Here is a 57,671-nt window from a genome sequence, read left to right on the forward strand (position 1 = left end):
CTTAATTGATGCAATGGAAATGAATGGTGTAGTAGGTCCGTATGAAGGTAGTAAACCACGTGAAGTGCTCATTAATGATGTACAAGAAAAAAGTTCATAAAAAAAGCCTAATTGTTTTTACAATTAGGCTTTTTTATATGCTGGTTTTGTTATATACTATATCCAGTGATAAAGAAAGGGCTTACATTTAAGGTAGTTCTTTAGAATACGAATACTTTGGTGTGGTTTTTTGTGAACGTTCGATATTTAATGTAGAAAAATGTTAAATCTTGTTGACACGTATGGGAGCAAGTGGTAAGATTACTTCGAAAAGAATCACTGCCTCATATAATCTTGGAGATAAGGTCCATAAGTTTCTACCTGGCAACCATGAATTGCTAGACTATGAGGGGAAAAGTGTGTAACAAAGGATGTAAGAGATCTTTGTGCCGAACTTTTTCTCGCTATGAGGAATGTTTATGGTGCAAAGTTTTTTTTATGCAGTAAAGAGTGAAAATTTCATCTTAAAAAATTATTAATATTTATTCGACAATTATGCCTATTTTTAGTGTTTAGCAATGTTTATTATGTTGTAAGTTGAAAAAAGAGAAAAGAAGTCTTACATCAGAGGTCGAATAATTGAAATGCGGGGGAGTCTTATGTCAGTAAAATCCGATAGCCGTCACCTATATTTACGGGTGATTGATCACATCAAAGAAAAAATTAAAGATGGGGCTTACAAAGAAAGACAAAAGTTACCATCAGAGTTTGATTTAGCGAAAGAACTTGGCGTAAGTAGAGCGACTTTAAGGGAAGCGCTGCGTATTTTAGAAGAAGAAAATGTTGTCATTCGCAGACATGGTGTAGGAACATTTGTAAATGCAAAGCCGTTATTTTCTTCTGGGATTGAACAACTTTCTAGTATTACAGATATGATTTCTAGTGTGGGGAAAACACCAGGAACTATCTTTTTATCATCATCTACAACAAGTTTAACAGAAGAAGAAAAAGAGAAGTTTAATAGTGAAGATGGTTTTAATGCAGTGATGATTGAGCGTGTGCGTACAGCAGATGGGGAACCTGTTGTATATTGTATCGATAAACTTGCAAAAGAAATATTGCCAGATTTATCGGGATACAACGAAGAATCATTGCTTACAGTGATACATAACAATACGCACAAACGTATCACATACGCAGTTGCTCACATTGAGCCGATTGGCTATCATCCGAAAATCTCACCGATTTTGGAATGTGAACCGGAAACGGCACTGCTAGTGTTAAAACAAATGCACTATGATCAAAATGATGAGCCAATCTTATATTCTATCAATTATTTTAGAGCTGATAAGTTTAGCTTCCACGTATTAAGAAAACGTATGTAGGTGAGTTCCTTTTTAGGGAGGTGACAGCAAGAAGTTAGGGACAGCAGCGTATAAAAAAATAGACAAATCATTTCAGGAGGGGTTTCTAGTATGAAGAAAAAAACAGGTCTTTTATTATCATTAACATTAGCAGCAAGTGCGGTTTTAGGTGCATGTGGTAACTCAGATAAAGCGAGTAGCGACAAAAAAGAGTTTAAAGTTGGTATGGTTACAGATGTTGGGGGCGTTGATGACAAATCATTTAACCAATCAGCTTGGGAAGGTTTAACGAAGTTCGGTAAAGACAATGACTTAAAGAAAAATGAAGGATATCGTTATCTTCAATCTAGTAAAGATGCGGATTACATCCCGAATTTAACGAAATTTGCGAAAGATCATTATAACACAACATTTGGTATTGGTTACTTAATGGAAAAATCAATTACAAAGGTAGCTGAACAATATCCAAAAGAGCAATTTGCGATTGTAGATACAGTTGTAGAGAAGCCAAACGTAACAAGTATTACATTTAAAGACCATGAAGGTTCATTCCTAGTTGGTGCTGTAGCAGCGATGACGACAAAATCAAATAAAGTTGGGTTTGTTGGTGGTGTAAAAAGCCCATTAATTACAAAATTTGAATCAGGTTTTAAAGCTGGTGCAAAAGCAGTAAATCCAAATATCGAAATCGTATCACAATATGCTGATGCATTTGATAAACCAGAAAAAGGCTCTGTATTAGCTTCAGCAATGTACGGTGGTGGAGTTGACGTAATTTATCATGCTTCAGGTGCAACTGGTAACGGTGTATTCACAGAAGCGAAAAACCGTAAGAAAAAAGGTGAAAACGTTTGGGTAATCGGTGTTGACCGTGACCAAAATCAAGAAGGTATGCCTGAAAACGTAACTTTAACATCAATGGTAAAACGTGTTGATATTGCAGTAGCAAAAGTAGCACAAGAAGCGAAAGATGGTAAATTAAAAGGCGGTAAAGTAGAAGAATTCGGATTAAAAGATGACGGTGTTGGTATTGCGAAAACTACTGACAATGTGAAAAAAGTAAATCCAGAAATCTTAACAAAAATAGAAGAGTTTGAGAAGAAAATCACTGACGGTGAAATTAAAGTCCCTGCAACTGACGAAGAATATAAAACATATGAAGCTTCTCTAAAGAAATAATAATAGAGAAATAGCAAAGGTTAGTTCGTAGAACTAACCTTTGCATATATAAAAATACTTTTAATAGAGTGTAATTAGGGAGTGTTCCCTGCTAAAAGGAGGAACAAAATGGAATACGTAATTGAGATGAACAATATTACAAAAGTATTCCCAGGCATTGTAGCGAATGATGATATTACGCTGCAAGTAAAACAGGGAGAAATACATGCTTTACTTGGAGAAAATGGTGCAGGGAAATCCACATTGATGAATGTACTATTTGGTTTGTATCAACCAGAACAAGGTGAAATTAAAATTAAAGGAACACCTGTAAAAATTACAAATCCGAATATAGCAAATGACCTTGGTATTGGGATGGTCCATCAGCATTTTATGCTTGTTCATAATTTTACAGTTACAGAGAATATTATTCTTGGAAATGAGCCGAAGAAAAACGGGAAAATTGCTGTTGAAGAGGCGGCAAAAGAAATTAAGCAATTATCTGAACAGTATGGTTTGGCTGTTGATCCACATGCGAAAATTGAAGATATTTCTGTTGGGATGCAGCAAAGGGTTGAAATATTAAAGACTCTTTATCGTGGTGCTGAGATTTTAATATTTGATGAGCCAACCGCGGTGTTAACTCCTCAAGAAATTCATGAGTTGATTCAAATTATGAAAAAGCTTGTGCAAGAGGGGAAATCTATCATCCTTATTACACATAAGTTAAAAGAAATTATGGAAGTTTGCGATCGTTGTACAATTATTCGTAAAGGTAAGGGGATTGGTACTGTTGATGTAGCGGAAACGGATGAGCATAAACTTGCAGAGTTAATGGTCGGACGTCAAGTGAATTTTAAAACAGAAAAAATAGAAGCTAAACCAATGGAAGAAGTACTATCTATTGCAAACCTAATTGTTCATGATACGCGCAAGTTACCTGCTGTAAAAGGCCTTGACTTAACTGTTCGTGCAGGAGAAATCGTTGGGATTGCAGGGATTGATGGAAATGGTCAAAGTGAATTAATAGAGGCGATTACTGGTTTACGAAAAGTTGAGTCAGGTTCTATTGCAATTAAAGGAAAAGAAATAACGAATTGGCCTGTTCGAAGAATAACAGAAGAGGGGATTGGTCATATTCCTGAAGACCGTCATAAACACGGACTTGTTCTCGATTTTTCTGTTCGGGACAATATTGTTTTACAAACATACTATAAAAATCCATTTTCAAAGAAAGGGATTTTGAATTTTAGTAAAATTACAGAAAAAGCAAAAGCACTTATTGAACAGTTTGATGTACGTACACCTAGTGAACAAACGTTAGCTCGCGCTCTATCTGGTGGAAACCAACAAAAGGCAATTATTGCACGTGAGGTAGATCGTAATCCAGATTTATTAATTGCAGCACAGCCGACACGTGGTTTAGATGTAGGTGCGATTGAATTTATTCATAAAAAATTAATTGAGCAGAGAGATAATGGTAAGGCAGTATTGCTTTTATCTTTAGAACTGGATGAAATTTTAAATGTAAGCGATCGAGTGGCTGTTATATATGAAGGGAAAATTGTAGCGATTGTCGATGCGAAAGAAACAAATGAACAACAGCTTGGATTATTAATGGCCGGCGGGACAGGGAAAGAGAAGGTGAACACAAATGGCTAAAAAATTTTTAACAGAACGAACAATTAATATTTTAGTACCTGTGTTATCCGTAGTTTTCGGTTTACTTGTTGGTGCCATTGTAATGTTAGTTAGTGGATATGATCCAATTGTTGGATATGCCGCGCTTTGGGAAGGGATGGTTGGCAATCCACAAGCTATCGGTGAGACGTTGCGTACAATGATTCCGCTTGTATTAGCTGGTCTTTCAGTAGCATTTGCATTTCGTACAGGTCTTTTCAATATTGGAGTGGAAGGACAGTTATTAGTTGGGTGGCTTGCTGCTGTTTGGTTTGGATATGCAGTGTCGTTACCAGCAATTTTGCATATTCCGTTATCTATATTAGTGGCAGCAATCGTCGGCGGTTTGTGGGGTTTTATACCTGGATATTTAAAAGGAAAGCTTAAAGTAAATGAAGTAATTGTGACAATTATGATGAACTACATTGCACTTTATGTTACGTATGACCTTATTAAACGCTTTATTCATGAAGGTAATGAGAAATCTTATGATGTACAAGCAAGTGCTTCGTTAGCTTCTGATTGGTTATCTTCATTGACAGATGGATCTCGTTTACACTGGGGAATTGTTGTAGCTATTATCATTGCAATTGTAATGTGGTTCTTATTAGATAGAACAACGTTAGGGTATGAATTAAAATCGGTTGGTTTTAACCAAAATGCCTCTCAATACGCAGGAATGAAAGTATCGCGTAATGTTGTATTATCAATGACAATTGCTGGTGCTTTTGCAGGAATTGGTGGAGCTATGGAAGGATTAGGGACATTCCAAAGTATGACAGCAATGTCTTCTTTTACTGGTATTGGATTTGATGGGATTGCGGTAGCACTTTTAGGCGGAAATAATCCATTTGGTATATTATTAGCAGCTTTACTGTTTGGTGGTTTGAAAAGTGCAGCACCACAAATGAATTTCGAAGCAGATGTACCTTCGGAGTTAATTAACGTTATTATTGCATGTATTATTTTCTTTGTAGCGTGCAGTTATGTTTTACGCTGGGCACTTACACGCATGAGCAAGGAGGGAAAATAAATGAGCTTTTTAGATATTTTAGCCATTCTTGTGACGGGTACGTTATATACGGCAGCACCACTTATTTTTACGGCGTTAGGTGGAGTGTTCAGTGAACGTTCTGGAGTTGTAAATATAGCGTTAGAAGGTTTAATGTTATTTGGTGCATTTATTGGTATTGTTACAACGTTATTAATGGGTGATACGTGGGGATCGATGACTCCTTGGATTGCATTATTATTTGCAGCAATTGGTAGTGGATTGTTTGCACTTCTTCACGCAGTAGCATCTATTACATTCCGTGCAGATCAAGTAGTGAGTGGGGTAGCGATTAACTTCTTAGCTCTTGGTTTAACAGTATTTGCGATTAAGAAAATCTTTGGCAAAGGACAAACTGATTTCATTCAATACCGTATTGAAAAAATCGATGTTCCGGGTCTTTCAGATATTCCGGTAATCGGAAAAATCTTTTTCTCAAATGTACCGTTAACATCATATATTGCTATTATTTTAGCGTTTGTCGTTTGGTATATCATTTATAAAACGCCGTTCGGTCTTCGTCTTCGTGCGGTTGGTGAACATCCAATGGCAGCGGATACGATGGGGATTAACGTATATAAAATGCGTTATATTGCAGTTGCTATATCTGGAATGTTTGCAGGAGTTGGTGGAGCGGTCTTCGCTATGTCGATTTCTGGTAACTTCTCAGGTGCTACAATTACTGGACAAGGTTTCTTAGCGTTAGCAGCAATGATTTTTGGTAAATGGAATCCACTCGGTGCTCTTGGAGCGGCTCTGTTCTTCGGATTTGCTCAATCATTAGGAATAACAGGTGGTACAATTCCAGTACTAAAAGAAATTCCAAGTGTATTCTTAACGATATTACCGTATGTATTCACAATATTAGCGCTTGTTGGTTTTGTAGGTCGTTCTGAAGCTCCGAAAGCATTAGGAACTCCTTATGAAAAAGGAAAACGATAAGTATAAAAAAGCTCGCACATTAGTGCGGGCTTTTTTACATAGACTATATTTAATACGGAATTTTACTATGTTCCTTACATATTCAAGTTTTTAGAAAGAACTTAATGTAAGTATAGTGAGGAAGAAAAGTTGATTTTTTATTTCTAAAAACTGTATATTGAAGAGGAATATTCCTATATACGTAAAGGAGGGCTATAAATGAAACTAATGGAACAACAGTTACATGAGTTAGGTGGTTTGCGAGTACATATTATTCCAACTGATAAATATAAAACAAATACTTTTGTATTTCGTTTTAAGGCACCTTTAAATGAGGAGACGGTGACAGAGCGTGCCCTATTGCCATACGTATTGCAAAGTGCGACAGAAAAGCTTCCTTCTGTAATTCGTCTTCGTCAATATTTAGAAGAATTATATGGATCTTCTTTAGCAGTAGATGTAAGTAAAAAAGGAGAAGACCATATTATCTCTATTTATGTAGACATTGCAAATGAAGTTTATTTACATGATGCACCACCGTTATTTGAAAAAGCGCTTTCTATGTTATCGGATATCGTTTTGCATCCAGCGACAGAGGGGAATGGTTTTCTACCTTCTATCGTAGAAAGTGAAAAGAGAGCGCTATTGCAACGAATTGAAGCGACGTATGATGATAAAATGCGTTATGCAAACGAGCGTTTAATTGAAGAAATGTGTAAAGTAGAACCGTATCGTTTAAGCGCAAATGGGAAAAAAGAGAGTGTTTCTTCCATTACAAATGAAAGTTTGTATCAATATTATCAAAAAGTGTTAGCAGAGGATGAAATGGATCTATACATTATTGGTGATATTTCAGAAAACGCAGTTGATCTTGTAAGTAAGTATTTTTCTATTTCAGCGCGTCCTGCGAGAGAAAGAAATGTACTTCTTCATAAGAGAAATAATGAAGAAAAAGAAGTTGTGGAAAAACAAGAATTAAAACAAAGTAAATTACACATCGGTTATCGTACGTTTATTACGTATAAAGATGAAGATTATTTTGCACTGCAATTGTTCAATGGATTGTTTGGAGGATTTTCTCATTCGAAGTTATTCGTTAACGTTCGTGAAAAAAATAGTTTAGCGTACTATGCAGCATCTCGCTTTGAAAGTCATAAAGGTTTATTATTTGTCATGTCAGGAATCGAAGCAAAAAATTATGAAAAAGCGGTTGAGATTATTAAAGAGCAAATGCTTGCAATGCAAAATGGTGATTTTTCTGAAGAGGAGATGCATCAAACGAAAAGTGTCATTCAAAATCAAATATTAGAAGCGATTGATACACCGCGCGGATTTGTGGAAATGCTGTATCATGGTATTATTTCAGATCGTACGCGTCCGGTTGAAGAATGGCTTACAGGTATTGAAAGTGTGACGAAAGAAGAGATTGTGAAAGTTGCTAAAAATATTGAACTAGATACAATTTACTTTTTACAAGGAACGGAGGGAGAATAAATGGAGAAAATTGTTTATGAGCAATTAAAAGAGACACTCTATTATGAAAAACTTCCTAATGGATTAGATGTATATATTTTACCGAAGCAAGGATTTAATAAAACATTTGCAACGTTTACGACAAAATATGGTTCTGTGGATAATACATTCGTACCACTAGGTAAAGAAGAAATGATTCGTGTGCCGGATGGGATTGCTCATTTTCTTGAGCATAAATTATTTGAAAAAGAAGATCACGATGCGTTCCAATTGTTTAGTAAACAAGGGGCATCAGCAAATGCTTTCACATCATTCACAAGAACAGCTTACCTTTTTTCATGTACATCAAATGTAGAACAAAATTTAAATACATTGTTAAATTTCGTACAAGAGCCTTACTTCTCTGAAAAAACAGTTGAAAAAGAGAAGGGTATTATTGGGCAAGAAATTCAAATGTATCAAGATAATCCAGATTGGCGCTTATATTTTGGGTTAATTGATAGTTTGTTTGTAAAGCACCCGATTAAAATTGATATTGCAGGTACAATTGAGTCTATTAGTAAAATTACGAAAGACCTACTATATGAATGTTATGAAACGTTTTATCATCCAAGTAATATGTTAATGTTTGTTGTAGGTGCAATCGATCCAGAGAAAACGATGGATTTGATACGTGAAAATCAAGCGAAAAAAGATTATAAAAATCAACCGGAAATAGTACGTTCATTCGAAGAAGAACCAGATGAGGTAAATGAAAAGAAGAAAATTATTTCAATGCCTGTACAAACACCGAAATGTTTAGTTGGTATTAAAGCGACAAACTTAAAAGAAAAAGGAGAAGCCCTTTTAAAACAAGAAATTGCGCTTACGTTACTTTTAGATTATTTATTTGGGAAAAGTTCTGTTCATTACGAATCTTTATATAATGAAGGACTCATTGATGATTCGTTCTCGTATGATTATACGGAAGAGAATAACTTCGGTTTTGCAATGGTTGGTGGCGATACGAAGCAACCTGATGAACTGGAAGAGCGTTTGAAAGGTATTTTATTAAACACAAATTATGATCAATTAGATGAGGCGGCATTAGAACGAGTAAAGAAAAAGAAAATAGGTGGCTTTTTACGCTCCTTGAATTCACCAGAATATATTGCAAATCAATTTACACGATATGCGTTTAATGAATCGAGTCTGTTTGATGCATTGACTGTATTAGAAAGTTTAACGGTTCAAGATTTACAAGAAGTAGCAAAATTATTATTATCAGAAGAAAAAATGAGCATTTGTCAAGTTTTACCGAAAAAATAAAAGGTTTCACAATAATACCCTCATCTTATCATTGATAAATTGTAAGATGAGGGTATTATTTATTTGTGGGGAAAAGATTTTTTGAGATAAGAGAGGAATTGTATGAAAAAGTATGCATTAGTAACTGGAGGAAGCGGAGGGATTGGCTCTGCTATTTCGAAACAATTAATTCAAGATGGATATACAGTATATGTTCATTATAATAACAGTGAAGAGAAAGTGAATGAGTTACAGAAAGAATGGGGTGAAGTAATTCCTGTTCAAGCGAATTTAGCTTCTACTGATGGGGCAGAGCAATTGTGGAAACAAATTGAACATCCTCTTGATGTTATCGTATATGCAGCTGGGAAGAGTATATTTGGACTCGTAACAGATGTAACGAACGATGAATTGAATGATATGGTAGAACTTCAAGTGAAGAGTATCTATAAATTATTATCAATGGCACTGCCTTCAATGATTCAGCGGAGAAGCGGTAATATTGTACTTGTATCGTCTATATGGGGACAAATTGGCGCATCATGTGAAGTGCTTTACTCGATGGTAAAAGGTGCGCAAAATTCATATGTGAAAGCTTTAGCAAAAGAAGTTTCATTAAGTGGAATAAGAGTGAACGCGGTGGCGCCAGGAGCAATTGAAACGGAAATGTTAAACGTATTTTCAGAAGAGGATAAGAATGAAATTGCAGAAGAGATTCCGTTAGGTAGGCTGGGATTGCCAGAAGAAGTAGCAAAAACAGTGTCATTTCTTGTCTCTTCAGGTGCATCTTATATAACGGGACAAATTATCGGAGTGAACGGCGGTTGGCATTGCTAAAAATTTCTTACATAAAAAATGAAAAACTGTACAAATTAAGCATGATTCTAATACTAAGTAGTGAGGTGCTTACACATGTCAGTTTTAGATAATTTTGATCAATGGAAGAGCTTTTTAGGAGAACGTTTAGAACAGGCGCAAGGGAAAGGTCTTGATGGTGGTGCTGTATCAGATATGGCATTTCGTGTTGGTGACTATTTAGCAAATGAAGTAGAAGCACGCAACGATCAAGAGAAACTATTAGCTGAGCTTTGGAAAGTTGCTGACGAACAAGAGCAACATACAATCGCAAACTTAATGGTAAAGTTTGTACAGCATAAGTAAAAAATAGAGAGGAGAATCTCCTCTCTATTTTTTTTGTATAATAATAACGCAGGATAGATTATACATTTAGCTTCCCTATTAAGGTGAAATCATATAATATAGTACGTAGGTGTAAAGTAAGCAAGGGGAGTGATCTTGGATGATTGAATGGTATTTTGAATATGAAATACATAAAAACCGACCTGGCTTGCTTGGTGACGTTTCTTCGTTAATCGGTATGCTCGGCATTAATATTGTCACAATTAATGGTGTAGATAACGCAAGGCGTGGATTACTCCTTATGTGTGATAATCAAGAGCAAATCTCTAGACTTGAATCAATTTTAAATACGATGGATAATATAACGGTAACGAAATATCGTCCGCCAAAGCTAAGAGATAAGCTAGCGGTTAGACATGGTAGGTACATACAACGAGATGCAGATGATAAGAAAACATTTCGTTTTGTGCGTGATGAATTAGGATTACTTGTAGACTTTATGGCTGAAATAATGAAAAAAGAAGGTCATAAACTAATCGGGATACGAGGAATGCCTCGTGTCGGAAAAACAGAATCCATTGTTGCCGCAAGTGTTTGTGCAAATAAAAGATGGTTATTTGTATCATCTACTCTTATTAAGCAAACTGTTCGTAGTCAATTGATTGAAGATGAGTATAGCGACGACAATATTTTCATCTTAGATGGAATCGTGTCAACAAAGCGTGCTAACGAAAGGCATTGGCAGCTTGTTCGTGAAATTATGAGATTGCCTGCAACAAAAGTTGTGGAACATCCTGACGTATTTGTGAGTCAGTCAGAATACACGTTGGATGATTTTGATTATATTATTGAGTTGCGTAACGATTATGATGAAGAAATTCAATATAATTTAGTAGATGAAATTGAGCAAGGTACGCAAAATAATTTCTCTATGTTTGACTTTTAAAGAAATATTGAGGTGTTAGTAGTGACAGAATTAGGACAAAAGCTGAAAGAAGCAAGAGGAACGAAAGGCTTGTCTATTGATCAGCTGCATGAGATTACAAAAATTCAAAAACGTCATTTAGTAGCGATTGAGGAAGGTAATTATGATGTATTGCCAGGGACTTTTTATGCGCGTGCATTCATTAAACAATACGCAGATGCGGTTGGATTAAATGGAGAAGAACTGCTTGTAGAATATCAGAGTACGATACCACAATCTGAAAAACGAGACGTTCCGCAAGTTTCAACTGGACAAAAAACACAAGAAACAATGCAAAAATCATCATCATGGCCAATTGCAGATCACATGCCAAAAATCTTAGTTGCGCTTTTAGTAATCGCAGTTGGAGTGGTAATTTGGTTTGTTTTCCAAGCGTTAACTGGAAAAAGTGATGAGAAAGTTCCGAATGCTCAAAGTGAGAAAATTGAAGTTAAAAAAGCGGAAAACTCGCCGTTAGATACGAAGAAAGATGAAGTGAAAGCGGAAGAGCCGAAAAAAGAAGAACCGAAAAAAGAAGAGCCAAAGAAAGAAGAACAACCAGCGCAACAAACGGGACAACAAGAAATCAAAGTAATTGGGACAACTGGTAAGGAATCCACTTTGGAAATTCATAATAATAAAACGTTAGAACTAGAAATTACAACAAAAGGCGCAAGTTATGTAGGTATTAAAAATGAGGCAGGAAATGATATCTTTAGTGGAACAATAGAGGAAGGCCAAACTCAAAAATATGATTTATCAACAGCGAAAGTGGTAAACCTTAATATAGGAAGTGCACCGAATGTTGAATTTAAATTAAATGGCCAAGTCGTTACATTCCCGTTGAATCCAGAAGAGAATTATCATCAAAAATTCTTGATTAAAAATCTAGGGATAGAGCAACCTGCACAATAACAGTCATCGCTTCGATGACTTTTTTCAATGAACAAATGTTTTTGATATGATGGAGGAATAGCTGTGAATTTACCAAATAAAATTACAATATCTAGAATCTGCTTAATTCCAATTTTTATGGTAATTATGTTAGCACCCTTTGATTGGGGGTCATATACAATTGGTGATGTTGATTTACCAATTCAGCATTTAGTAGGAGCGCTTATCTTTATTGTTGCTTCGGCTACAGATTGGATTGATGGACATTACGCAAGAAAGTATAATCTTGTAACGAATTTAGGGAAGTTCCTTGACCCGTTAGCTGATAAATTACTTGTTTCAGCGGCACTTATCACGTTAGTTGAGATGCAATACGTACCAGCTTGGATCGTTATTATTATTATAAGCCGTGAGTTTGCGGTAACTGGTCTACGTCTTGTGCTTGCTGGAACAGGGGAAGTAGTTGCGGCAAATCAACTAGGGAAAATTAAGACATGGACACAAATCATCGCGATTGCGGCATACTTATTACATGATGTACCTTTAAATTTAATCCATATTCCAGTTGCTGATATCTTCATATGGATTGCATTAATTTTTACTATTATTTCAGGATGGGATTATTTCTGGAAAAATAGAGCTGCTTTTGTAAACTCAAAATAGAAGTTTATGGGGGAATTGGGATGAATGCTGAAATTATTGCGGTTGGAACAGAATTATTACTTGGACAAATTGCAAATACAAACGCCCAGTTTTTATCTGAAAAGTTAGCTTCAATTGGTATTAATGTGTACTACCATACTGTAGTTGGAGATAATAACAAACGATTACAGCAGGCGATTGAAGTTGCAGAAGAGCGTGCGGACATGCTTATTTTTACAGGTGGATTAGGCCCGACAAAAGATGATTTGACGAAGGAAACAATTGCGTCTAGCTTAGGGGAAGAGCTTGTATATGACGAAAATGCATTAGCATTAATAAGTGATTATTTTAAGCGTACAGGTCGTGAGTTCACTGAAAATAATAAAAAGCAGGCACTCGTTTTGAATGGGGCAACTGTATTTGCGAATGATCACGGTATGGCACCTGGTATGGGTTTAAATAAGAACGGAAAAGTTTACATTTTATTACCAGGACCACCGAAAGAGATGAAGCCAATGTATGTAAGTTATGTAGAGCCTTTTTTACGTAACTTTACAACAGGAGAAAACATTTATTCTCGCGTGCTGCGCTTCTTCGGAATTGGGGAATCTCAATTAGAGGTGAAAGTTCAAGATTTAATTGATGGACAAACGAACCCGACAATCGCCCCGCTTGCGAATGATGGAGAAGTGACATTACGTTTAACTGCCAAACATCAAAATGTTGATGAAGCAGAGAAACTCATTCAGCATGTGGAAGATTTGATTTTAGAAAGAGTAGGAGAGTTCTTCTACGGGTATGACCAAGAGTTTCTGCATTATAAGGCGATAGAGTTATTGAAGAAAAAAGGATTAACTTTAGCGTGTGCGGAAAGTTTAACAGGTGGTCTCTTCGGGAATCAAGTAACAGAAAGTGCTGGTGTGTCTTCCGTATTTAAAGGCGGTGTCATTTGTTATCATAATGATGTGAAGCAACATGTATTACATGTACCTGAGGAAGTGTTGTCTACTGACGGTGCAGTTAGTAAAGAATGTGCTCGTTATCTTGCTGAAAATGTTAAAGAATTATTAAAAGCGGATATCGGAATTAGTTTCACTGGGGTAGCAGGACCAGATGCTTCAGAACATAAAGAGCCGGGAACAGTATTTGTTGGATTGGCGATTAAAGATGAACCAACTGTAGTCTTTCCTCTAAACTTAAGCGGAAGTCGTCAACAAATTAGGGAACGCTCAGCAAAATATGGGTTTTATCATTTGTATAAAAAGCTAGAAGAGATATAAGTCTCTTCTAGCTTTTTTTAATGGTTAAATGCAGTTTTATTTAATGGAAAATAAAAAAATCGAATAAATGTTCGATTTTTGTTGGCAAATTGAATTGAAAATAGGTATAATAAGATTAGCAATTCAGTTAAGGAGGAATTTTGAATGAGTGATCGTCAAGCGGCATTAGATATGGCGTTAAAACAAATAGAGAAGCAATTCGGTAAAGGTTCAATTATGAAATTAGGAGAACAAGCGGAGCGTAGAGTTTCTACAGTTTCTAGTGGTTCTTTAGCACTTGATGTGGCATTAGGGGTAGGCGGATACCCACGCGGCCGTATTATCGAGATTTATGGACCTGAGAGTTCAGGTAAAACAACAGTTTCATTACATGCAATTGCAGAGGTACAGCGTCAAGGTGGACAAGCAGCATTCATCGATGCGGAGCATGCAATGGATCCTGTATATGCACAAAAATTAGGTGTTAACATCGATGAATTACTATTATCACAACCTGATACAGGGGAGCAAGGTTTAGAAATCGCAGAAGCACTTGTACGAAGTGGTGCGGTTGATATTATCGTAATTGACTCTGTAGCAGCTCTTGTACCAAAAGCTGAGATTGAAGGAGACATGGGTGACTCACACGTAGGTTTACAAGCTCGTCTAATGTCTCAAGCACTTCGTAAGTTATCAGGTGCAATCAATAAATCAAAAACAATCGCAATCTTTATTAACCAAATTCGTGAAAAAGTTGGGGTTATGTTCGGAAACCCAGAAACAACTCCAGGTGGTCGTGCGTTGAAATTCTATTCAACTGTTCGTCTTGAAGTGCGTCGTGCGGAGCAATTAAAACAAGGTAACGACATCGTTGGTAATAAAACAAAAGTAAAAGTAGTTAAAAATAAAGTGGCACCACCATTCCGTGTTGCGGAAGTTGATATTATGTACGGAGAAGGTATTTCAAGAGAAGGTGAAATCTTGGATATGGCTTCTGAACTTGATATCGTTCAAAAGAGCGGTGCTTGGTACTCTTATAATGAAGAACGCTTAGGACAAGGTCGTGAAAATTCGAAGCAGTTCTTAAAAGAAAATACGGATTTAAGAGAAGAAATTGCCTTCTTTATTCGTGAGCATCACGGAATTAGCGAAGATTCAGGTGCTGAAGGTATGGAAGATCCAAGTCTTCTCGATTAAAAGTAAAAGACACGGCTTCGTGTCTTTTATTTTTGTATCATCATGAAAGCGTTGTATATCGTTGGAGATAAAATATTTAATCTACCTAAAAGATTATATATAAAAAGAGATATATGCGCGTTTTACATGAATAAACTGGAATTTACTAAGGTTTTCCAGGATAATATGCTCTCTGCTTTTTACATTCCTATATAAATTAAAGCTGAAGGTAAAGAAAGTAAAAGTAGACAACGCTTGACAATGAAAATTGCGATAGATACAATGAGAATGTATATTTTTTCTTATATACGAAACACTCTTCTCAAGAAGAGAAGTAATATTCGGAGTAAGACTTAAATCTTGCCGAAATAATAATATGACATTTTAATTGTGAAATGAAGAAAGTCCCTTAAAAAAGCGGGACGACGGTCTTTGCTGTATGTTGGTATTCAATGTACATGCCGACAGTCTTTTTTCATTCATAGCAAGGGGAGGTGAAATCATGAGTAGTACAGTTTGGATACTCATCTCCATTTTGCTTGCAACAGTCGGTGCAGTTGTTGGCTTTTTTGTTCGAAAGTCTATTGCTGAAGCGAAGATTAATGGTGCAGCCAATGAAGCGAAACGTATTCTAGACGAAGCGAATCGTGAGGCTGAAGCACTTAAGAAAGAAGCGCTTTTAGAAGCAAAGGATGAAATTCATACACTTCGTACAGAAGCTGAATTAGAAATTCGTGACCGTAGAAGCGAATTACAAAAACAAGAAAATCGTTTAATGCAAAAAGAAGAGAACCTTGATCGTAAAGACGAAACGCTCGATAAACGCGAGCTACAGTTAGAAAAGAAAGAGGATTCTCTTGTAGCGAGACAACAACAGATTGAAGAGTTGGAAAGCAAAGTGGGAGAGTTAGTTCAAAAGCAACAAACAGAATTAGAGCGCATTTCCAATCTGACACGCGAACAAGCGAAAGCAATTATTCTTGGTAAAGTAGAAAGTGAAGTTTCTCATGAAATTGCCGTAATGGTAAAAGAAAGTGAAGTTCGTGCGAAAGAAGAAGCGGATAAAAAAGCAAAAGAGATTTTATCTCTTGCAATGCAAAGATGTGCAGCTGATCATGTTGCTGAAACAACCGTTTCGGTTGTAAATCTTCCAAATGACGAAATGAAGGGACGTATTATCGGACGTGAAGGTCGAAATATTCGTACGTTAGAAACGTTAACAGGTATTGACCTAATTATCGATGATACACCAGAAGCGGTTATCCTTTCTGGATTCGACCCAATTCGTCGTGAAACAGCTCGTATCGCTCTTGATAAACTGGTACAGGACGGACGTATTCACCCAGCGCGTATTGAAGAGATGGTCGAAAAATCAAGACGTGAAGTGGACGAGTATATTCGCGAAGTCGGAGAGCAAACAACGTTTGAAGTGGGTGTTCACGGATTACATCCAGATTTAATTAAGATTTTAGGTCGTTTAAAATACCGTACAAGTTACGGACAAAACGTCTTAAAACATTCTATGGAAGTTGCATATTTAACTGGACTTATGGCGGCAGAGCTTGGTGAGGATGAAAAACTAGCAAGACGTGCTGGTCTATTACATGATATCGGGAAAGCGATTGACCATGAAGTAGAAGGTAGCCACGTTGAAATTGGTGTCGAACTCGCAACAAAATATAAAGAGCATCCTGTAGTTATAAACAGTATTGCATCTCACCATGGGGATACAGAACCAACTTCTATCATTGCAGTTTTAGTTGCAGCAGCAGATGCATTATCAGCTGCAAGACCTGGAGCTCGTAGTGAGACACTTGAGAACTATATTCGTCGTCTTGAAAAGTTAGAAGAGATTTCAGAGTCTTATGAAGGCGTAGAAAAATCTTTCGCAATTCAAGCAGGACGAGAAGTTCGTATTCTGGTAAAACCAGATACAATTGATGATTTAGAAGCTCATCGTTTAGCTCGTGATATTCGAAAACGTATTGAAAATGAACTGGATTACCCAGGACATATTAAAGTAACTGTTATTCGTGAAACACGTGCAGTGGAATACGCAAAATAAAGTGGTGAAACACCACTTTATTTTTTTGTGTTGGAATTGGTTAAAATAAAGGAAATTAGTTATACCTAGCATACAAGTGAAACAAACTTATAATAAATATATTGTAAGGTAATTACTTGAAGCTATAGTAATAAAAAATGTAGTACATAGGAAGGGTAAGACATATGAGAATATTATTTGTTGGGGATGTAGTAGGATCTCCTGGTAGAGGCATGATTCAACAATACGTACCGGCACTAAAGAAGAAATATACACCTACAGTAACCATTATTAATGGAGAAAATGCAGCAGGTGGACGCGGAATTACGGAAAAAATATACCGAAACTTTTTAGAATGCGGAGCACAAGCGGTTACACTTGGAAATCACGCTTGGGATAACCGTGAAGTATTTGAATTTATTGATGACGCAAAATATCTTGCAAGACCGGCTAACTTCCCAGAAGGAACTCCAGGAAAAGGGCTTATTTTTGTGAACTGTAATGGAACAGAAGTTGCAGTTATTAACTTACAAGGACGTACATTCCTGCCTCCAATTGATTGTCCATTCCGTAAAGTGGATGAATTAATTAACATTGCGAAAAAACGTACGAATATTATTTTTGTTGATTTCCATGCGGAAACTACAAGTGAAAAACAAGCGTTAGGTTGGTATGTAGATGGTCGTGCTACAGCGGTAGTAGGTACACATACGCATGTCCCTACAGCAGATAATCGCATTTTACCAAGCGGAACGGCATATATCACAGATGTTGGTATGACAGGACCGTACGATGGAATTTTAGGCATGGACCGAGAAGCAGTATTGAAGAAGTTTTTAACAAACTTACCAGTACGATTTGAAGTGACAAATGGTAGAACACAATTAAGCGCAGTGCTAATTGATGTGGATCCTAATACAGGAAAAGCTAAGAAAATTGAGCGTATCTTAATTAATGATGATCAACCATTTTTTGAGTAATCCCTGTTAAAATTTAGATAAGTTATTATTTTTTAATTTTTTAGAAAAATTACAGAAATTTAGCAGGAATACGTGTCATTCCTCGTGAATATAAGTTAAAGTGAAATAATTGCTAATACTTTTTATAGAAACGAGGAGGAAACGCGGAATGGAAATATTAAAAGTTAAAGCAACGTCGGTCCCTAATTCTGTAGCTGGTGCACTTGCAGGTGTTATTCGCGAACGCGGAACAGCAGAAATTCAAGCCATTGGTGCAGGTGCATTGAACCAAGCGGTAAAGGCAGTAGCAATTGCAAGAGGATTTGTAGCGCCTAGTGGTTTGGACCTGATTTGTATCCCAGCGTTTACGGATATTATGATTGATGGGGAAGAGCGTACAGCAATAAAATTAATTGTAGAACCTCGTTAAGTTTAAACAACCTGTTTGCAGTATGCAAACAGGTTGTTTTTATAATGGAGGAATGAAAATGAAAATTTTTGATGCCCATTGTGATGTACTCTTTCAGTTATGGAATGCGAAGGGGAAAAAAGATTTTAAACATGATTCGCAATTACATATTACGTTTGAACAGTTAAAGAGAAGAAAAAGAAGTATACAATGTTTTGCTATATATGTTCCAGAAATAGTGGCGTATGAAAAACGATTTGAAGTGGCATTACAAATGGTAGATATTTTTTATAATGAAATTTTATCACTACCGGGTGTAAAGTTTATTCGGACAAAAGATGATATTAACATGTTAAAACAGAACGAGATTGGAGCAATATTAACACTAGAAGGATGCGAGGCACTTGGAAAAGATGAAATGAAATTACGGTTGTTTTATCGCCTAGGAGTACGTTCTTTTGGATTAACATGGAATTATGCCAATTTATTAGCTGATGGTGCACTAGAGACGCGTGGGGCAGGTTTAACGACTTTTGGTAAACATGTTGTACAAGAACTGAATGCGTTACATGTATGGACTGATGTGTCTCATTTGAATGAAAGAAGTTTTTGGGATGTGATTGAAATTGCAAGAAATCCAATTGCTTCCCACTCAAATTGTAGGAAACTTTGTCAGCACCCACGTAATTTAAATGATGAACAACTTAAAGTTCTTATAAAGCGAAATGGCATAATCGGTGTCACTTTTGTACCACAGTTCCTAACAAGTGAAAAACAAGCGAATATAACAGATATAATAAGACATATCGAATATATTTGTTCATTAGGTGGAGAGAACAATATAGGGTTTGGTTCGGATTTTGATGGGATAGTAGAAACAGTTGTAAATGTATCAGCGTATGGAGATTATGAAAATGTAATGAACGAGCTTTGTAAACACTATGCTGCATCTACTGTAGAGCGATTTTTATATGATAATTTTGTTGAACATATAAGCTTTTAAAATTTTTGTTTTAAAAATCCAGAAAAATTAGAATTAATTCATTTGATATTATTGCTTTTTTTAAGACCTAATACTAGAATGAAAAACAAAATAGCTTTATACTAAAGATTCAGGGAAATCAGAAGAGGCATAATTTGCGTCCATTGTAGTTTATTTGCATAAAAAATGCTAAACTATTACTGTAAAAAAATACACTACAATGAATGCAGCCAAAAGGGGTGTAGGAGATGATTAGTCAACTTTCATGGAAAGTTGGAGGCCAACAAGGTGAAGGAATTGAAAGTACAGGAGAAATCTTCTGTATTGCATTAAACCGATTAGGATATTACCTATACGGTTACCGCCACTTCTCATCACGTATAAAAGGCGGCCATACAAATAATAAAATTCGTGTAAGTACAACAGAAGTACGCGCGATCTCAGATGATTTAGATATTTTAATTGCTTTTGATCAAGAAACAATTGATTTTAACTTCCACGAATTACGTCCAGGTGGGATTGTAGTTGCAGATGCGAAATTTAATCCGACAATACCTGACAATACAGATGTAAATCTATATGTGATACCGTTTACAGATATTGCTTCAGAATTAGGCACATCATTAATGAAAAACATGGTTGCTGTTGGAGCGTCAAGTGCGGTATTAGGATTAGATGAAACAGCTTATTTAGATGTTGTTGAAGAGATCTTTGGTCGTAAAGGAGAGCAAGTCGTTCAAAAGAACATGGACGCAATTAAGCGCGGCTCTCAATATATGAAAGAGTTACTAGGTGAAAAAGTAAACATGATGCAGCTTGAAAAAGCTGATGGTCAGAAACGCATGTTTATGATTGGGAACGATGCAATTGCATTTGGTGCAGTAGCTGGTGGTGCTCGCTTTATGTCTGCATATCCAATTACACCTGCATCAGAAATTATGGAATACTTAATTAAAAAATTGCCAAAAGTCGGCGGAACAGTAATCCAAACTGAGGATGAAATCGCAGCTTGTACAATGGCAATCGGTGCAAACTATGCTGGTGTTCGTACATTAACTGCGTCTGCTGGTCCAGGTCTATCTTTAATGATGGAAGCAATCGGTTTAGCAGGTATTACAGAAACGCCATTAGTAATTGTTGATACACAACGCGGTGGCCCAAGTACAGGATTACCAACGAAACAAGAGCAGTCTGATTTAATGGCAATGATTTACGGTACGCACGGTGAAATTCCAAAAATCGTAATGGCGCCAAGTACAGTGGAAGAAGCTTTCTATGATATTGTAGAAGCGTTTAACTTATCTGAAGAATATCAAGTACCTGTTATTTTCTTAACAGATTTACAGCTTTCTTTAGGGAAACAGACAGTAGAACCACTTAAGTTAGATAAAGTGGAAATTCGTCGCGGTAAGCTTGATTTAGAAGCGGAATTACCAGAACGTGAAAATAAAGCATACTTCAAGCGTTATGAAGTAACAGAAGATGGTGTTTCACCACGTGTTTTACCTGGTATGAAAAATGGTGTTCACCATGTTACAGGTGTAGAACATGATGAAACTGGTAAACCATCTGAATCAGCTATAAACCGTAAAGATCAAATGGACAAACGTTTCCGTAAAATGGAGAACTTGAAGTTTAATACCCCTGTTTATAAAAATGTTAAGCATGAAGAAGCAGACGTATTGCTTGTTGGATTTAACTCAACTCGTGGTGCGATCGAAGAAGCAATGGAGCGCTTAGAACAAGAGGGTATGAAAGTAAACCATGCTCATGTGCGTTTAATTCATCCGTTCCCAACAGCTGAAATCGATCCACTTGTGAAAAATGCGAAGCGTGTTGTAGTGGTAGAAAACAATGCAACAGGCCAACTTGCTAACATTATGAAAATGAATCTTGGTAACGGTGAGAAAATTTCTAGTCTTTTAAAATATGATGGAAACCCATTCTTGCCGAAAGAGATTTACAACGAATGCAAAAAAGGGGTTGTATTAAATGGCAACATTTAAGGACTTTCGTAACAGTGTAAAACCAAACTGGTGCCCAGGTTGCGGAGACTTCTCAGTGCAAGCTGCAATTCAACGTGCGGCAGCTAACGTTGGCCTAAATCCAGATGAACTTGCTGTTATTTCTGGTATCGGCTGTTCAGGTCGTATTTCAGGATATATTAATTCATATGGTGTGCATAGTATTCATGGTCGTGCCCTTCCAATTGCGCAAGGTGTGAAAATGGCAAACCGTGATTTAACAGTTATCGCATCAGGTGGTGACGGTGATGGATTTGCGATTGGTATGGGACATACGATCCATTCTATTCGTCGTAACATTGACATTACGTACATCGTAATGGATAACCAAATTTACGGATTAACAAAAGGGCAAACTTCACCACGTAGTGAAGCTGGATTCAAAACGAAAAGTACACCACAAGGTTCAATTGAACCGTCGCTAAATGTTATGGAAATGGCTTTAACAGCTGGTGCAACATTTGTGGCGCAAAGCTTTTCAAGTGATTTAAAAGAATTAACACAAATTATTGAAGCTGGTATTAATCATAAAGGATTTTCATTAATTAACGTGTTCAGCCCATGTGTTACTTACAATAAAGTAAATACTTACGATTGGTTTAAAGAGAATTTAAAAAAACTAAGTACAGTAGAGGGATATGATCCGTCTAATCGCATGATGGCTATGCAAACATTAATGGAAAATAACGGATTAGTAACAGGTTTAATTTATCAAAATACAGCGCAACCTTCATACCAAGAACTAGTAAAAGGCTATAGTGAGAAGCCTTTAGTGCAATCTGATTTAAATATGGATCAGAAAATGTTTGATGAACTTGTTGCTGAATTTATGTAATGTAAGAAGAGAAGGTTGCCATTTGGCAGCCTTTTTTAATGAGTAAAAATATAAGGTAGCCTTATTTACTTAGAAAATTCAGAATGGTAAAATAATATATAAATCGTTGTATGAAAATTGCATGTTCATTAACTAGGAAATGTAATAATAGGATAAGCCTTCTTCTTTGTAAAAATTGGCGAAACACTTCATACTATGGTAATGTGTATAGGGATAAAGCAATATGCTTTTGATTAGGACAAAAGAAATACAAAAAGGGAATGTCTATTTGTGTGGGGAAGACTTCATTCTTATAGATGATTAGATTGATTACTCAAGTTTCAAAGGACAAGTATCTCTCAAGCTATCTAACCATTTTTGAGGTGGGTCTAAGCGCATTAAAATGGACTATAGAGAGTGTATAGTTAAGGGTGAAAGGAGATTACCGATGAACGAGCAACAACGATTAGCAAGTCAACAAGTGAATTCCTCTACGAAAAAAGAAGAGAAAGATTATAGCAAATACTTTGAAAGTGTATACCAACCACCTTCCTTAAAAGACGCGAAAAAGAGAGGAAAAGAAGAAGTTAAAATTGAACGGGATTTTGGCTTACCTGAAGAGTTTCGCAATTTTGGTGCAGGAAGAAAGTTTTATATTCGTACATATGGTTGTCAAATGAATGAGCATGATACAGAAGTAATGGCGGGTATTTTCACTGCACTTGGGTATGAACCAACCTTTTCAACTGAAGAAGCAGATGTAGTATTATTAAATACTTGTGCTATTCGTGAAAATGCTGAAAATAAAGTGTTCGGTGAACTAGGTCATTTAAAGGCACTAAAACGAAGAAATCCGGATCTTTTAATTGGTGTATGTGGTTGTATGTCTCAAGAGGAATCTGTTGTAAATAAAATTATGCAAAAAAATCAGCATGTAGATATGGTGTTTGGAACGCATAATATTCATAGATTACCGTACATTCTAAAAGATGCAATGTTCTCAAAGGAAACGGTAGTTGAAGTTTGGTCCAAAGAAGGAGACGTAATTGAAAACCTTCCGAAAGTACGTCGTGGTGATATTAAAGCTTGGGTAAATATTATGTATGGATGTGATAAGTTCTGTACATATTGTATCGTACCGTATACGCGCGGAAAAGAGCGAAGCAGACGTCCAGAAGACATTATCCAAGAGATTCGTCATTTAGCTGCGAATGGTTATAAAGAAATTACGTTACTTGGACAGAACGTAAATGCATATGGTAAAGACTTTGAAGATATAGAATACGGTCTTGGCGATTTAATGGACGAACTCCGTAAAGTTGATATTGCCCGTATTCGTTTTACAACGAGCCATCCACGCGATTTCGATGATCACTTAATTGAAGTGCTTGGAAAAGGCGGCAACTTAGTAGAACATATTCACTTACCAGTTCAATCTGGAAGCACAGAAATGTTAAAAATTATGGCGCGTAAATATTCACGTGAGCATTATTTAGAGCTTGTAAGAAAAATTAAAGAAGCAATTCCAAACGCGGTATTAACAACTGATATTATCGTCGGTTTCCCGAATGAAACAGATGAGCAATTTGAAGAAACGATGTCGTTATATCGTGAAGTAGGGTTTGATACTGCCTTTACCTTTATTTATTCTCCGCGTGAAGGTACACCAGCTGCAAAAATGAAAGACAATGTACCGATGGAAGTAAAGAAAGAACGTCTTCAACGCTTAAATGCATTAGTAAATAAATTGGCAATTGAAAAGAATGATCGTTATAAAGGTCAAATTGTAGAAGTGTTAGTTGATGGGGAAAGTAAAAATAATCCAGAAGTACTTGCAGGTTATACTCGTACGAATAAACTTGTAAATTTCGTTGCTCCAAAGTCTTTAATTGGTCAGCTTGTGAAAGTAAAAGTAACGGATGCAAAAACTTGGTCTCTTAACGGAGAATTAGTTGAAGAGCCGATTGAGGTGGAATAATAGATGAAAGTATATTCGAAAGATGAAATTGTTGAGCAAGCGAAAGAATTAGCAAAAATGATTTCTGAAACAGAAGAAGTTGATTTCTTTAAGAAAGCAGAGGCACAAATTCATAAAAATGAAAATGTGAAGCGCGCAATTGATGAAATTAAAGCACTGCAAAAACAAGCAGTAAACTTGCAGCATTACGGGAAATGGGAAGCTTTGAAAAAAGTAGAAGCTGAAATTGATGCCCTGCAAGATAAGTTAGATAGTATCCCAGTTGTACAAGAATTTAAATCTTCACAAACATATGTAAATGACTTACTACAACTAGTTGCAAGTACGATTTCTAACAACGTAACAGATGAAATATTAATTTCAACTAATGGCGATGTATTGAAGGGTGAAACGGGCGCAGCGGTAGAAAGTAAAAAAGGAAATTGTGGTTGTTAAAGAGATGTCGAAATGACATCTCTTTTTTTAGTGGATTAAACGTAAGTTCTTCTCAAAAAAAGAATGACACATTCCGCTATTGTCACGCATATGATTAAGTGAATAGTGATTGAGGAGGGTTACGAATGTCCGAATTTAGAGAGATTATTACAAAAGCAGTGGTTGGAAAAGGACGTAAGTATACAAAGTCAACGCATACATGTGAATCGAATAATGAGCCAACAAGTATTTTAGGGTGCTGGGTAATTAACCACTCATACGAAGCAAGAAAGAATGGAAAACATGTGGAAATTGAAGGTTTCTATGATGTGAACACTTGGTATTCATTTGATGGCAATACAAAGACAGAAGTTGTAACAGAACGTGTGAACTACACAGATGAAGTAAGCATTGGATATCGTGATAAAAACTTTTCTGGTGATGATTTAGAAATTATTGCTCGTGTCATTCAGCCACCAAATTGTTTAGAGGCTCTTGTATCACCAAATGGTAATAAAATTGTTGTAACGGTAGAACGTGAATTTGTAACAGAAGTAGTTGGAGAAACGAAAATTTGTGTAAGTGTAAACCCTGAAGGTTGTGTAGAATCAGATGATGCTTTCCAAATTGAAGATGATGAGTTTGAAGAGTTAGATCCGAACTTTATCGTTGATGCAGAAGAAGAGTAATAGAAAGCTAGGGAGAAGTTCTTCCTAGCTTTTTACTTTACATAAGTGGTGCTTAGATGAACATGATTGCTAATGAAATGTGCTATAATGAAGAAAGACTCCTGAAATAGGAGATAAGAGTGTCCGTGAAATGTGACATATATGAGTATAGATTATTATGTAAGAATTATGGAGGATAAGTATGACGCAATATACGCCTATGATACAGCAATATTTAAAAGTTAAGGCAGACTATCAAGATGCCTTTTTATTTTTCCGCTTAGGTGATTTTTATGAAATGTTCTTTGAGGATGCGGTTAAAGCAGCCCACGAACTTGAAATTACATTAACGAGCCGAGACGGTGGTAGTAGTGAACGTATACCGATGTGCGGTGTACCGTATCATGCGGCTAAAAACTATATTGAACAACTTGTTGAAAAAGGATATAAAGTAGCGGTTTGTGAGCAAGTAGAAGATCCAAAAACAGCTAAAGGTGTAGTGCGCCGTGAAGTCGTACAATTAATTACGCCAGGAACGATGATGGAAGGGCGTACGATTGATGAGAAAGAAAATAACTTTTTAGCCGCATTAACACATTTTGAAGATGGATCATATGCGTTAGCTTGTAACGATTTGACGACTGGACAAAATACAGTAACGTTATTGACTGGTTCAGTTGAAGATATTTTATTAGAAGTGTATGCAACTGGTTCGAAAGAAATTGTTGTAGATTCTTCCTTTTCTAAAGATGAACTAAACAAGTTAACTGAAACGTTAAAAATGACAATTTCATATGAAGATGCAACGGCAATTCCTGAAGGGCTAGAACAGCTTGTGAAAAACGTTTCACAAGCAAAGTTAATTAAAGCAGTTGGACGCTTATTTAACTATGTAATAAGAACGCAAAAACGTTCATTAGATCATTTGCAGCCAGTGGAAATTTATTATACGAATCAATTTATGAAAATTGATGTGCATTCAAAGCGAAATTTAGAGTTGACAGAAACACTTCGAACGAAAGAAAAAACAGGATCATTATTATGGCTATTAGATAAGACGAAAACGGCTATGGGTGGCCGTATGTTAAAACAGTGGATGGAACGTCCACTTATACAGAAAGAACGAATTGAAGAGCGTTTAGAAATGGTTGAAACGTTTGTAAATGATTACTTCTTGCGTGAAGATTTAAAAGAAAAGTTAAAAGAAGTATATGATTTAGAACGTTTAGCAGGGAAAGTTGCTTTTGGTAATGTGAATGCACGGGACTTATTACAGTTAAGACGATCTTTACTGCAAGTACCAGCTATTTTAGAAGCGATTAGTTTGTTAGATAACGCGTATGCAGCGAGATTAATTCAAGGTGCAGATCCATGTGAGAGCTTAACAGAATTATTAGGAAGAAGTATTCAAGAAAATCCACCGCTTTCTATTAAAGATGGAGATATTATTAAAGATGGTTATAATGACAAGCTTGATCAATATCGTTACGTGAGTAAAAACGGAAAAACGTGGATTGCTGAGCTTGAAAAACGAGAGCGTGATATTACAGGAATTAAATCGTTAAAAATCGGATACAACCGTATTTTCGGTTACTACATTGAAGTAACGAAAGCGAACCTTGGAGCATTACCAGAAGGCCGCTATGAGCGTAAACAAACGCTTGCTAATGCGGAACGTTTTATTACAGATGAACTAAAAGAAAAAGAAACATTAATCTTAGAAGCAGAAGAAAAAATTGTACAACTAGAATACGATTTATTTACAGCGCTTCGTGAAGAAGTAAAAGTATTTATTCCGAAATTACAGCATTTAGCGAAAGTGATTAGTGAATTAGACGTACTGCAAAGTTTTGCGACAGTGAGTGAAGAGGAACAGTTTGTAAAACCTGTACTAACAACGAAGCGTGAAATTTTCATTAAAGATGGTCGTCATCCTGTCGTTGAAAAAGTATTGAACGGGAAATTGTATGTACCGAATGATTGTATTATGCCAGAGAATATGGATGTATTTTTAATTACAGGACCGAACATGTCTGGTAAAAGTACGTATATGAGACAATTAGCACTTGTAACGGTTATGTCGCAAATCGGTTGTTTCGTACCAGCAACAGAAGCAGTATTACCTGTATTTGACCAAATCTTTACGAGAATTGGCGCGGCGGATGATTTAATTTCAGGTCAAAGTACATTTATGGTCGAAATGTTAGAAGCGAAAAATGCAATTGCAAACGCATCAGAAAGAAGTTTAATTTTATTTGATGAAATTGGACGCGGTACATCTACGTATGATGGTATGGCACTTGCACAAGCAATCATTGAACATATTCACGACCAAATTGGTGCAAAAACGTTATTCTCTACACATTATCATGAATTGACAGTGCTAGAAGAAAGTTTAGATCAACTGAAGAATGTACACGTTTCAGCTATTGAAGAGAACGGAAAAGTAGTATTCCTTCACAAAATTCAAGACGGGGCAGCAGATAAAAGTTACGGAATTCACGTTGCGCAACTTGCGGAGCTTCCAGATAGCTTGATTGCTCGTGCGAAAGAAGTGTTAGCACAATTAGAAGGACAAGAAGAAATTATTATTCCAAAGCGTACAGAAGTGAAAGTACAAGAAGTTACTCCAGAGCCTGTAGTTGTAAAAGAAGAACCAGTAGAAATACAAGAAACGAAAGTAGAGACTGAAGAAGAATCACAACTATCATTCTTTGGTGGAGAACAGTCCCCGAAAAAACAAGACAAACCAGTTCTAGATGCAAAAGAAACGGCAGTACTTGCGCAAATTAAAAAAATTGATTTACTTGATATGACACCTTTAGAAGCGATGAATGAACTGTATCGCTTACAGAAAAAGTTAAAGAAAGGATGAGTAAGTAGATGGGGAAAATTCGCAAACTCGATGACCAACTCTCAAACTTAATTGCGGCAGGGGAAGTAGTAGAGCGCCCTGCCTCAGTCGTAAAAGAACTTGTGGAAAATTCTATCGATGCGAATAGTACATCTATTGAAATCCACTTAGAAGAAGCTGGGTTATCGAAAATTCGTATCATTGATAACGGTGATGGTATTGCAGAAGAAGATTGTATCGTCGCTTTTGAACGACATGCGACGAGCAAAATTAAAGATGAAAACGATCTGTTTCGCATAAGAACACTCGGTTTCCGTGGTGAGGCATTGCCGAGTATTGCCTCAGTTAGTGAATTAGAATTAATCACTAGCACAGGTGATGCACCTGGTACGCACCTTATTATTAAAGGTGGAGACATTATAAAGCAGGAGAAAACAGCGAGCCGAAAAGGAACAGATATTACAGTACAAAACTTATTCTTTAATACACCAGCGCGTCTTAAATATATGAAAACCATTCATACAGAGCTTGGTAATATCACAGATATCGTGTATCGTATTGCAATGTCACATCCAGAAGTATCATTAAAGCTATTTCATAATGAAAAGAAATTGCTTCATACATCAGGAAACGGTGATGTAAGACAAGTACTTGCATCGATTTATAGCATTCAAGTTGCGAAGAAGCTTGTTCCAATTGAAGCGGAATCTTTAGATTTCACAATTAAAGGCTATGTAACATTACCAGAAGTAACGAGAGCATCTCGAAATTATATGTCAACGATTGTAAATGGTCGTTACGTTCGAAATTTCGTATTAATGAAAGCTATTCAGCAAGGATACCATACATTATTGCCAGTCGGACGATATCCAATCGGCTTCTTATCGATTGAAATGGATCCAATGCTAGTTGACGTTAACGTACATCCTGCGAAATTAGAAGTTCGTTTTAGTAAAGAACAAGAATTGCTAAAGTTGATCGAAGAAACATTGCAAGCAGCATTCAAAAAAATACAGCTCATTCCAGATGCGGGTGTAATAACGAAGAAAAAAGAAAAAGATGAAAGTGTGCAAGAACAGTTCCAGTTTGAGCATGCGAAGCCGAAGGAGCCATCTATGCCGGAAATCATTTTACCGACAGGCATGGATGAAAAACGAGAAGAACCACTGGTAGTGAAGCAGCCAGCACAACTGTGGCAACCGCCGAAGCAAGAATGGCAACCACCACAATCGCTCGTAAGAGAAGAACAAAGTTGGCAACCATCTAGTAAACCGATAATCGAAGAACCGATTCGAGAAGAGAAATCGTGGAACAGTAACGATGAAGACTTTGAATTAGAGGAATTGGAAGAAGAAGTTCAGGAAATAGAAGAGATCGAAATGAACGGTAATGATTTACCGCCGCTTTATCCAATTGGACAAATGCACGGAACATATATTTTCGCTCAAAATGATAAAGGCTTATATATGATTGACCAGCATGCCGCGCAGGAACGTATTAATTATGAATACTTCCGTGATAAAGTAGGACGAGTAGCACAAGAAGTACAAGAACTACTCGTACCATACCGTATCGATTTATCTCTTACTGAATTTTTACGTGTCGAAGAGCAACTAGAAGAACTAAAGAAAGTCGGTCTATTTTTGGAGCAATTCGGCCATCAATCCTTTATCGTCCGCTCTCATCCAACTTGGTTCCCGAAAGGACAAGAAACAGAAATTATCGACGAAATGATGGAGCAGGTCGTTAAACTAAAAAAAGTTGATATTAAAAAACTACGTGAAGAAGCAGCGATCATGATGAGCTGTAAAGCTTCAATTAAAGCAAATCAATATTTAACGAACGATCAAATATTTGCTTTACTGGAAGAACTTCGTACAACAACAAACCCATACACATGCCCGCACGGAAGACCAATTCTTGTGCATCATTCTACTTATGAGTTGGAAAAGATGTTTAAGAGGGTTATGTAGGGATACTATTCATAGAGAAAATGGTCTCTGGTTATTTTAATAAAATATAGAAAGAAATAAAAAGGAGCGATAGTAACAATTCGCTCCTTTTTCATATAATTCTTTTGCAACTATATTTTAAAAATTTATAAACTAGAGATAACCTCAACTGATTTACAATTTATATGAGCTTTCTCAATTTTTTGTAAGGAAAGAGGTTTTTATTTTACAGATTTATCGGAATTATGTAAAGTATAGATAAAATCATAAAATGGGGTGTTATCTATGTGTACTAGTTTGACATTACAGACAAAAAACGATCAGCATCTTTTTGCAAGAACGATGGACTTCACATTAGATATGAATCAAGAAGTAATAATCATTCCTCGGCATTACAAGTGGAATAATATAACTGGTGAAATCATTCATACGAAACATGCTGCGGTCGGAATGGGAATTAATCATCAAGGAAGGATCATTATGGCGGACGGAGTAAATGAAGCAGGTATGACATGTGCAACACTCTATTTTCCAGGATTCGCTACTTATAGTCAAAGCATAGATGACAACAAAACGAATTTAGCTCCATTTGATTTTGTGACTTGGAGTCTGACACAATTCAATTCTGTCAAAGAGTTAAAGAAATCTGTAGATAGCCTTACCTTTTTGGACATACCGTTACCGGATTTAGGACTTACGCCACCACTACATTGGATCTTAGCGGATAAATGGGGAGATTGTATTGTACTGGAGCCGACAAATGAAGGATTAAAAATGTATGACAACCCACTAGGAGTGATGACGAATAGTCCGGAGTTTAATTGGCATTTGCAAAATTTAAGACAATACATAGGTCTTAAATCGCAGCCATTCGCGCCAACAGAGTGGAGTAACTTACCATTAAGTGCTTTTGGTCAGGGATCGGGCTCAATGGGACTTCCAGGGGATTTCACTCCACCATCAAGATTTGTGCGGGCAGCATATGGCAAACAAAACATTCAAGGTATAGATAGTGAAGAAGAGGGAGTATCAGCTCTTTTTCATATCTTATCAAATTGCGAGGTTCCTAAAGGTGGAGTAATAACAGAAGAAGGTGCACTAGATAATACCATATATACAAGTGTAATGTGTATGGAGTCTGGAACATATTATTATCATACTTACGATTGTAGACAAATTATAGCCATTCATTTATTTCATGAAAATTTAGATACAGATGAGATTAAAGCCTATCCGTTCCAACGAAAACAAAAAATATTTTATGAAAACTAAGTAGCTTTGAAACAACGTTTGGTAAATTTTTAAATATATATAATAGAGCAATAATGGCCTATATAATTCATGGGTGCTTCTTTAACTTTGTGATTCATCATACATCTACTCCTTTCTCCGATGACTTCAACAAGTAAAGTTTTGCTGGTAGGCTTTATTTATAAATAGTAAAGGACAAAAAAGGTGCGGAAAATATCCATACCTTTTTTGTTCTTCCATTATCTATGTATAAAAAAGCGCTGTATATCAGCACTTTTTAAAAGTACATGAGTTGTATAAGAAAGATTTATTAACTATACAAGGCCTAATATAGGTTATTATTTGATTCATTGCTATAAGGGTCTATAAGGTTATTTGTTTTTATTATTATTAATTTTTTCCGTATATAGCACCTGTTCCTTATAGTGTTTTTTAATTGGGAAAGTATGTGTACCAGAGCCGTTTTTGAAATTTTTATTGATAGGATTCTTTAGAGGGATTGTTGTAGTTTCTGTAAATTCATATGGGTAGTTGATTTTAGATTTATCTTCAAACATGAAAAAGCCTCCTTTTAGGATTTCCTGAATTCTTTACTATAACATGATATGCATATAGATTTTTTTTGGACTAGTTATTTATATAGGTTAATGGAATTTAATTACGTAACTACTGAAGTGTTCTAAAGGAAAACAATTCGAGAAAGATATTGTATGAATAGCTGCTCACTATTGTTGTTGTTTAAATTATCATGGTGTATGTGAAATTCTGAAGAGACTTAGTATATATGTCTATCAAACAAGCACTATGTGATGAACTCTTTTATGTTAGGTGAAGTGAATTTTGCATATATATTCGTTATAAATTGTTTTTATAATATGATTCATATAGGTTTTTCCTGATAATATAATGCGGAATATTATAGTATTATTATGTTATTAGGAACATTTAATGCTGTTTCATAACTGAAAGGGAATTGAAAAAAAACTGAAACTTTTCTCATGAAAATTCAATTTAACTTGAAAAATGAAAGGAAAATGAAATTTTCCAAAAGATATTCTTTGTTAAGATAAAAAGCATACATAAATAAAGTGTTGACATATCTTAAAAATGTATTTTCAAGATATAGTGGGGGAAAAGATGAGAATAGAAAAACAATTAATAAAAAAGATGTATTATGAAACATTTCTAATGGAGAATGTAACAAAATCACCTCTTGACGTACTTGGAGAAGCTTATGTAAACGAAGAAAAAAATGAGGTTTCTGATGGATCTTATATTCGTTTTGCGCAAGGTGAATTTTATTATCGCCATCAAGATTTTGAAGCAGCTATTTTTAAATGGGAGAAGGTTAGTAATGAATTAGCACCGTGGGCACAAAAAAATATAGCGGATGCGTATTTCGAACTGAATCAATTATCAATTGCTGAAAATGTATACACTTCCATTACTACTGATAATAAAATATTGATGACTGAAATTAGACTACAATTACTTTCTCTTTACATAGAGCAAAATAATTTTGATTCAGCTTTCGCTGTTATTAAAGAAGCAGTTTCTTTAAATCCAGACTATCCGAATGTTACAAAAATTGCCCGCTCCTTTTATGAGGAACAACAAGATTTTGATAGTGCAGTAGAGCTTGCTGTGAATGAGTTAATTCGAACAGAATCTTATCCGTGGTTTGAGGTGTTAAAAGGATATATCGATAAAGGATTTACTAAACATATTTCACCAGATTATTTTTATGATGCATTAGTTACATTAAATAAGGTAGATCAAGTACAATTTACGCAAATGGTTTCATCACTTTGGAACAGTTATAAAAATGAACAAAATTACTTATTGTGGCTTAACACAATAAATGAATTTTTCTTACATATTGAAATAGAGTCTTCCGATATATGGGACAAAATTTCTTCTCTTTACGAAGAAACATACTTTGCATTAATTCAAGGGAAATATACGCTTAGACAATTACACGATATCATTCCCAATCTTTTAACAAATTGGTTGAAAGTAGTTAATCCATCGTATGCTGTATTTCCATCAGCAGCTGTATTGGCATGGGATGAAATTTTTCCTACCCAAATAGATTCATCAAATATAAAACATGCGGAAAACCTACTGTCATATTCTATGAATCATGTGAATGCTTTAGAGTACAGTCTACATCTTTTTGAATCTATTACACAGTGGGCACAAAAGCACAATATAGAAATAGGTCACCGATTTAGATGGTTAGTTGACGAACTTGCGGATTTAAGAACAAATCGTATTTTAGTAACGGGAACTTCAGGGAACGGAAAAACTACATTTATTAACTCTATATTAGGAGAAAATATAGTAGAAAAATCAATTTCAAATGTAGTAGTTTTAAAAAATAATGCTCATACAGAAATTAACGCCATAACAGACGCTACAATTACAACAACGGAAGATATCTCTGATTACCATAATATGATGTCTCAGCACCATCAAACATATAGAGATAGAGCATGTGTCGAATTTAAATTACCATGCAGATTTTTAAGTGAAAATAAACTTACATTTGTAGTTACACCCGGTTTTAATAGGAATAACGACACTAGGGATGAGGTATTTGAATATCTAAATTCCGTAGATGAATTATTGTTTGTATTGAATGCAGATTCACCTTTTACTGATAAAGAGCGTGATATTCTATTAAACATTCAAGAGCATACACCAAATTTACAAGTGCATTTCTTATTAAATAAAATTGATAACATTTATAGTGAAGCAGAAGTAAAAAGAGTACTACATGATACGGCAACGAGAATAAACACATATTTCCCGCATGCGAGGATTTTCCCTTACTCTTCGTTATATACAAGTAATCAACAATTGAATGAATTAACAGAGTTTATTCATTTTAACTTTAATCATAAAAATATCGATGCAGAACGTACTGAAAAGCTATTATTTTTCATTCGAAAAACAATTACATATCTTTTGGATAAACGAGTTGAGAAAGAAAATAATCTAGTGGATGCTATTAATTGGAATGAAGATATGCTAGTGAAACTAAACGGTAGCATGAATAACCTTACTGCATTTGAGAGGGAAAAAATTCATTTCATTACACAGTCATATCGTACAATGAAAATAGAAATTACGAACGAACTTACTGAAAATATACCGAAGATATTACAGAGTTGTTCTGATTTAATGAGTGAAGACAGTGATTTCGGTCACATGGATACAGAACTAAATAAAGCAATGAACGAAAGAGTGCATAAATATTTAGAACAAACTGTATTACCTAATCTTGCTCTTTCTATGCAAAATTGGATTGCCACTTCTCATAATGAGCTCCTTCAAAGTCAATCGTACTTAGAAGAACTTAGTGAAGGACTTAATTCTTTATTTGGAGAAAATCGAATACAGTTAGAATGTGACTTTAAAGTGCTTGATGACTGGCGCAGAGATACTGACAGAATGACGACTAGAATACAAATGGATGAAGTAAATATTTTACGTCGATTTACGCCAGCACAATTTTTATTGAAAAGTGCCGGTAAATTATTTGGAGTTCTTCCGAAAAACAAAACTATGCTATATAACAAATACAAACAGTATGTAGAAAATGAAGATTATACCGAGGTAACGGATTCTATTATGAAGAAATTTTTCTTGCAATTTGAGCTATTCGAAAACACACAAGAGCGAGATATTCATATATTCTTTAGGAATCCATTTAACTCCTTGAAACAAGCTGTAGAGAATATACAATTAGAAATACAAGAAAAACAAGAGATGTTACATAAAATGAAATCAAACCCTGAAGTTTATCATGATTCCATCATGCTCTTTGAATTGAGATTACGTCAATGTGAAGTGATTTTACATATAGGTGATGATCATGCTTATACAGATGTAAGTTTAGAGACAAGCGTAGAATAAAAATGAAATATATGAAACTGCATCATGTATTATAGGAGAATAAAAGGGAGCAACTGTAACGAGTTGCTCCCTTTTCATATTAAGATTATTTTTCAGTCTCTTTAATTTTAGTTTGTACTTCACCAGTTTTAATTTTATTACTTTCTGAGAAACGTAATAAATCGCCTTCAATAATTTTGTCAGACATTCGTAATTCATTTTGTGCACGGTTAATGAGTGTTTGTGCTTCTTCTTTTTGCAAGTCTACAATTTCACCTGTTATGCGGTCATAGAAAGTATTGTTTTTGTATGCATACTTGTCTGTAATGAAGCTACCATCACGTAAAACAACAAAACCGGCATATTCATCCGAAAACATATCATGGCCAAAACGAATATCGTTTGTAGTATCAATTCCTAATAAATTGAGAATAGTAGGTTTCATATCGATTTGTCCCGTAGGCTTTGAAATCGTTCGACCTTCTGTTTGTCCAGGGATATGAATATATAAAGGTGTGCGTTGTAAATTTAAAGTGTCAAATTCTGTTATTTGATCTTTTTCTAAAAACTGTGCCATCGCGCGATTATGTTTTTCAGAAATGCCATAATGATCACCATATAAAACAATAATAGAATCATCATACATTCCCTCAGCTTTTAAACGCTCAATAAATTTTTTTATTGATTCGTCTAAGTAACGTGCTGTTACGATATAACGATCAAATACGCCATTACCAGAGTTATATGGTTCAATGAATTGTGTATCTTCATCATACGTAAATGGATAATGGTTCGTTAAAGTAAGAAAACGAGCGTAAAATGGTTGATCAACAGTTTTTAATATATCTACTGATTGATCAAAGTATTCGATATCTTTTAAGCCCCAATTTAAATTTGTTTCGGGCGTAATTTTGTAATCAAGTTCATTATAGTAACGATCATAACCGAGAGCAGAGTACATGATGTTACGATTCCAAAATGTGGCGTTATTCGCATGGAATACAGAAGTGAAATAACCTTGCTGACGTAGAATTTCTGGAGTCGCAGTATAGTCGTTGTTACCGTGTGTGAAGAATACAGCTCCTCGATTTAATGGATACAATGACGTATCGATTAGAAATTCAGAATCGGATGTTTTTCCTTGCCCAGTTTGGTGGAAAAAGTTATCAAAGTAATAGCTTTCATTTATGAATTCATTCAAAAATGGTGTAACTTCTTGTCCGTTAACTGTTGCTCCTATTAAAAAGGTTTGCAGGGATTCAAGAGTGACAACAATTACGTTTTTTCCTTTCGCTACACCAAACATATTAGGGTTCGGCTCACTTTGGTTTGCCTTCACGTAGTTTTCAGTTTCTTGTAATTTGCTACTATCAGCAAGTGCCTTTTGTGATCCTGCTTTTACTTGCAGTGTTAAATCATAAACTTGATGCGTGTATAGTCCTAAATTTTTAACAAGCATAACTCGGTCAAATGATCTTGTTAATAGTTCAGGTCGCTCTTTTTCTGCAAGATGTAGATTAGCAAAAAATACACCAATCGTTAAAAGAAAATATAACAAGCGTGCCGGATGAGTTACACGTCCTGTTTGGAAGACTATTGATTTTTTCTTCAATAAAATAAAGAAGAAAATAATGTCTACGAATGCGAGTATAATTTTGTAGTTCAATATTTCTATAATACTGCCGCCTAATTGTCCGAAGTTTGATGTTTGTCCAAGTACTGGTAACGTAACGAAATCGCTATAAAAATCATAGAACATTACATTTCCAACGAGTACGATTGTTAATACGAAGTTGATACATAGCGCGATATAATTTCTTTTTTCACCGGTTGCAAATAATGCTAATCCGACAAAAGCTAATGATGTAGCGAGTGGACTAATAAACAAAATAAGCTCTTGTGTAGAAGATTCAATTTTTAAATCAAAACTGAACCTTGTAATAAGATATGTTTTTAACCATACTGCTAAAGCAATTATTAAAACAAAGCTTATATTTTGCATTTGTAAATTGATTTTATTTTTCATTTTTACTCCTTTTTTTGCAATTTATTTAACTTGTGTTATATATTATGTTTTTATAACTATTAGAGTATACTGAACCATTTAGTTAATGGTTTCTAAAGGTAATAATATAAAGTATTCACATACGTACAATGAGGAATTTTAAAGCGTAAATCTATTTTTTAGAACAGAGCAGAAAAAGTCATAGTTGTAGTAAAAAATACTTATAGACATCCTAACATATTAAACACTATGATGATGTTACAAAATATCGAACAAATGAAAATGGAAATGAATAGAGGATTTTAAAACTGTTGACATTCAATTTGTGAGAATTGAATGTCAATGGCTATGTTAAATATGTATCTCATAAAACCCTGATTTTTTGTGGGGAAATAGTAAGCTATTACTATGGAAGTTAAAATATTTAATTGCAATCTGAATGAAGGCAATTAAATGTGAGATAAATATTTTCCAACATATAACCCACTTGCAGCAGCTTGAGATAATGAATGAGTGACGCCTGAACAATCCCCAACTAAAAATAGGCCATGTATACTCGTTTCAAAATGATTATTGAGTTTTATCGTAGGAGCATAAAACTTTCCGTCAATTCCATATAATAAAGTATCTGTATCGATCGGTTCTTGGATGAATTGTTCTAATCGTAATAAAAATTCTTTAAGTCCTTCAATATATAATGGAGGAATTTCTGTATTCAAATCTCCATAATCTCCTTGTAGCGTAGGTTGTATACGGTTATATTTCATGTCGTTCGCTATTGTAGGCTGTTTATTTAGTAAGTCCTCTAAGCGCTGTATAACAATCCGATCTCGTCCTTGGTTAATGTTTTTAATAATTGAACTTGCATATACATTTGCTTCTTTGAGAGTTGGAAAATAGCGCGGGATAAATAAAGTGAAATTTAAGTTAGGTGTACCAGTTCCTTTCTCTCGAAAATTTTGACCGTCAGGCATAACTAAACCTTCTTCGTACTTTCTAATAATGCGTCCTTTTGGATTCATACAGTATGTAGTCGCTGTGAAATCTTCATGCTCATAAGAAAGTTTAGTCTCAAATGTATCTTTTAATATAGAACGTAATTGGTGTTCTTTCATCTCTACCCTGATACCTAAATCTACACGAGTTTGTTCCTGAGAAATATGTAGAGAAGTGCACATCTCCTTTAACCAATCTGCTCCGGAACGCCCAGTTGCAAATACTAGTTGCCTAGATTGAAATGTTCCTTCATTTGTATCTATAGTAAAATGATCTTTCTGTTTCATAATATGTTGTACATCTATATGAAATTGTATATTTATTTTCGTAAGTAAAAATTCGTAGAGTTGCTGAAAAATTTCATTTGAAAGGGTAGTACCAAGATGCCGTACTTCTGTTGTTAGCATTTGTAAACCACACGATGCAGCTCTCTTATTGAGATTTGGATTTTCTGTAGAATATTTTGAAACTGAATTTCCTCCGAACTGACATAGAATTTCATCTACTTCAGCCATAAGTTGTATAAAGCCCTCTTTACCAACTTTTTGCTCAAGTTCTCCACCAAATCCGTTTGTATAATTAAATTTCCCTTCAGATTTTCCTAAACCAGCAAATCCGAAATATTTATCACATGTAGTACAATTACACGCTTTTCCTTCGTCTAAAGGACAATGGCGAGCTCCTAGCGCTTTACCTTTATCAAGAATTAAAACTTTTTTGTTACTTTTAACTAGTGAATAAGCCAGAAAAATGCTACTTACTCCAGCGCCGATAATTGTAACATCATACATATTCTTTCACCTGCTAACGAATAGTTTGTTTTTTATTTTTCTAGTGTATAACAATTTTATGAAGGTAAGAAATAAATTTTATTAATAAAGGGGAGTTTTTGAACTTGACGCTTTTTTAATTTCTTAGAGTGATGAAGTAAATACAAGTGTCTTTATTTACAAGAAGAATTAGTTTTCAAAGACCACTATATCACATGATAAATAAATTCTTACATACAAAAAAACAGACCTTTTAAGTGAAGAGGTCTGTTAATGATTTTAAATGTTATTTAGCGAAGACGTGGTTACCAATTACTGCTACTGTTTGACGTGTCGTAATCCACTTGTCTGTTGATGTTTTCGGGTTATAGAAATAAAGCCAATCAGAATGTATTCCATTTGTGGAGATAGCCTCTTCTACAGCCATTTTTGCTTCTGCGCTTGCAGGCTGATTAATTCTTCCATCTGTAACAGGAGTAAATGCATATCCGTATTTAATAGGCTCATAAATAACGCCTGTTATTGTATTTGGAAAACCTTTTGCGTTTACACGGTTTAGTATAACTTTCGCTACTGCTACTTTACCTTTATACGATTCGCCACCTGCTTCAGCGGTAACTAAGCGTGCCATTAAGTCTTTTTCTTTTTCTGAAATACTTGAGTTGATTTTTAAATGTTGTCCTGTATAAAGCTTGTTTTCGATTGTGTTGTTCATTTGTTTTATAGATTGAACGGTAACATTGTAACGCTTTGCTATCATTTCTAATGAATCTCCCGGTTGTACCTGATAAATAATTTGTCCAGAAATGTTCGCAGGCTTGGCGTTTTGGCGAACAGTGATTTCATTTGAGTTGACGGAACCCGGGATATGTAACTGTTCGCCAATGAAAGTTTGATCGTTTCCTTTATTATTAGCCTGTTTAATGGATTGTATTGAAACGCCGTATTGTTTACTAATGCCCCAAAGTGTATCATTCTTTTTTACTGTATGAATGGTAGAAGCTTCAGCTGTACTGTGACTACATACGAATGTAATTGCAGCTGCAGATAAAGGGATTATATGTTTTATTTTTAATAATTTCATTGTGAATCCTCCTAGGAAAAATAAGGTAAAACGGTTAAGTAATGTAGCTTAAAATGTTTATATATAATATTTCAATGTAAGTATATTAGCACATATAAAATAAATAATCATTATAAGTTTCTTATTTATTTAGTGTAGAGTCCGAATATGAAATATTGCATATGAAAATACATTGAAGTTCATATTGCTGATTACTATAATCTATTTAGTAGAAAGGGAATATGTTATATAAATAAAATCATTATAGATTAATATAATAATTAATCATTATTAATGGGAGGATTGATGTAATGAAAATATTTCAAAAAATGTGTACGTCAACTGTAATTATTACAACACTTTTAGGAATAGGAGGCACTGTCACTAGTGTACATGCTGATTCTATAGAACAGCAGAGTAAATTAGGAATAGAACAAGAAACAGATAAGCAAATCATTGTAAAATTTAAAGCGGATTTGAAATTTCCATATGAAGATGGTATTGAAAAACAAATAAAATCTCAAACGAACGATAAAGTAATAGAAGATCTTTTGGCAGAATACCCAGATGTAACATTTACTCGTTTATTCACATCTGTAAGCCCGGAACAAATACAAAACCTTGAAGTGAGAGCACCTAATAATGTATCTACAAGTTTATTAAACTACTATATTCTTCAAGCTCAACATGGTGGGCAAGAGGAAGAACTAGTAGATAAGTTAAAGACATCTTCTTTAATAGAAGATGTGTATATAAAGAAACAAGAAAAAATAACACCACCGGAAGTACAGCCATTAAGTGTATCTTTTAATCCTAATAACAATCCTAGATATGAAAAACAAGGTTATCTTGAAGCAGCACCATCTGGTATTAATGCGCCTTTCGCCTGGGGAGTCCGAGGCGGTAATGGAAGTGATGTAACCTTTGTTGATATGGAATATGGATGGTTATTAAATCATGAGGATTTAGTACATCAAAATATTGAATTAATGTCTGGAAGAAATATAGATCAACATGTCGGTCATGGGACGTCTGTACTAGGAATTGTATCCTCTGAGGACAATGAAGTTGGGAATATTGGGATTGCGCCAAAAGCGAAAGCAAAGGTGATTTCTCAAATAAGAGATAACGGACAGTATAATACAGCTGATGCAATATTAAGTGCTATAAATCAGTTAGAAGCTGGGGATGTTTTATTATTAGAGGCACAAGCTTCCTTTGATGGGTATGGTGATAAATATTTACCTGTTGAGGTACAACCAGATATCTTTGATGCAATTCGTGCTGGTACAGATAAAGGTGTTGTCATTATAGAAGCTGGAGCGAATGGTTGGAATGATTTAGATCAATTTAAAGATAGAAATGGTAAACAAATTTTAAATCGTAATAGTAAAGATTTTAAAGATTCAGGTGCAATTATGGTAGGAGCGGGCTCTTCATCTTTCCCTCATGAACGTATGTGGTTTTCGAATTATGGAAGCCGTATTGATGTGTATGGTTGGGGAGAAAACGTAGATACAACTACAGCCGAGCAAAGTCGAAGTGCTGTAAATCTTTATACATCTAGCTTTAGTGGCACGTCGAGTGCGTCACCTATTATTGCCGGAGCAGCGACTTTAGTACAAAGCATTGCTAAAGAAAACTTAGGACAACCATATAGACCGAGTGAACTAAGAGCAATATTAAGCAACCAGAATACAGGAACAAAATCTAAAGATCCATATTCAGATAGAATTGGTGTTTTACCAGATTTGAAGTCTATACTAGTAAACTTAGGGTATGGACAAAGAAAACCAAACGGTGGAAATGAGTTACAAGTAACAGAAAATGAACCAAATAATGAACGTATACAGGCAAATAAAGTTAACTTTCATACACCGATGAAAGGGACACTACACAATAGTGATAGAGTAGATGTATTTACTTTCCAAATTGACTCGCCAGAAAATATTACTATTTCTCTATTAAATGAACAAAACATTGGGATGACATGGGTGCTTCATCATGAATCAGATTTAAATAACTATGTAGCATATGGTGAAAACGAAGGAAATGTAGTTAAAGGTACTTATAATGCAAAGCCAGGTAAATATTATTTATACGTCTATAAGTATGAGAATAAAGATGGTTCATATGTATTGAATATAAAGTAAACGAAAGGAACTTCAGGTGAAGTTCCTTTAAATTTTTCTAATTTAGGATATGTGAATGATTTTTTAACTTTACTTCTATGTAATATTTCATATTTATGAAATGTTATTTATTTTTTACTCACCAGATTATATTATATTCAATAAGTTTGATATAAAACAGAAAAAGGAGGAATAATAATGAGCAGTAAGAAATTTATTTTGAAATTATTCATATGTAGTACGATATTTATCACATTTGTATTTGCTTTACATGATAAGCAAGTAGTTGCAGCAAGCTCTGTTAATGAGTTTGAAAATTGGTCAAAGTGGATGCAACCTATACCTGATAATATCCCATTAGCACGAATTTCAATTCCAGGAACACATGATAGCGGGACGTTCAAATTACAAAATCCAATAAAGCAAGTATGGGGAATGACGCAAGAATATGATTTTCGTTACCAAATGGATCATGGAGCTCGTATTTTTGATATAAGAGGACGTTTAACAGATGATAATACGATAGTCCTTCATCATGGGCCATTATATCTTTATGTAACACTGCATGAATTCATAAACGAAGCGAAACAATTTTTAAAAGATAACCCAAGTGAAACGATTATTATGTCTTTAAAAAAAGAGTATGAGGATATGAAAGGAGCAGAAAGTTCCTTTAGTAATACGTTTGAAAAAAGTTATTTTGTGGATCCTATCTTTTTAAAAACAGAAGGAAATATAAAATTGGGAGATGCTCGTGGGAAAATTGTACTACTAAAAAGATATGGTGGTAGTAATGAATCTGGAGGATATAATAATTTCTATTGGCCAGATAATGTGACGTTTACCACAACTGTAAATCAAAATGTACATGTAACAGTACAAGATAAATATAAAGTGAGTTATGATGAGAAAGTAAAATCTATTAAAGATACGATAAATGAAACGATGAACGATAGTGAGGATTTAAATCATCTATATATTAATTTTACAAGCTTGTCTTCTGGTGGTACAGCATGGAATAGTCCATATTACTATGCCTCTTATATAAATCCTGAAATTGCAAACTATATAAAACAAAATAACCCTACAAGAGTAGGATGGATTATTCAAGACTATATAAATGAAAAGTGGTCACCACTGCTGTATCAAGAAGTTATAAGAGCGAATAAGTCACTTATAAAAGAATAAAGATGATGAGAGTAAGAAGCGATAAAATACGTCGCTTCTTTTTATTTTCCAATAACCAACATTAGAAATTGTACTTTTATAATAGAAAAAAATAAAAACATAAGATATAATCATACATATAAAATTTGTACCAATAAATTATAAATGTATCATTGAATTTAATTTGTTGTAATGAAATGGAGGTATATACTATGAAGTTTCCACATGATTTTTTATTCGGAGCTGCTTCAGCTTCTTATCAAGTAGAAGGTGCATGGAATGAAGATGGAAAAGGTGTTACGAATTGGGACGAGTTTTCAAAAATTCCTGGCAAAACATACAATGGAACAAATGGTGATGTAGCTGTTGATCATTATCATCGATATAAGGAAGATGTTCGCTTAATGGCTGAGATGGGATTAGAATCGTATCGTTTTTCTATTTCTTGGGCAAGAATATTGCCGACTGGAGATGGAGAGGTAAATGAAAAAGGGATTGAATTTTATAACAACTTAATTGATGAATGTTTAAAATACGGGATTGTACCGTTTGTCACTTTATATCATTGGGATTTACCATTATCGTTAGAAAAAGATGGTGGATGGACGAATAAAAGAACAGCGGAGGCTTTCGTAAAATATGCAGAAACTTGTTTTAAGGCATTTGGTGACAGAGTTAAGCATTGGATTACTTTTAATGAGACAGTAATGTTTTGTGGATTAGGTTATTTAAAAGGTGCACATCCACCAGGAATACAAAATGATGTTCCAAAGTACTTTCAAGCGACTCATTATGTATTTTATGCACATGCGAAAACAGTTGCGGTATACAAGCAGCTGAAACAATATGGTGAGATTGGGATTACACATGTTTTCTTACCTGCTTATAGTGTGGATAACCAAAAAGAAAATATACAAGCAGCAAATCATGCGAATGAATATGAAACGTATTGGTATTATGATCCAGTTTTAAAAGGTGAGTATCCGTCTTATGTTGTACAACAATTAAAGGAAAAAGGGTGGACTCCTAATTGGACGGTTGAAGAATTAGAAATTATTAAACAAAATGCAGAAGAAAATGATTTTATTGGTTTGAATTATTATCAACCAATACGAGTAGAAAGATACGATATGGATATAAAGAGTGAGGAACATTCTCGAGAAAACTCAACGCTTGCTCCAGGTAATCCTTCTTTTGATGGTTTTTATCGAACAGTTAAAATGGATGATAAAACATATACAAAATGGGGATGGGAAATATCTCCCGAAGGTTTCTTAGAGGGATTGCATATGTTGAAAGCGCGTTACGGTGACATAAAGATGTATGTAACGGAAAATGGACTTGGTGATGAAGATCCAATCATTGACGGAGAAATTGTAGATGTTCCGAGAATTAAATTTATTGAAGCGCATTTAAAAGTAATGAAGCGTGCAATTGAAGAGGGAATTAATTTAAAAGGTTATTATGCATGGTCAGTGATTGATCTTTTAAGTTGGTTAAATGGATATAAAAAGCAATATGGCTTTATTTTTATCGATCATAATGATAACTTAAAACGTAAGAAGAAACTTTCGTTTCATTGGTATAAACATGTGATCGAAACGAGAGGGGAAGAGTTATAACAGATAAAAGAGTATTTTAGGAGAAAGTGTATGAGTGCAAAGTATAAACAAATTGCAGATGTGTTAGAGCAAAACATTCGAGATGGGCTTTTTAATGAAACGAAAAAACTACCTACAGAAGAAGCGTTGATGAATCGATTTGAAGTAAGCCGTAATACGATACGTAAAGTAATTAGTCAGCTTGTGAATAGAGGTTATATTTTTCAAGTACAAGGTAGTGGTATGTTTTTACGCGAAACTTCTGTAACAGATTATATTAATTTAGGAAGTTTACGGGGATTAACGAAGAATCTTGTTTCACAAAATATTGAAACGAAAGTGTTAGGGCTTGAAGTAATAGATGCGAACGAAGAGATAGCAAAGCGGATGCAATGCGAAGCTGGAACTAGGTTGTATTTTTTGAAGCGCTTAAGAATTGTAGATGCTAAGCCGTTCTCTATTGAAGTAAGTTATTTCAAAAAAGATATTATTCCATATTTGAACGAAGAAATAGCATTAAGCTCTGTATACAGTTATTTCATTGAAGATTTACGATTAAATATTGGTTTTGCTGATAAAGTTATTAGTTGTAAAAAAGTAAATAAAGAAAATGCACAGCTTTTAGAATTAAATGAAGGTGATCCGGCGCTTCTTATTGAAAATACAGTATATCTTGTAAATGGAACAATTTTCGAGTTATCTCAGTCGATGTTTCATTATGAAAAGACTAAACTTTTAAATCGAATTAATTTTAAATGAAAAATTATCGTGTGAAAAAAGCAACTGATCCTAAGTGATCAGTTGCTTTTTATTTTTAAAGTGGATGAGCAAAAAAACACGAAAGTGGTTGGTCCGCTTTTTACAAACATCTATTATGATAAGAGAAGAAAGGTAGTATGTTATCAACGTTTTAAAGAGGAAGGTTTTTATGTAAGTTCTTTAATTAAAATAGATGGGTCTTAGAGAGGTGAAAGACAATGAGTTTTGCAATTTCACTAGTCGTTATTATTGTAATTGTATCGCTATTTGGGACTGTACTAGTTGCAAGAAACGTGGAAGAGAATTACGGTAAGTCTACAAAAAGAAATGTGAAAAACTTATCTGCAATCTATATTCTTCTTCTTTTTGTTCTACTAGTTGGGGTAACATGGTATGCGGTAATGATCTGATAGTTTGTAAAAGAACTGAAATGAGAGTATGAAGTTGGAATTTTAGAAGCTATCGAGTAATCAGAAAGAGAGTCATTTTGGATATATCTATTTGCGGATAAGAAGATGTGACTAATTAATACTATTTTTAGAGTGAATACTGTTAGTAATAAATTGAGGATAGTTTGTTTTGAAAGGAGGCAACTATATGGAATGGAAACCAAATCGTGCAGATAAGACGCCTGTATATAAACAAATAGCGGATTATATTGAAAGGGGTATTTCTTCAGGTGAGTTTCCTTCTGAAAGTAAGTTACCTTCGGAGCGTATGTTAGCAAAAGAATTACAGGTGAATAGGAGTACGATAGTAGCTGCATATGAAGAATTAAAATCACTTGGAGTAGTAGAACGACAAAAGGGAAGCGGAACACGGGTCAATACAGACATATGGGGTGTCTCACATAAACGAATACCGAACTGGGGTAGGTACGTGGAGGATGGATCGTTCTTACCTAACGTACCACTCGTTCAACAAATTCGAACGGAAACACAAAAAGATGATTTAATTAATTTAGCAAGTGGTGAACTGTCACCAGAATTAATTCCAAGTGATAGATTTCGAACAATTTTATCGGAGAAAACATTTATGGAAAACCTCGGCTATGACCATCCACTTGGAAATGAGATGTTGAGAAAAACAATTGCAGCACATGTTCAGCAATATAAACGAATTGAAGCAGATTCAAGCTCTATTCTTATTACGTCAGGAGCACAACAGGCGCTTAATCTTATCGTTCAATGTTTATTAAAACCTGGCGATGCGATCGCGATTGAAGATCCTTCGTATTGTTTTTCGCTTCCAATGTTTAAATCGGCCGGTTTAAACATATTTCATTTACCTGTTGATGAGTATGGAATGAATCCAGATGACTTAATCGATTTGCACAAAAAGCATCGCATTCGTATGGTGTTTTTGAATCCAGATTATCAAAATCCAACGGGTACTGTGCTTTCATTAGCGAGACGTAAAAAAATTTTAGAACTGTCTTCTGAGTTCGGTATACCAATTGTAGAAGATGATCCGTATAGTTTAATTTCTTTTAATGGAGAAGTGAACCCGACATTAAAATCAATGGACCAAAATGGAAATGTTCTTTATATAAGTTCATTATCAAAAATTGTTGCATCAGGATTACGTATTGGATGGATAATTGGTCCTACACGTGTAATTGAGCGTTTAGCAGATGCGAAGCAGCAAGTTGATTTTGGTCATAGCGTATTTACACAGTGGGTGGCAAATCAATTTTTAGAATCAGAAGATTTTCATGCACATATTACAATGCTTCGTGGACAATTGAAAGAAAGAAGGGATGCGTTAATTAGAAAGCTTAAAGAAATATTAGGGGATCAGGTTGAATTTTTTGTTCCAGAGGGTGGAATACATGTATGGTGTAAAGTGAAAGGAAAGTTTGATGAATATCACTTATTAGGTGAATCTATACAGAATGGTGTCGCATTTGTTCCGGGCAGTGTTTTAGGTTCGAAAAATGAATATATACGATTTACGTTTGGTAGAGCGAATATAGAACAAATTCAACTTGGAATTAAACGGTTTGCCGACACGCTACATGAGATTTCATAATATGGATGTGTGATAGTGAAATGAGGGAAAGAAATGAAGTACGTGACGCTTTTACTTCAAGTAGGCGTGCTATATGTATTTAGCCTAGTGGGTACGTGGATTCAAGGAGTATTCCATCTATCAATGCCAGGAAGTTTAATAGGGATGTTAATACTGTTCCTGCTCCTTTCCACTCGCGTTTTACCGTTAAAATGGTTTGAGTTAGGTGCGGAAAAGTTAATCGTATTTTTACCGTTATTTTTAATCCCTTCGACAACAGGGCTCATGGAATACGGGTCTTTTCTTTTCAGTAAGGAGAGTATTATATTCCTTTTAGTAGTTGCAAGTACTGTAGTAACTTTGATTGTTTCAGGGTATATAAGTCAATTATTAGTCACATCAAAAAAATAAAATCGACAAGGTGCACGATTCAAATGGTCTTAATTATTATTACTGTAGCAATTTATTTCTTGGCGACAAAGCTATATGAAAAATTTACGTTCGCATTTACGTTACCAGTGTTAACAGTTACAGCAAGTATGATTTGCTTATTTCTAATTTTTGGTATTTCTCATCATGAGTATAGAGAGAATGGAGGGGATATTCTCTCCGGCTTATTGAGTCCTGCAATTGTAGCGTTAGCGATACCTTTATTTAAAGAGCGAAAAATACTTATGAAAAACTTTTTGTCGATACTTATCGGTGTAGCGGTAGGTATAGTGGCTTTAACGAGTATGAATGTAGTGATTGGTGAGATGTTAAATATAGATCAAGAACTCATATTAACAACACTCCCGCAATTAGCGACGATGCCTATTGCTATTTCATTAGCGGATCAAATTGGTGGTATTCCGTCTATGACTTCTAGTTTTGTAGTTGTTGCAGGAATCACAGGTGCTATTATCGGACCAACAGTACTTAAGTTTTTCCGTATAACGAGTACAATTGGAAAAGGAGTGGGAATGGGCTGCTCATCACATATTATTGGGGTAAGTCGTCTCGTGAAGGAAGGCGAGAAAGAAGCGACTATCGGTTCGGTAACGATGATTGTAACTGGAATACTCATTAGTATACTAATACCGTATGGAACGAAATTTATATTTTAAAATGTAATGGAGATGATGAAAATGACAACATGGTTTATAGTTACATTATTTATTTTTGGTGCGATTAAAGTACTAGTTTCTAGTATGCCGACTTCTGTTGTAGAATCAATTATTAGTAGATTTGAATTGCATCAAAAACTTGAGGAAGAGAATACCACTATATTGATAGACGGAAAAAATATAGAGGGGGAAACGAAACTACAAGTTATTCATGAATTTAACGAAGCTCTATTTTTAGATAAACATTATTTTCCGCCGCACGGGGAAGGAACACCAATCGTTATTAACACGAAGAAAGGGAATAAAGAGATTCGATTTTCTCTGTATAGCCATGAGGAACATGTTGATGTAATAAAGCAATATAAAAAGAAAATCGTTGCCTATCGTTTGCGTTCAAAACGCCTTCAAAATCCTACATCATTAGCAATAACTGAAGATTATGCTTAAAAAGAGATCGTTATAAAAACGGTCTCTTTATTAAAGTGGGTTATATAATTATTAAATTTTTATTCATATCGTAGTCCATTTGAAAGGGTATCAATAGCTTTCCAATCGTCAACAACAATTTGTTTATTATTTTTATGCATGATATTGTTAGCTATTAGTTTTTCAATGACTCGATTAAGATGACGGGTGGTTGTCCCGATTAAGGAGGCGATTTCATGATGATCTTTAGTATGAATTTCGCGCCCAAATAAATTAGATGGATTTCGGGCTGTACATAAATAACTAGCAAAGCGTGTTTCCACAGAAGCTAGTAAATTGATACGTGAAGCTGTTGTACAGGTTTGTAGTTTATAAGTGACGTGATGAATGAGTTCTTGAAGGAAGATTACATCTTGTAATAAGTAACTTGTTACATAATTTTTATCAATAAAAAGAAAATCCGTCTGTTGTTCGGAGGTTACATGAGATTGTATGTTTACGGACTGAATTAATTCAATATCTCCCATGATAGAAATGGCAGAACAAAATCTTAGTAATAATGCTTTACCTGTAATTACACTTGAAGTTATTTTTGTACGACCTGACATTTGAATATATAGGCCATCAATCATTTCGCCTTCGTGTAGTACAGTTTCTTTCGCTTCATATCTAAGGATCTTAAATGGATGATTGAATTGTTGGAATAGCTTTTTTATGTACTCGTTATTTAAGTAGCTTAATAACAAGGTATTATCTACAATATTTTGCATAATGTTTCTCCTTTTGGGACATCTGTCCTTTCTATTATAAAATAATTCATATACATTAAAAAGAAAGGAGTGATGTATATGAAATTTATTTTTGATATTGATGGTACTATTTGTTTTAAAGGGAACGCAGTAACGAAAGGGATAATTCACGCGCTAGACGTATGTCAAAGTAAAGGGCATGAGGTTATATTTGCATCAGCTAGACCGATTAGGGACTTATTACCGGTGCTACCAAATCATATGCATCATTATTCAATGATTGGTGGGAATGGGGCATTTATTGCAAAGGGAAAGGAGACTATTGAAGTTATAACTTTTGATCCAGGAACGGTAAGTGCTATACATTCAATAATAAAGAAACATAGCCTTTCATATTTGATAGATAGTCATTGGAATTATTCTTATACAGGAAGCGAGAATCATCCTATCTACAAAAACATAGATCCTAATCAACTGGCTAATAATGTACATATTGATGAAATTAAGGAAGTAGTGAAGGTGGTATTATTTCCTGACCATGTTCAAAAAGAATATATTATGAATATGTTAACAGAACTTCCTATACGTATTTATGAACATGATAATGAAGGGATCGTGGATATAAGCCCTGAGAATATTGATAAATGGATAGGGTTACAACGATTGGGTATAAAAGAGAGGGAATTCGTAGTGTTTGGTAATGATTCGAACGATTTATCAATGTTTCTACACGCTAAGGAAAGTATTTGTGTTGGGAGTCATGAAGTATTGGTGGGTCATGCATCCACATGTTTAAAAATAGATGAACAAAGTATTGTTAATAAAATAATTGAGTTATCCGAATTATATGCGTAATAAATATATGAAACATAATAAAAAAGAGTACGAAAAGGTTTGCTAGCCTTTTAGTACTCTTTTTTATTAATTATGAAATAATATACTTTCCAGATAAAAGAAAAGAAAATCATATAGCCAAATAAAGAATATGTATGATTCCAATCCAAACTATGAATAAAGAAACCGAATCTTTCAGAAATCTGTTCAAAAATGCTAGCACAAATACCTATTGAAATAATAAATAGAATTCTAGAAACTGTAGATAATGTTTTTGAAATTTGTATGAAAATCGTTGTTAAAATCGGTAGTACAAATAAAGTAAAGCCAATGTTAATTGAAAATATGGATGAGAAAGGTCTAACCGGAAAGGAATACATTTGTTTCGCAACAAAGAAAGCATCTAAGAAAGTTCCGATAATAGAAGAGAATAAGATTGTAATAACTAATGCGAAAAGGTTATTCTTCTTCTCGAAGGAGGACGTTTTTCTTTGCAAGAATTGCCAACTCAATTTTTTCGAGTGTTTTACAGTAGTCTTCTGTAATTTGTCCATGTATCCTTTCCTCCTTATCGGTTAAATAATGTATGACTTGCCAGTCGTTAAACCAATCTGCATGTTCTGTTTCTTCATGTTTCATATTTTTCCATGCATACATAAGTGCAGGGCTATATATACGGTGGGCATCACTTTTTAATTGGCATTTTTTTATTCTTCGTTTATAAAACTCTCTTGAAAAGGATTCATTCACACTTGAAAATAAATGTGGCCAATAATCTTTTCGTGATCCAGTATGTGGATGAGTGTCAGCCCATTGTAGTATACGAGCTAAAACGTGTTCATCATGAAACAATAATGTATATAATCGTTTTCCGAGCAAAATTCGTTCGTGTAAGGAAGTGAAATGTTTCATTGTATCACCAATTAATATTGTTTTTTGTCCAGTATTTTCTTCAGAGAAAGGGAAGAGAATATGATTAAATTGAAAGAAATCAAAAAGTTTAAATCCAATACTATTTAGTACATTTTTTTTGAAGTATTTATTTTGAATCACTCTTTTTTCTAAGTAGTTTTGTTCATTAATAATAGTCGCAATCGTTAATATTTGTTTGTTTCCAGTTTTCCAAAAGAAGTTCCACATTGTTTCCATGAATGTTGATACATTGAGGTGAGGGAGGAGATGAAAAAGATTTTTGTTTTTTTTAACACTCTGTTCATATAATAAAAATTGTGGATACACATCTTGAAAGATAAGCCAATTACCCCGTTCTAAAAAAGAAAAGAAAGTAAATTGATCTTTCTCAGATAACAATTTCGTATATAAATCCCCCTTTAAATCTGTCATGTTCCAACCGCCGTTCCGCGATACCATATGTCCAAGCAATGCCCAATGTATTTCAGGATATCTTTTGTAAAATTGATAGTAAGCACGAGTTCTTGTAACATTATTTTGATTCAATAATTTTGTTCTTTCTTTAATTGTGTGTACGAATACTTCTTCTTCGTTCGAAAGGGGAGAAAGGAAGTTATTTACGTTGATACATTTTTGTTTTAGCTCGTTTTTTATTGAGAAGAGGGATAGAGGAATGTTTTTGTAAAGTTTATCATTTGGATTGTCGTGGTGCATGTAATTCCCTCCAATTCAAGTCTGTTATCATAAATATATTAGTAACTACTTACATAAATGATATGTGAAGGAAATGAAAAGTTGCAAAGTACAAAAAAGGAAAGAAGAGTCCGTCTCTTCTTTCCTTTTCTTGTATGTATTTACGCTACAGAGAATGAACACCTTTTTTGAGAAGAGTAGAAAATGAATCAGCATGAATAGGCTTGCTGTAGTAGTAGCCTTGAATAAATTGACAATTATTTTTTTGAAGGAAACTCACGTGTTCTTTCGTTTCTACACCTTCCGCGATAACTGACATTCCTAATGTATTTGCTAATGTGATGATTGTTTTAATAATTTCCATTCCATCGTCACATGTTTCAGACATTGTAATAAATTCTCGTGGGATTTTTAACGTATCGATTGGATATAAAGGTAAGTAAGCTAGCGAAGAATAGCCTGTACCAAAGTCATCGATTGAAATATGAATCCCTAAACTTTTTAGTGTACGTAGTTTTATTAATGTTTCTCGCTCATCCATCATTGCAATTCGCTCTGTTAATTCAAGATCGAGAGAACTTGCTGCTAAGCCTGTATTTGCTAATGTTGCAGAAATAGATTTTACAAAATCTTCTTGTTCAAATTCTTTAGCAGATAAGTTTACACCTATTTTTAAATGTGAATATCCGAGTGCGTGCCAACGTTTCATTTGCTCACAGGCTTGCTTCAATGTCCACTTTCCTATTGGAATAATTTGTAGTGTTTCTTCTGCAATCGGAATAAATTCGTATGGAGAAATAATACCTAATTCAGGATGATTCCACCTAATTAAAGCTTCTGCACCAATAATTTTATTAGATTCACTATCAACTTGAGGTTGATACAAAAGGAACAATTCTTCATTTTGTATTGCGTTTGGTAAATCTTTTTCTAATCGTAATCGTCTTTCAATTTTTTTAGCGATTACATCGTCATAAATAGAGACAGAATTAAGCTCTTTTGCCTTTGCATCATACATTGCAACATTAGCGTTTTTTAATAGTGTAGTGATATCGATTCCGGAATGTGGATAAATAGCGATCCCGATACTAAGTGATAAAGTTAATGTATGCTCATATATGACAAACGGTTTTTCCATACTTTCAAATAATTGATTACATAACTCGAATAAGGAATCTTCGTCAGTATAGTTTTCAATTAAGATTGTAAATTCATCGCCACCGATTCTTGATAGATGAGTATGTGATGGAAGACATGATTGGAATCGCTCCGCTACTTTTTCTAATATGTGATCCCCTGCCGAATGTCCAAGTGTATCATTAATTGCTTTAAAGCGATCTAAGTCCAAATATAATAATGCAAACTCGCTTTCTGTCGTTTTAGCATTTTTTATAATTCTTTTTAATTTCTTCTGGAAAAAGGCACGGTTCCCAATTTTCGTTACAGTATCATGGAATGCTAAATATTTTATTTCTTCTTGCTGTTTTTTTAGTGCAGTAATATCTTTCACCATAATATAGCTTCCTGAAATTTGTCCGTCTATCATAATAGGGACGATAGTAACGTATAAAAAATAAGTAAAGCCATCTTTATATTGAGAACTAAGTTGTAAGGATGCCGATTCTTGTTGTTTCACTTTTTCTAATGCAGATGCTAGTTTATGTTTATCTTCATCTAAAATAATTGAAAAACATGTTTCACCAAGTAACTCGTTCGTTGGTGCTCCAAGTAGTATACTTCCAGCTTTATTTACATTTAAGAATACACCATTTAAATCAATTGTAAAAATAGGATCAGGGTGATATTCATATAATGATTTGAATTTTTGTTGCTTTTGAGATAGAGCCTCTGATTTATGAACTAAATCTGAAGTCCGTAATGTAACTTTTTCTTCTAATTGGGCATTAAATACTTGTAAACGTTTGGTTAGGGAATTGTTTTGCATACGTACAATAGAATGACGAATGAGTACGAAAATAAAAGTAATACAATTTCCCGTAATGAGAGTGGAAGATGCTGTTTGTTCTTTTAACGTAAACCCGATTAGTATTGCAACGGCAAGATAAGGAAATACAACTAAAGCCTTCTTTCCTATTATAGGGTTAACAATGAAATAATTTTTATGGCTATTATGATCTTCTGAAATAGATCCAGCTATTGCAATAAGTAATATAGGTATTCTATATAAAAGACGTAATAATGTTATCGTTTCAGTTGATAAATGATTATTTAGGTAAAAATAAATATAGTTAAAAGTTGCAGAACTTATTAATACAAAAATAAAGATATAAATTTTCCGTTTGGAATTAAAAATTGTTGGACGGAAAAAGAGACTAACACCTAGTAGAAGAAATAATAAATCTGCAATTGGATATAGAAATGAAAGGAAAACATCTCCTAGTGAAAGAGAGAATATATTTAAATTTGGTTGATTAAATAAATACCACTCCAATGTGAATATGGAAGTAAGTACTATGCATATATCACAAATAAAGAACGCTTTTTCCCATTTATCGCATTCTTTTAAGATTTTATAGCAGAAAGCGATAAGACAAAAGAGTAGAAAAAACATGTAAAATACATCAGAAATTGTAAAACGATGTATTGGAATTTCGAAGAAGCTATCTTGATATGTATATACTATTTTTCCTAATAGAAAACTACCAATTGCTATTGTGATACATATCCAAAACGGATTTGAACTGACTTTTTTAGAATATATAGAGTAAATGAGTGATACAAATGTAATAGCTTCAACAATAAGTGAAGCGAAGCGTACATCTGAATTTGAAAAATGAGTAGGGAACAGATAGAAAAACATAAAATAGATTGAATAGCATATTAATGTCGCAATTAATATACATAGTTGTAAATTTTTATTTAATTTCAATAAAATCACCTTCTTTAATTATGCACTATATTCGTAATATCTATACATAATAATATTATTTAAGAATTGTATCAGATTTCCTTATAAAAATCATGCGTATAAGGAAAGTGATGAAGAGTTTAATACTTCTTAAAATTAAAAAAACATGGCGTTTGATAGTATGTATTACATTAAGATTTTAAATGGAAATTGTATATTTAGTCATCCTTTGAATTTTAAAGGTTTTTTAGTGGTTCGCAAGTGAATATGTATAATTGCATAAGGGTATAACATTCAATTTTATATAAAATTGAATGTTATAAAGTATAAACTAAACTTTTGTATGTATCTATTCTCATACGAATGAGGGATTTCAAAAAGATGTTGCGTATATACAATAATACGTAAGCATGTATGAAATCTCTAGTATAGGAGGAAGAGCATGAAGAACTGGGTAAAGTTTCGAATAGCACGTCCAACTGATCAATTTGAAAAGGTGATAGAATTCTATGAAAAAGGATTGGGCTTAAAACGTATAGGTGAATTCTACAATCATAAAGGATATGATGGGGTCATGTTTGGACTCCCAGATGAAGAGTATCATTTAGAATTTACAAGACATATAGATGGGAGCCCATGTCCAGCTCCGACAAAAGATAATTTACTCGTATTTTATATGCATGAAGATAGTGAAATGAAAAAGGTGAGTAAAAGGTTTCATGTATTGGGATATGATGAAGTCGAACCAGAGAACCCATATTGGAAAGATAAGGGGATAACGATAGAGGATCCAGATGGCTGGAGAATTGTGTTGATGAAATTAGAAGAATAATGTGTAATTATGCTTGAAGTTCAAGTAGGAGGGAATATATGTAAGAGAGCTTTCTTTTGAGGGGATACACTCATGGAAGGCTTTTTTATTTGAAATTCGAAAAATAAAATTTGGAATTATATTCTGAAAAGTTATAAAATAAGAACGTGTATTCCTATGGGTTTGAGAGGGGTGCCTGAAAAGATGAATAGAACACTAGGGGGAATTTTTTATGATATACCGGATTAAGGATGCAGAAATATATTATGAAATTATTGGTGAAGGAAAACCAGTCATTATTATACATGGCTGTGCACCTGATCATAGGTTAATGCAGAGGTGCATGGAATCAGTATTCGAAAAATATAAAGGTTACCAAAGAATATATATTGATTTACCTGGCATGGGGAAATCGAATGCTCCAGATTGGATAAATAGTTCAGATCATATGTTAGAACTGTTAATTGCATGTATTGAAAAAATTATTCCAGCCAAAAACTTTTTATTAGTAGGGGAGTCCTATGGCGGATATTTAGCTAGAGGTATACTCACAAAGCTGTTTGAAAGAGTTAATGGATTACTATTAGTCTGTCCTGTTGTAGTAGCGGATCCAGAAAAAAGGACTCTTCCAGATAAACAGGTAATTTTACAAGATGAGGACTTTTTAAATAAGCTCACTTCTACGGAAAGAGAGGCATTTTGTGAGTTAGCAGTAGTAGCAAACGAATATACATATAAGCGATTTCAAGAAGAAATTAGACCAGGGTTAGGTGTTGCTAATTATGAGTTTATTGAAAGGTTGCAAAAAAATTACTCTCTTACTATGAATTTTTATCATATGAAATATGAGAAACCTGTTCTTTTACTAGCTGGAAGGCAAGATATATCCGTAGGTTATCAAGATATTATAGAAATTATTGATGATTATCCAAGAGCGACATTAGCGGTGTTAGATATGGCAGGGCATAATTTACAAATTGAACAACCTGAATTGTTCGAGAGTTTAGTAGGAGAATGGATTACACGAACAAAACAACAAAATTTATAAAAAACGAATGAATATTTTCAAGGAGGAAGTATGAGTACATATATCTATATGGTTAGACATGGTGAATCACCAAAATTAGAAGAGGGTGAAAGAACACGTGGTTTAACTGAAAAGGGAAGTTTAGACGCTCATAGAGTAACAAATATATTAAAAACAGAGGGAATCGATACTTTCATTTCAAGTCCATATAAGAGAGCTGTATTAACGATAGAAAAAACAGCCGATTTCTATGAAAAAGAAATATTAATATATGAAAATCTTAAAGAGTGTATGTTTTCCAGTGGCGATCAAGTTATATCAGATAAAGAGGTGTATCCACTTGTAAAGAAGATGTTCTCTGAAGCGGATTTTGCACGAACGGAAGGAGAGTCATATGCGGATTGCCAAAGAAGGGTAGTGAAAGTATTAAAAGAAATCTTAATGGATTTTCAAGGACAAAAAATTGTAATTGGTACACATGGCCTTGTCATGACACTCATGATG

General features: G+C 34.4%; 49 protein-coding genes and 1 riboswitch (2 of these 50 only partly in view). Of the genes, 41 read left to right on the forward strand and 8 right to left on the reverse strand.

Annotated elements, in window-relative coordinates; genetic code table 11:
- The 27 genes from ACTFRS_RS16550 to ACTFRS_RS16680 form a co-directional block, all read left to right on the forward strand.
- Positions 1–100: the end of a DNA translocase FtsK gene (locus ACTFRS_RS16550; RefSeq protein WP_242294790.1), read on the forward strand. Its footprint begins 2,282 nt before the window's first position; 100 of the gene's 2,382 nt are visible here — the last part of the coding sequence; its start codon lies off the left edge, out of view; the stop codon is at positions 98–100.
- Between the two features lie 203 nt (positions 101–303).
- Positions 304–405: riboswitch (purine riboswitch) on the forward strand.
- Between the two features lie 233 nt (positions 406–638).
- Positions 639–1,364 carry a GntR family transcriptional regulator gene (locus tag ACTFRS_RS16555; protein WP_000114176.1) on the forward strand — a complete coding sequence of 242 codons (726 nt, stop codon included), beginning with the start codon at positions 639–641 and terminating at the stop codon, positions 1,362–1,364.
- 90 nt (positions 1,365–1,454) lie between these two features.
- Positions 1,455–2,522: a BMP family lipoprotein gene (locus ACTFRS_RS16560; protein ID WP_139866997.1), complete on the forward strand. Its 1,068-nt coding sequence runs from the start codon at positions 1,455–1,457 to the stop codon at positions 2,520–2,522.
- A gap of 108 nt (positions 2,523–2,630) precedes the next feature.
- Positions 2,631–4,163 carry an ABC transporter ATP-binding protein gene (locus tag ACTFRS_RS16565; RefSeq protein ID WP_139866999.1) on the forward strand — a complete coding sequence of 511 codons (1,533 nt, stop codon included), beginning with the start codon at positions 2,631–2,633 and terminating at the stop codon, positions 4,161–4,163.
- Positions 4,156–5,214 (forward strand): ABC transporter permease, encoded by a 1,059-nt coding sequence (locus tag ACTFRS_RS16570; RefSeq protein WP_001074499.1) that lies wholly within the window; start codon positions 4,156–4,158, stop codon positions 5,212–5,214. Before ACTFRS_RS16565 ends, ACTFRS_RS16570 begins: the two co-directional genes overlap by 8 nt.
- Complete coding sequence (locus ACTFRS_RS16575) at positions 5,215–6,174, forward strand: ABC transporter permease (protein ID WP_000008842.1); 960 nt, start codon at positions 5,215–5,217, stop codon at positions 6,172–6,174.
- A 198-nt stretch (positions 6,175–6,372) separates the two neighbouring features.
- A complete protein-coding gene (gene yfmF, locus ACTFRS_RS16580; RefSeq protein WP_139867001.1) occupies positions 6,373–7,647 on the forward strand; it encodes an EF-P 5-aminopentanol modification-associated protein YfmF in 1,275 nt (424 codons plus the stop codon).
- Positions 7,648–8,934 carry an EF-P 5-aminopentanol modification-associated protein YfmH gene (gene yfmH / locus ACTFRS_RS16585; RefSeq protein ID WP_440024666.1) on the forward strand — a complete coding sequence of 429 codons (1,287 nt, stop codon included), beginning with the start codon at positions 7,648–7,650 and terminating at the stop codon, positions 8,932–8,934.
- A gap of 102 nt (positions 8,935–9,036) precedes the next feature.
- Entirely contained in the window at positions 9,037–9,750 is a 714-nt protein-coding gene (ymfI, locus tag ACTFRS_RS16590) for an elongation factor P 5-aminopentanone reductase (protein WP_139867003.1), read from the forward strand.
- 75 nt (positions 9,751–9,825) lie between these two features.
- Entirely contained in the window at positions 9,826–10,074 is a 249-nt protein-coding gene (locus ACTFRS_RS16595) for a DUF3243 domain-containing protein (protein WP_000114454.1), read from the forward strand.
- 139 nt (positions 10,075–10,213) lie between these two features.
- A complete protein-coding gene (locus ACTFRS_RS16600) occupies positions 10,214–10,999 on the forward strand; it encodes a DUF3388 domain-containing protein (RefSeq protein WP_000574107.1) in 786 nt (261 codons plus the stop codon).
- 21 nt (positions 11,000–11,020) lie between these two features.
- The gene (locus ACTFRS_RS16605; protein ID WP_139867005.1) at positions 11,021–11,932 is read left to right on the forward strand and encodes a helix-turn-helix domain-containing protein; all 912 of its coding nucleotides are present in this window, start codon (positions 11,021–11,023) and stop codon (positions 11,930–11,932) included.
- A 63-nt stretch (positions 11,933–11,995) separates the two neighbouring features.
- Positions 11,996–12,574 carry a CDP-diacylglycerol--glycerol-3-phosphate 3-phosphatidyltransferase gene (gene pgsA / locus ACTFRS_RS16610; RefSeq protein WP_440024664.1) on the forward strand — a complete coding sequence of 193 codons (579 nt, stop codon included), beginning with the start codon at positions 11,996–11,998 and terminating at the stop codon, positions 12,572–12,574.
- A 20-nt stretch (positions 12,575–12,594) separates the two neighbouring features.
- Positions 12,595–13,833 (forward strand): competence/damage-inducible protein CinA, encoded by a 1,239-nt coding sequence (gene cinA / locus ACTFRS_RS16615; RefSeq protein WP_139867007.1) that lies wholly within the window; start codon positions 12,595–12,597, stop codon positions 13,831–13,833.
- 144 nt (positions 13,834–13,977) lie between these two features.
- Positions 13,978–15,009, forward strand: a complete 1,032-nt coding sequence (recA, locus tag ACTFRS_RS16620; RefSeq protein ID WP_001976711.1) for a recombinase RecA — start codon at positions 13,978–13,980, stop codon at positions 15,007–15,009.
- Between the two features lie 481 nt (positions 15,010–15,490).
- Positions 15,491–17,053 carry a ribonuclease Y gene (rny, locus tag ACTFRS_RS16625; protein WP_000099773.1) on the forward strand — a complete coding sequence of 521 codons (1,563 nt, stop codon included), beginning with the start codon at positions 15,491–15,493 and terminating at the stop codon, positions 17,051–17,053.
- Positions 17,054–17,217: 164 nt separating this feature from the next.
- Positions 17,218–18,012, forward strand: a complete 795-nt coding sequence (locus tag ACTFRS_RS16630) for a TIGR00282 family metallophosphoesterase (RefSeq protein ID WP_001221095.1) — start codon at positions 17,218–17,220, stop codon at positions 18,010–18,012.
- A gap of 148 nt (positions 18,013–18,160) precedes the next feature.
- The gene (gene spoVS / locus ACTFRS_RS16635) at positions 18,161–18,421 is read left to right on the forward strand and encodes a stage V sporulation protein SpoVS (protein WP_000404341.1); all 261 of its coding nucleotides are present in this window, start codon (positions 18,161–18,163) and stop codon (positions 18,419–18,421) included.
- Positions 18,422–18,479: 58 nt separating this feature from the next.
- On the forward strand, positions 18,480–19,403 hold the full coding sequence (locus tag ACTFRS_RS16640) for a dipeptidase (RefSeq protein ID WP_440024662.1): 924 nt from the start codon (positions 18,480–18,482) through the stop codon (positions 19,401–19,403).
- Between the two features lie 227 nt (positions 19,404–19,630).
- Positions 19,631–21,388 (forward strand): 2-oxoacid:acceptor oxidoreductase subunit alpha, encoded by a 1,758-nt coding sequence (locus ACTFRS_RS16645; RefSeq protein WP_000625421.1) that lies wholly within the window; start codon positions 19,631–19,633, stop codon positions 21,386–21,388.
- Positions 21,375–22,241: a 2-oxoacid:ferredoxin oxidoreductase subunit beta gene (locus ACTFRS_RS16650; protein ID WP_139867011.1), complete on the forward strand. Its 867-nt coding sequence runs from the start codon at positions 21,375–21,377 to the stop codon at positions 22,239–22,241. Before ACTFRS_RS16645 ends, ACTFRS_RS16650 begins: the two co-directional genes overlap by 14 nt.
- A 427-nt stretch (positions 22,242–22,668) precedes the next feature.
- Positions 22,669–24,198 carry a tRNA (N6-isopentenyl adenosine(37)-C2)-methylthiotransferase MiaB gene (gene miaB / locus ACTFRS_RS16655; RefSeq protein WP_139867013.1) on the forward strand — a complete coding sequence of 510 codons (1,530 nt, stop codon included), beginning with the start codon at positions 22,669–22,671 and terminating at the stop codon, positions 24,196–24,198.
- 3 nt (positions 24,199–24,201) lie between these two features.
- Complete coding sequence (locus ACTFRS_RS16660; protein WP_000870462.1) at positions 24,202–24,633, forward strand: RicAFT regulatory complex protein RicA family protein; 432 nt, start codon at positions 24,202–24,204, stop codon at positions 24,631–24,633.
- A gap of 125 nt (positions 24,634–24,758) precedes the next feature.
- Positions 24,759–25,301, forward strand: coding sequence for an outer spore coat protein CotE (gene cotE, locus ACTFRS_RS16665; protein WP_001288798.1), 543 nt, complete (start codon positions 24,759–24,761; stop codon positions 25,299–25,301).
- 181 nt (positions 25,302–25,482) lie between these two features.
- Positions 25,483–28,155, forward strand: a complete 2,673-nt coding sequence (mutS, locus tag ACTFRS_RS16670) for a DNA mismatch repair protein MutS (protein WP_139867014.1) — start codon at positions 25,483–25,485, stop codon at positions 28,153–28,155.
- An 8-nt stretch (positions 28,156–28,163) separates the two neighbouring features.
- Complete coding sequence (gene mutL, locus ACTFRS_RS16675; protein ID WP_440024658.1) at positions 28,164–30,107, forward strand: DNA mismatch repair endonuclease MutL; 1,944 nt, start codon at positions 28,164–28,166, stop codon at positions 30,105–30,107.
- Between the two features lie 264 nt (positions 30,108–30,371).
- Positions 30,372–31,358: a choloylglycine hydrolase family protein gene (locus ACTFRS_RS16680; protein WP_318160368.1), complete on the forward strand. Its 987-nt coding sequence runs from the start codon at positions 30,372–30,374 to the stop codon at positions 31,356–31,358.
- Positions 31,359–31,708: 350 nt separating this feature from the next.
- Here ACTFRS_RS16680 and ACTFRS_RS16685 read toward each other — a convergent pair whose 3' ends face one another.
- Positions 31,709–31,894 carry a hypothetical protein gene (locus ACTFRS_RS16685; RefSeq protein WP_000461128.1) on the reverse strand — a complete coding sequence of 62 codons (186 nt, stop codon included), beginning with the start codon at positions 31,892–31,894 and terminating at the stop codon, positions 31,709–31,711.
- A gap of 550 nt (positions 31,895–32,444) precedes the next feature.
- On the opposite strand from ACTFRS_RS16685, the gene ACTFRS_RS16690 reads away from it, so the two are divergent.
- The gene (locus ACTFRS_RS16690) at positions 32,445–35,258 is read left to right on the forward strand and encodes a dynamin family protein (RefSeq protein WP_139867020.1); all 2,814 of its coding nucleotides are present in this window, start codon (positions 32,445–32,447) and stop codon (positions 35,256–35,258) included.
- 85 nt (positions 35,259–35,343) lie between these two features.
- Here ACTFRS_RS16690 and ACTFRS_RS16695 read toward each other — a convergent pair whose 3' ends face one another.
- From ACTFRS_RS16695 to ACTFRS_RS16705, 3 genes are all read right to left on the reverse strand, one after another.
- The gene (locus ACTFRS_RS16695) at positions 35,344–37,263 is read right to left on the reverse strand and encodes an LTA synthase family protein (RefSeq protein ID WP_318160377.1); all 1,920 of its coding nucleotides are present in this window, start codon (positions 37,261–37,263) and stop codon (positions 35,344–35,346) included.
- Positions 37,264–37,691: 428 nt separating this feature from the next.
- Positions 37,692–39,029, reverse strand: a complete 1,338-nt coding sequence (locus ACTFRS_RS16700) for an NAD(P)/FAD-dependent oxidoreductase (RefSeq protein ID WP_318160379.1) — start codon at positions 39,027–39,029, stop codon at positions 37,692–37,694.
- Positions 39,030–39,294: 265 nt separating this feature from the next.
- Positions 39,295–40,092 carry a cell wall hydrolase gene (locus tag ACTFRS_RS16705; protein ID WP_139867026.1) on the reverse strand — a complete coding sequence of 266 codons (798 nt, stop codon included), beginning with the start codon at positions 40,090–40,092 and terminating at the stop codon, positions 39,295–39,297.
- A 290-nt stretch (positions 40,093–40,382) separates the two neighbouring features.
- Between ACTFRS_RS16705 and ACTFRS_RS16710 the strand changes: the two genes are divergently transcribed.
- The 9 genes from ACTFRS_RS16710 (at position 40,383) to ACTFRS_RS16750 (ending at position 49,293) form a co-directional block, all read left to right on the forward strand.
- Complete coding sequence (locus tag ACTFRS_RS16710) at positions 40,383–42,224, forward strand: S8 family peptidase (protein WP_139867028.1); 1,842 nt, start codon at positions 40,383–40,385, stop codon at positions 42,222–42,224.
- 177 nt (positions 42,225–42,401) lie between these two features.
- Positions 42,402–43,391 carry a phosphatidylinositol diacylglycerol-lyase gene (plcA, locus tag ACTFRS_RS16715; RefSeq protein ID WP_139867030.1) on the forward strand — a complete coding sequence of 330 codons (990 nt, stop codon included), beginning with the start codon at positions 42,402–42,404 and terminating at the stop codon, positions 43,389–43,391.
- A gap of 191 nt (positions 43,392–43,582) precedes the next feature.
- Positions 43,583–44,992: a glycoside hydrolase family 1 protein gene (locus ACTFRS_RS16720; protein WP_139867032.1), complete on the forward strand. Its 1,410-nt coding sequence runs from the start codon at positions 43,583–43,585 to the stop codon at positions 44,990–44,992.
- Between the two features lie 30 nt (positions 44,993–45,022).
- On the forward strand, positions 45,023–45,730 hold the full coding sequence (locus tag ACTFRS_RS16725; RefSeq protein WP_139867034.1) for a GntR family transcriptional regulator: 708 nt from the start codon (positions 45,023–45,025) through the stop codon (positions 45,728–45,730).
- Positions 45,731–45,948: 218 nt separating this feature from the next.
- Complete coding sequence (locus tag ACTFRS_RS16730) at positions 45,949–46,140, forward strand: hypothetical protein (protein ID WP_000006459.1); 192 nt, start codon at positions 45,949–45,951, stop codon at positions 46,138–46,140.
- A gap of 187 nt (positions 46,141–46,327) precedes the next feature.
- Positions 46,328–47,761: a MocR-like pyridoxine biosynthesis transcription factor PdxR gene (gene pdxR / locus ACTFRS_RS16735; protein WP_440024653.1), complete on the forward strand. Its 1,434-nt coding sequence runs from the start codon at positions 46,328–46,330 to the stop codon at positions 47,759–47,761.
- Positions 47,762–47,794: 33 nt separating this feature from the next.
- Complete coding sequence (locus tag ACTFRS_RS16740; protein ID WP_440024651.1) at positions 47,795–48,151, forward strand: CidA/LrgA family holin-like protein; 357 nt, start codon at positions 47,795–47,797, stop codon at positions 48,149–48,151.
- A 23-nt stretch (positions 48,152–48,174) separates the two neighbouring features.
- Positions 48,175–48,846 carry an LrgB family protein gene (locus tag ACTFRS_RS16745; protein ID WP_139867041.1) on the forward strand — a complete coding sequence of 224 codons (672 nt, stop codon included), beginning with the start codon at positions 48,175–48,177 and terminating at the stop codon, positions 48,844–48,846.
- A gap of 21 nt (positions 48,847–48,867) precedes the next feature.
- Positions 48,868–49,293, forward strand: a complete 426-nt coding sequence (locus ACTFRS_RS16750) for a YfmQ family protein (protein WP_087954531.1) — start codon at positions 48,868–48,870, stop codon at positions 49,291–49,293.
- A 59-nt stretch (positions 49,294–49,352) separates the two neighbouring features.
- Here ACTFRS_RS16750 and ACTFRS_RS16755 read toward each other — a convergent pair whose 3' ends face one another.
- Positions 49,353–50,042: a Crp/Fnr family transcriptional regulator gene (locus ACTFRS_RS16755; RefSeq protein WP_139867043.1), complete on the reverse strand. Its 690-nt coding sequence runs from the start codon at positions 50,040–50,042 to the stop codon at positions 49,353–49,355.
- A 78-nt stretch (positions 50,043–50,120) separates the two neighbouring features.
- On the opposite strand from ACTFRS_RS16755, the gene ACTFRS_RS16760 reads away from it, so the two are divergent.
- Positions 50,121–50,876 carry an HAD-IIB family hydrolase gene (locus ACTFRS_RS16760; protein WP_139867045.1) on the forward strand — a complete coding sequence of 252 codons (756 nt, stop codon included), beginning with the start codon at positions 50,121–50,123 and terminating at the stop codon, positions 50,874–50,876.
- A 50-nt stretch (positions 50,877–50,926) separates the two neighbouring features.
- Here ACTFRS_RS16760 and ACTFRS_RS16765 read toward each other — a convergent pair whose 3' ends face one another.
- The 3 genes from ACTFRS_RS16765 to ACTFRS_RS16775 form a co-directional block, all read right to left on the reverse strand.
- Positions 50,927–51,352: a CBO0543 family protein gene (locus ACTFRS_RS16765; protein WP_139867115.1), complete on the reverse strand. Its 426-nt coding sequence runs from the start codon at positions 51,350–51,352 to the stop codon at positions 50,927–50,929.
- Complete coding sequence (locus ACTFRS_RS16770; protein ID WP_431084432.1) at positions 51,315–52,481, reverse strand: DUF2515 domain-containing protein; 1,167 nt, start codon at positions 52,479–52,481, stop codon at positions 51,315–51,317. The genes ACTFRS_RS16765 and ACTFRS_RS16770 overlap by 38 nt, the downstream gene beginning before the upstream one ends.
- A 145-nt stretch (positions 52,482–52,626) precedes the next feature.
- The gene (locus ACTFRS_RS16775) at positions 52,627–55,350 is read right to left on the reverse strand and encodes an EAL domain-containing protein (RefSeq protein WP_440024649.1); all 2,724 of its coding nucleotides are present in this window, start codon (positions 55,348–55,350) and stop codon (positions 52,627–52,629) included.
- Between the two features lie 421 nt (positions 55,351–55,771).
- Between ACTFRS_RS16775 and ACTFRS_RS16780 the strand changes: the two genes are divergently transcribed.
- From ACTFRS_RS16780 to ACTFRS_RS16790, 3 genes are all read left to right on the forward strand, one after another.
- The gene (locus ACTFRS_RS16780) at positions 55,772–56,161 is read left to right on the forward strand and encodes a VOC family protein (protein WP_440024648.1); all 390 of its coding nucleotides are present in this window, start codon (positions 55,772–55,774) and stop codon (positions 56,159–56,161) included.
- Between the two features lie 211 nt (positions 56,162–56,372).
- Positions 56,373–57,188, forward strand: coding sequence for an alpha/beta fold hydrolase (locus tag ACTFRS_RS16785; protein WP_440024647.1), 816 nt, complete (start codon positions 56,373–56,375; stop codon positions 57,186–57,188).
- Positions 57,189–57,218: 30 nt separating this feature from the next.
- Positions 57,219–57,671, forward strand: the 5' portion of a protein-coding gene (locus tag ACTFRS_RS16790; protein WP_087954536.1) for a histidine phosphatase family protein. Its footprint extends 123 nt past the window's final position; 453 of the gene's 576 nt are visible here — the first part of the coding sequence; the start codon lies at positions 57,219–57,221; its stop codon lies off the right edge, out of view.

Source organism: Bacillus cereus group sp. MYBK139-1, from assembly GCF_051916915.1.
Lineage (GTDB): Bacteria > Bacillota > Bacilli > Bacillales > Bacillaceae_G > Bacillus_A > Bacillus_A pacificus.

Excerpts from the sequence above, each read along its gene's own strand:
- ACTFRS_RS16555 (WP_000114176.1), top strand. The coding sequence starts at position 639 with ATGTCAGTAAAATCCGATAGCCGTCACCTATATTTACGGGTGATTGAT.
- ACTFRS_RS16560 (WP_139866997.1), top strand. The coding sequence starts at position 1,455 with ATGAAGAAAAAAACAGGTCTTTTATTATCATTAACATTAGCAGCAAGT.
- ACTFRS_RS16565 (WP_139866999.1), top strand. The coding sequence starts at position 2,631 with ATGGAATACGTAATTGAGATGAACAATATTACAAAAGTATTCCCAGGC.
- ACTFRS_RS16570 (WP_001074499.1), top strand. The coding sequence starts at position 4,156 with ATGGCTAAAAAATTTTTAACAGAACGAACAATTAATATTTTAGTACCT.
- ACTFRS_RS16575 (WP_000008842.1), top strand. The coding sequence starts at position 5,215 with ATGAGCTTTTTAGATATTTTAGCCATTCTTGTGACGGGTACGTTATAT.
- yfmF (WP_139867001.1), top strand. The coding sequence starts at position 6,373 with ATGAAACTAATGGAACAACAGTTACATGAGTTAGGTGGTTTGCGAGTA.
- yfmH (WP_440024666.1), top strand. The coding sequence starts at position 7,648 with ATGGAGAAAATTGTTTATGAGCAATTAAAAGAGACACTCTATTATGAA.
- ymfI (WP_139867003.1), top strand. The coding sequence starts at position 9,037 with ATGAAAAAGTATGCATTAGTAACTGGAGGAAGCGGAGGGATTGGCTCT.
- ACTFRS_RS16595 (WP_000114454.1), top strand. The coding sequence starts at position 9,826 with ATGTCAGTTTTAGATAATTTTGATCAATGGAAGAGCTTTTTAGGAGAA.
- ACTFRS_RS16600 (WP_000574107.1), top strand. The coding sequence starts at position 10,214 with ATGATTGAATGGTATTTTGAATATGAAATACATAAAAACCGACCTGGC.
- cinA (WP_139867007.1), top strand. The coding sequence starts at position 12,595 with ATGAATGCTGAAATTATTGCGGTTGGAACAGAATTATTACTTGGACAA.
- recA (WP_001976711.1), top strand. The coding sequence starts at position 13,978 with ATGAGTGATCGTCAAGCGGCATTAGATATGGCGTTAAAACAAATAGAG.
- rny (WP_000099773.1), top strand. The coding sequence starts at position 15,491 with ATGAGTAGTACAGTTTGGATACTCATCTCCATTTTGCTTGCAACAGTC.
- ACTFRS_RS16630 (WP_001221095.1), top strand. The coding sequence starts at position 17,218 with ATGAGAATATTATTTGTTGGGGATGTAGTAGGATCTCCTGGTAGAGGC.
- spoVS (WP_000404341.1), top strand. The coding sequence starts at position 18,161 with ATGGAAATATTAAAAGTTAAAGCAACGTCGGTCCCTAATTCTGTAGCT.
- ACTFRS_RS16640 (WP_440024662.1), top strand. The coding sequence starts at position 18,480 with ATGAAAATTTTTGATGCCCATTGTGATGTACTCTTTCAGTTATGGAAT.
- ACTFRS_RS16645 (WP_000625421.1), top strand. The coding sequence starts at position 19,631 with ATGATTAGTCAACTTTCATGGAAAGTTGGAGGCCAACAAGGTGAAGGA.
- ACTFRS_RS16650 (WP_139867011.1), top strand. The coding sequence starts at position 21,375 with ATGGCAACATTTAAGGACTTTCGTAACAGTGTAAAACCAAACTGGTGC.
- miaB (WP_139867013.1), top strand. The coding sequence starts at position 22,669 with ATGAACGAGCAACAACGATTAGCAAGTCAACAAGTGAATTCCTCTACG.
- ACTFRS_RS16660 (WP_000870462.1), top strand. The coding sequence starts at position 24,202 with ATGAAAGTATATTCGAAAGATGAAATTGTTGAGCAAGCGAAAGAATTA.
- cotE (WP_001288798.1), top strand. The coding sequence starts at position 24,759 with ATGTCCGAATTTAGAGAGATTATTACAAAAGCAGTGGTTGGAAAAGGA.
- mutS (WP_139867014.1), top strand. The coding sequence starts at position 25,483 with ATGACGCAATATACGCCTATGATACAGCAATATTTAAAAGTTAAGGCA.
- mutL (WP_440024658.1), top strand. The coding sequence starts at position 28,164 with ATGGGGAAAATTCGCAAACTCGATGACCAACTCTCAAACTTAATTGCG.
- ACTFRS_RS16680 (WP_318160368.1), top strand. The coding sequence starts at position 30,372 with ATGTGTACTAGTTTGACATTACAGACAAAAAACGATCAGCATCTTTTT.
- ACTFRS_RS16685 (WP_000461128.1), bottom strand. The coding sequence starts at position 31,894 with ATGTTTGAAGATAAATCTAAAATCAACTACCCATATGAATTTACAGAA.
- ACTFRS_RS16690 (WP_139867020.1), top strand. The coding sequence starts at position 32,445 with ATGTATTTTCAAGATATAGTGGGGGAAAAGATGAGAATAGAAAAACAA.
- ACTFRS_RS16695 (WP_318160377.1), bottom strand. The coding sequence starts at position 37,263 with ATGAAAAATAAAATCAATTTACAAATGCAAAATATAAGCTTTGTTTTA.
- ACTFRS_RS16700 (WP_318160379.1), bottom strand. The coding sequence starts at position 39,029 with ATGTATGATGTTACAATTATCGGCGCTGGAGTAAGTAGCATTTTTCTG.
- ACTFRS_RS16705 (WP_139867026.1), bottom strand. The coding sequence starts at position 40,092 with ATGAAATTATTAAAAATAAAACATATAATCCCTTTATCTGCAGCTGCA.
- ACTFRS_RS16710 (WP_139867028.1), top strand. The coding sequence starts at position 40,383 with ATGAAAATATTTCAAAAAATGTGTACGTCAACTGTAATTATTACAACA.
- plcA (WP_139867030.1), top strand. The coding sequence starts at position 42,402 with ATGAGCAGTAAGAAATTTATTTTGAAATTATTCATATGTAGTACGATA.
- ACTFRS_RS16720 (WP_139867032.1), top strand. The coding sequence starts at position 43,583 with ATGAAGTTTCCACATGATTTTTTATTCGGAGCTGCTTCAGCTTCTTAT.
- ACTFRS_RS16725 (WP_139867034.1), top strand. The coding sequence starts at position 45,023 with ATGAGTGCAAAGTATAAACAAATTGCAGATGTGTTAGAGCAAAACATT.
- ACTFRS_RS16730 (WP_000006459.1), top strand. The coding sequence starts at position 45,949 with ATGAGTTTTGCAATTTCACTAGTCGTTATTATTGTAATTGTATCGCTA.
- pdxR (WP_440024653.1), top strand. The coding sequence starts at position 46,328 with ATGGAATGGAAACCAAATCGTGCAGATAAGACGCCTGTATATAAACAA.
- ACTFRS_RS16740 (WP_440024651.1), top strand. The coding sequence starts at position 47,795 with ATGAAGTACGTGACGCTTTTACTTCAAGTAGGCGTGCTATATGTATTT.
- ACTFRS_RS16745 (WP_139867041.1), top strand. The coding sequence starts at position 48,175 with ATGGTCTTAATTATTATTACTGTAGCAATTTATTTCTTGGCGACAAAG.
- ACTFRS_RS16750 (WP_087954531.1), top strand. The coding sequence starts at position 48,868 with ATGACAACATGGTTTATAGTTACATTATTTATTTTTGGTGCGATTAAA.
- ACTFRS_RS16755 (WP_139867043.1), bottom strand. The coding sequence starts at position 50,042 with ATGCAAAATATTGTAGATAATACCTTGTTATTAAGCTACTTAAATAAC.
- ACTFRS_RS16760 (WP_139867045.1), top strand. The coding sequence starts at position 50,121 with ATGAAATTTATTTTTGATATTGATGGTACTATTTGTTTTAAAGGGAAC.
- ACTFRS_RS16770 (WP_431084432.1), bottom strand. The coding sequence starts at position 52,481 with ATGCACCACGACAATCCAAATGATAAACTTTACAAAAACATTCCTCTA.
- ACTFRS_RS16780 (WP_440024648.1), top strand. The coding sequence starts at position 55,772 with ATGAAGAACTGGGTAAAGTTTCGAATAGCACGTCCAACTGATCAATTT.
- ACTFRS_RS16785 (WP_440024647.1), top strand. The coding sequence starts at position 56,373 with ATGATATACCGGATTAAGGATGCAGAAATATATTATGAAATTATTGGT.